This is a genomic window from [Haemophilus] ducreyi, from assembly GCF_900109315.1.
GTDB lineage: Bacteria > Pseudomonadota > Gammaproteobacteria > Enterobacterales > Pasteurellaceae > Haemophilus_B > Haemophilus_B ducreyi.
The window spans coordinates 115,343-163,103 of the sequence record NZ_FOJC01000004.1; the positions used below are offsets into that span (position 1 = coordinate 115,343).

Below are 47,761 nucleotides of genomic sequence, written 5' to 3' on the forward strand. Positions count from 1 at the left end.
GAATTACTTCAACAATATGGCTCAATCCTTATTATTCTGACCGCTATTTTAGGCTTTTTAATGACATTCGGTATTGGTGCTAATGACGTATCTAATGCAATGGGAACTTCAGTTGGATCAGGTACCATTACCGTCAAACAAGCGATCATTATTGCAATGATCTTTGAATTAGCCGGTGCTTATCTTGCCGGTGGTGAAGTGGCAGACACCATTAAAAGTGGCATTATTCAACCTGAAGCATTCAACGATGCACCAGAAACGTTAGTACTAGGTATGATGGCATCGCTTTGCTCATCAGGCGTATGGTTAATTATTGCGACTAAAATGGGCTGGCCCGTTTCTGGAACGCATACCATTATCGGTGCTGTTATCGGATTTGCACTAATTACTGTAGGCGCAGGTGCTATTCAATGGAGCACGTTAATGAGTATTGTTGGCAGTTGGTTTATAACACCTATAATAGCGGGTATCATTGCCTTCCTTATTTTTATTAATTCACAAAAACTCATTTTCAACCGCTCCAACCCACTCGCACAAGCAAAAAAATTTGGCCCAATGTATATGGGTATGACTATTTTTATTTTAGCTATCATCACCATTGCCAAAGGCCTTAAACACGTCGGCTTAAACTTATCCGGTATTGAAACATTTACTGCGTCAATCACATTAGCACTGGTTGCAGCAATCATTGGTTATTTTTATTTACACAGCAAAACGTTCTCGGAAAAAACACAAGGTAAAGGCTTTGCCGGAGTAGAAAAAATTTTTGGTATCTTAATGTTTCTAACTGCTTGTGCAATGGCTTTCGCACACGGATCCAATGACGTTGCCAACGCAATTGGTCCACTGGCAGCCGTTGAATCAATTGTTGCAAGTGGCGGTATGATTGGGAGCAAAGCAACATTAGCACCGTGGATTTTGCCTTTAGGCGGTATCGGTATTGCAGTTGGCCTTGCAGTAATGGGACGATCAGTAATGGCAACGGTTGGTACAGGTATTACTGAATTAACGCCAAGTCGAGGCTTCGCTGCACAATTTGCTTGCGCGGTTACTGTGGTTATCGCTTCCGGCACAGGCTTACCAATTTCGACTACGCAAACATTAGTAGGTGCGATTTTAGGTGTAGGTTTTGCACGTGGTATTGCCGCATTAAACTTGGGCATTATTCGCAATATTGTTATCTCTTGGGTTGTTACCTTACCGGCTGGTGCAGTATTCTCAATTATTTTCTATTTCATATTGAAAGCATTCTTTCATTAATGATTAAGTTTAACCAAGGAAAATGCGGCAACGTAATTTTCCTTTTTACTATTTAAAAGGAGCATTAATATGCTAAAACGAACGTTACTCGCTTGTTTAGCACTTAGTTGTAGCTTTCCAAGTTATTCTGCAGATTACATTACAGAAAATCTAAGTACTTACATGCGAAAAGGTGCCGGTGATCAATATAAAATTGCCGGTACAATTCAAGCGGGCGAAAAAATTACCGTGCTTGATCGTAAAGACCGTTTTGTACTTATTCGAGACCGCAGAAATCGTGAAGGTTGGGTACTCAATAATGAAATTTCACAAACAGCAAGCCCAAAAGAATTAATCCCTAAATTACAACAACAAATACAAGACTTAAGCAGTAAATTAAACAAAATTGATAATGACTGGCAACAACGTACAGCTGAAATGCAACGCCGTAGCCAACAAGCAGAACAACAAAGTAGTGAATTACTTGATGAAAATACTCAATTAAAACGTAAATTAGAAGTATTAAAAAATAAAAATCGTGATTTAGAAACTATGCAAGATGCAGAAAAAAGAGAAATTGTGATTCAATGGTTCATCTATGGCGGTTCGGTACTGACTGTAGGCTTATTATTAGGTTTACTGATCCCTTTTATTTTACCACGCAGCCGCCGTAATAATGGTTGGTCCTAATCAATAATTAAGCGAGCTATATCTACTAAAATGTTGCTAAATATGCCCGCTTTTCTTAAGCGCTACCTGTTTTTAAACCACGTATTATTCAGACTTGAGGTGTAATGGCGGCACCTCCTTACCTATTTTTGCATAAAATTCAACGACAAACTCATCGAAACAATCTTGTTCAATTGCTTGGCGAATTTGTACCATTAAACGTTGATAATAGCGTAAATTATGAATTGTATTTAAACTAGCGCCTAAAATTTCACCGCATTTATCTAAATGATAAAGGTATGCTTTCGTGTAATTTTTACAAGTATAACAATCACATTCAGCATCTAATGGCGTAGTATCATTTTTATATTTGGCATTTCGGATTTTCACTACACCATCACTTACAAATAAATGACCATTACGCGCATTACGGGTTGGCATCACGCAATCAAACATATCTATACCACGGCGAACGCCTTCTACTAAATCTTCTGGTTTACCCACGCCCATTAAATAACGAGGTTTATCTTGCGGTAATAATGGTGTAGTAAACTCTAGAATTCGATGCATTTCTTCTTTTGGCTCACCCACAGCTAAACCACCCACCGCATAACCATCAAAACCAATATTGATTAACCCTTTTACCGATTCTCTACGTAATTCTTCGTATGTACTGCCTTGAATAATACCAAATAATGCTCGAGGATTAGCAAGCTCATCAAAACGAATTCGACTACGTTTTGCCCAACGTAACGACATTTCCATTGATTTTTTAGCGTACTCAAAGGTTGCAGGATATGGCGTACATTCATCAAAAATCATCACGATATCTGAGCCTAAATCATATTGGATTTCCATTGATTTTTCTGGCGACAGAAAAATTTTCTCACCACTAATTGGATTTTGAAAGGTAACGCCCTCTTCTTTAATTTTACGTAATTTACCTAAACTAAAGACCTGAAAACCACCTGAATCGGTTAAAATTGGCCCGTGCCATTGCATAAAATCATGTAAATCACCATGCATTTTCATAATTTCTTGACCTGGGCGAAGCCACAGATGGAACGTGTTACCTAATAAAATCTGAGCTCCTGTTGCTTTCACTTCTTCCGGCGTCATGCCTTTTACTGTGCCATAAGTCCCAACCGGCATAAATGCGGGCGTTTCAACATAACATTCACCTTGTGGACGCGAAAACGTTAAACGCCCTCTGCGAGCCATTCCACTCGTACTTTTTAATTCATATTTCATCATTTATCCTTATAGAGAAACAGTCTATAAATCATTCCAAAAGTAAATAAATTAACATTAATCTATCACTATCTTATTTCATTTATGCCAAAGAATTGCTATATTCCAATTAATATCAAAGTGAACCATTCTACCTTTTTTCAAATTGCAAAACTAGAATGGTTAGCTATTTAATCAAATCTCATGACTAGGAAACAAATGAAAACTTTAGTTAATCGATTATTTATAATCAGTACATTCTTTTTAACTAGCGTACAAAGTTATGCAAATTTCATTGATATTAGTGAACAACAGATCAACCAATATTTGGCAACAAAATTAACCGAAAAATTCCGAATGCAAGATCAAATCGGTATACCGGGATTATTCCAACTAAATTACCATTTACATAATCTGACTACTCAAATTGGACGAACAGACGCTAACAAAGTGAGTCTATCCGGCATTATTGATGGCGTTTTGCTACTGAAAGGTAAAAGCTACGATGCTCAACTTAATCTGAACATTGACACTACGCCCTATTATGACACTAAAATTGGTAAACTTTATCTAAAAGATATCCGCTTACTCAACTATAGTGCTAGCCCTGAAAAATACCAAGATAAATTACAAGCTTTTTTACCTTTATTAGTTGACGGCTTGAGTAAAATGTTAAATAACACGCCTATCTATACCCTTGATGAAAACAAAACTCAAGAAGCATTATTAAAAAAATTTGGTAAAGCAATTGTAATAGAACAAGGTAAATTAAGCCTACAAACGATTCTTCTTTAAAAAATTTTGTGATCTAGTGCTAATTTTTAACAATCGAGCATTGAGCTTCTCAAATTTTTAACTAAAATTCATCAAATCAATTGAACTGCTATAGGAGATTATATTGTATGCATATTGGCATTGTGAAATGGTTTAACAACGTAAAAGGATTTGGCTTCATTACTTGTGATACCATTGAAGGTGATATTTTTGCCCACTTTTCTGAAATTAAACAAGATGGCTATCGCTCATTGAAAGTAGGACAAAAAGTAAAATTTGAACTAGTTACTAATGAACGTGGTGCATCTGCTACGCATATTTCTACTATAGAATAAATCACAGTCTAGATTAATAAGCGGTTGAATTTTCAGCAACTTTGCTGAATTCGACTGCTTTTTTATTCTATGTTAGAATCGACCACTTATCCTATCCCTATTTTGTCGAAAAGGAACTAAATGAAACAAATCGAACAATTGTTTATAAATAATCACGCTTGGGCAACACGAATGAAAGATGAACAATCTGATTATTTTAAACAACTGGCAGAACATCAAAAACCCACTTACTTATGGATCGGTTGTTCAGATAGTCGTGTACCCGCTGAAAAACTGACCGGTTTAGGCCCTGGGGAATTATTTGTACACCGTAACGTTGCTAATTTAGTGATTCATACAGACCTAAACTGTCTATCCGTAGTGCAATATGCGGTCGATGTATTAAATATTGAACACATTATTATATGTGGCCATACAAATTGTGGCGGTATTAAAGCAGCAATTGGTACCGTTGAAGATTATGGACTCATTAGCAACTGGTTGCTTCATATTCGCGATTTATGGCTTAAACATAGCCATCTGCTTGGCAAACTCTCCCCCGAACAACGCGCCAATATGATTACGCGGTTAAATGTCGCAGAACAAGTTTATAATCTTGGACGTTGTTCAATTGTTAAATCAGCGTGGGAATGTGGTAAAAAACTATCAATTCACGGCTGGGTTTATGATGTTAATGACGGAGTACTAAATGATCAAGGTGTAATTGCTACAAGTCGTGAGAATCTAGAAATTACTTATCGTAATGCTATAGCCAAATTAACCACAGAGGCTGACGAGTTAGTAGCAAAAAAATTAGCCGAATACCCCAAGTAAGCAATCGATAAAAAAATAGCTAGCCTTTTTACAGACTAGCCATTTTGAACCTAACGAATTTATTTTACCCTAATCACTAACAACTTCAATTCAAAGTTGTTTAGCAATGTTACATTACCCTAAAATGTAACGAGTGCTATTTTAAGCAAAAAAAAACCAATGTCAATAAGAATTATTCTCAAATAATCATTATTCACCAGAAATTTTCATTTTATTGACTAAAATTGAGCCCGTTTGAATATTTGAACGATATTCTACATCATCTGCCACCGCAATAATGCCCTGATACATTTCCTGTAACTGCCCTGCAATCGTGATTTCCGCCACAGGATACTGAATTTCACCATGTTCTATCCAAAACCCTGAAGCGCCACGTGAATATTCACCGGTAACCGGGTTAATTGCTGAGCCTAAAAACTCTGTGACTAATAAACCACAGTCTATTTGTTTTAAGAGACCGCTTAGCCCCCCCGTACAATTTGGTTTAACTAACCAATTGTGAATTCCACCTGCATGCCCAGTCGTTGTCAATCCCATTTTACATGCCGAATAGCTAGTCATTAGATAAGTTTGTAATACCCCAGCAGTAATGATTTCACGATCTTGCGTCCTGACGCCCTCACTATCAAATGAAGAAGAGGCTAACTGACGCAACAAATGAGGTCTTTCCGAAATTGCAAACCACTCGGGTAAAATTTGCTTACCTAAATGATCTAATAGAAAACTAGATTTACGATACAAAGCACCACCACTGATTGCACCCGCTAAATGACCAATCAAGCCTGTAGCTACATCATTATAAAAAATGACCGGTACTTCACACGTTTTTATTTTACGCGGATTTAACCGCTTTACTGCTTTAAATGCGGCTTGCTGTCCGACCCAAATAGGCGACTGTAATTTATCGAACTCACGTGAAATAGTATATTCATAATCACGTTCTAACTGTTCTGAATGCTCAGCAATAACACTACAAGAAAGTGAATAACGGCTAGAAAGGTAACTAGTCAACATACCGTGTGTATTACCATAAACTCGAATACCACTATGTGAATTAAATGTTGCACCTTCACTATTCACAATTCTGTTGTCTGTATGTAAAGCATAATGTTCCGTTTCTAATGCTAATTCAACCACTTGTTCAACAGAAATATTGGCTTGATGATATAACTCTAAATCAATTGGATCAAAAGCCATTAACGCCTTATCAGCTAAGCCCGCGCATTTATCTTCTGAAGTATATTTAGCAATCGCTAGTGCCGATTCTACTGCACGCTGAATAGATTGTGGTTGTAAATCTGAAGTGGAAGCATTGCCTTTTCGTTGGTTAAGGTAAACAGAAATTCCCAATGAACCATCATTATTAAATTCAATATTTTCCGTTTTCTCTAAACGCGTTGAAATAGAAAGCCCCGCCACTTTGGTTACACTTACCTCAGCACTAGCTCCCGCTTTTTGTGCAACATTTAAGGCAAAATCAACGGCTTGGCGTAATGATTGTTCTTGATCTTGAAGTTGTTGTTTAGTTGTTAAAGACATAATTTTTAATCGCCACTGTAATAAACTTGTTCCGTATATTCTACCTTAAAATTCTGCTAGAATATGGCTTTTTTTATCATTGAAGGAATAACTATGGCTAAAAAACGCGGCAAACCAGAAATTGACTGGACAGATGATGATAAAGAAATCATTTGGGTAAGTAAAAGCGAAATCAAACGTGATTCTGAACACCTAAAAAAGTTAGGCGCCGAACTGATTGAATTAACACCACAAAATCTAGAAAAAATCCCCTTAGATGAAGATCTTAAATATGCTATTCGCCAAGCTCAAAGCTTCAAACTAGAAGCTCGTCGTCGCCAAATTCAATTTATTGGCAAACTATTGCGTAACCGAGATTCTGCACCTATTCAAGATGCATTAGATAAAGTAAAAAATAGACACAATCAACAACAAGCATTATTACACAAGCTAGAATTAATTCGTGATCAATTAATAAATATGGGGGATGCATCACTTAATCAGCTACTTAGTGAATATCCTCAACTTGATCGCCAACATTTACGTAACCTCATTCGTATGGCGCAAAAAGAAAAACAGATAAATAAACCGGCTAAAAATTATCATGAGATTTTTCAATATTTGAAAAGCGAACTTATTGTATAGTTTTTATTTTTCATCATTAACTATTTGGAGTCATAATGGAATTTTTTTCTCAACTTTTATTAACTCACTTAGGCTTTGCCTACCTTAGCCTCACGTTATTATTAAGCCGTGGTGTGCTAGCGGCAAAAAAAGTGAATTGGCGTCAATATAAAATATTAAAAATTGCACCTCATATAATCGATAGTTTATTACTAAGCACAGGCATAATCATTTTATATGTATTGTTATCTAACGAAATTTATGCCTTTAATCAATTACAATGGTTACTGCCTAAAATGACCTTTATGGTGCTATACATCATATTTTCTGCTAAAACATTTAAAAAATCTCATCCATTCTCATTTAAATATTTTGTGTTAGCCGTAATTAGTTTTATGCTAATGATGATTGTAGCAACAATGCATTAACCCAATAAGCGGCAAATTTCAGCAACTATTTTGCCCAAAATAGCCGCTTCTCTCATAATCAAGGATTTTATGCAAAAACAACGACTTATTATTGGCATAAGTGGCGCAAGTGGTTTTCAATATGGTTATAAAGCACTACGTTTAATTAAAACAGTAGATATTGAAACACACCTAATTATGACCAAAAGTGCAGAATTAACCCGCTCATTAGAAACAGAACTTAAACGAGAAGAGGTGATTTCACTCGCTGATCATGTTCATACAATCAATAACATTAGTGCTAGCATTGCGAGTGGCTCATTTAAAACATTAGGTATGTTAGTAGCGCCTTGTTCAATAAAAACCCTTTCAGCGATTGCGCTAGGTTTGAGTGACAATCTGCTTACTCGGGCTGCCGATGTTATTTTAAAAGAACGGCGTAAACTTGTTTTAATGGTTCGAGAAACACCGCTTAATCTTAGCCATATCGACAACATGCAACGCATTACACAAATGGGCGGTATCATTTTCCCACCGGTACCGGCTTTTTATCAAAACCCCACATCCATTGATGATATTGTGACTGATAGCGTAAGTCGCGCATTAGATTTATTTAATATTGATATCGCAATGCCTCGTTGGGGAGAGAAATAACGCTACACAAATATGCAAAAAATACCATCATTCATCAGTCGTTTTATTCAAAATAACCACGTCGTCAATTTTGCAGCATACACTATTGATGATTTCTGGACAGCCAGTTGTTTTTATGCATTTGATCACAACATGGCGCGTTTGATTTTACTGACCAGTAAAAACACACGCCATTCACAAATTATGTTACATAACCCCAAAATAGTTGGCACCATCTCAGCACAAATAACAGATATTCAAGCGATTAAAGGTATTCAATTTTCAGCCACATCTCAACTGCTGACCAAGCAAGATACTGAATACCATTCATCATTAACACACTACTATCAATGCCATCCATTTGCCCGCTTAACATCCAGTGATGTTTGGCTATTACATTTAGATATGATTAAATACACCTAAAATGAATACCTATTTGCACAAAAGTCAATTTGGCAACGCCACACTGAATAATCACAATAAAATAGTTTTAGCCAACTCTAGTCAATAACGCCAGTTAACCGCCCGCTAGTTTTACTTTAAAACCTTTTTCCAGCAAGATTTGTTTTAGTAACTCACGGTTATCACCTTGAATTTCAATATTACCGCCTTTCACTGAGCCACCAACACCACTTCTTTTTTTAAGTTCTGCCGCTAATAGTTTTAATGCTACGCTATCTAAGTCTGAGCCTGAGATTATGCTCACGCCTTTACCTTTTCTACCGCTAGTTTGTTTTTGAATCCGAACAATACCATCGCCTTTAGACGGCTCTACTTTTAATTTTTCCGGTAAAATCCGCCCTGTTTCTGTCGAATAAACTAATGTCATATAAAAATCTCAAAAATTGACCGCTTACAATAAAAAAGGCGAGCAAAGCTCACCCTCATTATGATACATAATTATGCAATTGAAGCATTAATAGCTTTTAAAATGGATAAAGGTTCTTGTGCTTGAGTAATAGGACGACCAATAACTAAAAAATCAGCCCCCGTTTGAATAGCCTGTTTGGGTGTCATTACACGACGTTGATCACCAAAATCTGAACCAGCTGGACGAATACCCGGTGTCACAAGTTTAAAATCATCACCACAATGCGTTCTTAACACTTCTACCTCTTGTGGAGAACAGACTACACCATCTAGTCCCGCACGTTTTGCAAGGTGAGATAACCGAATCACCTGTTCCATCGGAGAAGCATTAATACCAATTTGTAACAAATCTAAATCTTCCATACTTGTTAATACCGTCACCGCAATTAATAAAGGCGCATCCTTACCATAAGGCTCAAGAATTTTTTTTGCCTCTTCCATCATTGTTAATCCACCTGACGCATGTAAATCAACCATCCATACCCCCAAATCAGCGGCTGAACGCACAGCCCTTGCCACAGTATTTGGAATATCGTGATATTTTAAATCAAGAAAAACATCAAATTTTCTGTCGTGAAGCTGTTTAACAAAGTGAGTACCTAACGTTGTAAACATTTCTTTACCCACTTTCAAGCGACAAAGTGACGGATCAACCTGATCTATAAAATTCAATGCTTCATTTTCAGTTTCATAATCTAAGGCAACAATAATTTTATTGTCCATAAGGACTCCTCTCCTTTAACTTATCGAGATAATCATTAATATGAATCGATACCATTTATTGGCTTAATTTGCTCCCATTGCCGACAAGATGGGCAATACCAACTCAAACGATAACTTTGATAACCACAATTTAAACAACGATATTGAAAACTTTTTTTAATCCTAGCACCTACCATATTATGCAATAATACTAAACTCTCTTTTGCGCTACCTTTCTCTGCTTCATTTATTTGATAATAAATAAAACGATGAAAAATCAACATACTAGGATACTTGCTTAATTGTTGATATAACTTAGAATGCGCTGCAATCAAACCATCTTTTTGTTCAATTAACTCCGCTAATGCTATGTCCACACTGCTATTATGTTTAACTTGATTTGATCTAATTAGAAATAATTCGTAATTTATAAAATCATGTAATGCCGCATAACACGTTTTAATGTTATGCAACACTTCACTAATATAATCAGGATCTTGAACTAAAATATGCTCAAAATGTGTTAATGCTTGCGAAAATTGTCCTTGCGCCAAATAATAATCACCCAATAACATAGAGGCTCGCGTACACAATGGTGAATATTCTAATGCTTTACCTAAAAGCCTCAAATATAAATCCGCATCTTCAGATTTTATAGCTTGTGCATATTCACAATAATAATGCGATAAAGGAACACCATCAGTTTTAGGATCAATTTTTAAAAGCTTTTCCGCAACATTAATCGCTTTCTTCCATTCATTTGTTTTCTGATAAAGAACCATTAATTGTGTAAGTGAATTTACCGCAAATTCTGGCTCATCTAACAACAAAATATAATAATTTTCTGCGCGATCATAAAAACCTGCCGCCATAAAATCCTTGGCAAGTTGCTGTTTAGCTAATAGTTTTTGTTCAATAGAATAATTTAGACTTGAATCTAGTGCTTGATGAATACGTAATGCGCGATCAACTTCACCGCGAGAACGAAAAAGATTACCTAAAGTAAGTTCCGCTTCAAATTGTGATTCCGTGGTAATCTGATTTTCAGATTCCTGTTTTTGAAGCATTGATAGAAAAAGATCAACCGCTTTTTCTTGCTGATTAGACAAAAGAAAATTTAAACCCGTAACATAATCACGAGAAAATTTATTATTGATAGATTCTTGATCCTTTTTAACACTAAGACGTCCCATATACCAGCCATAAAGCGCTGCAATAGGTAATAAAAGGAACAATAATTCGAACATTAGTTAGTCTTCGGCGTATTCGTTAATTCTGTAATTTGTTGAGCTTGACGCTTTACACGACGATTCAATGCGATAGTTTTTACTTTCAATTTCAAATAAAAAATACCGGTAAGTAACCAACCTAAAATTAAACCCAAACCGAATAGAATAGCAACAAGGCTAGATAAGCGTAATTCACTTTGTGCTACAACATAATTAAATGTAATCAGTTGATCATTATTTGCTCCAATAGTAACCGCAACAATAACAACTGCCAGGGTAATTAAAACGCCTAAAATATATTTCATTGTTTATCCTCTTAGTATACTAATAGAAAAGACAAAATTGCCCTTAGAAAACCCTATACTAAATCAACGCGTTCTTTTAAATCCTTACCCGCTTTAAAAATGTGGCACATATTTTGCATCTAACTTAACACTTGCCCCCGTTTTAGGATTGCGACCAATACGTGGCTGACGATAATGTAAAGAAAAACTGCCAAAACCTCTTATTTCCACTCTCTTAGCCTGCTCCAAAGTGAGCATAATATTTTCCAAAATATCTTTAACGCCGTCTTCAACTGCCTTTTCTGGTAAACTCGGATTTAACGCTATTAATTTTTCAATAAGCTCTGATTTAGTCATAAAATTTCCTCTAACTGATTAAATCAAAGCGGATATGCTTTCACATACCCGCTCCTCTAATTAGACAGAATTCTAATTATTCACCTTTTGCTGCTTGGAAAGCCGCTGTCATTGCATTTGGCATTTCAACATCTTGTTTATTTACTTGAGCAAGTGCAGCAGATTCTTCAGCTTCGTCTTTTGCACGCACAGATAAATTAACTAAACGAGATTTACGATCAATACCGGTATATTTTGCTTCAATTGAATCGCCAACAGAAATTACTGTTGTGATATCTTCTACACGCTCACGTGTTGCTTCATTAGCACGGATAAACGCTTCTACACCGCCTTCTAATTCAACTTTAACGCCTTTTGTGTCAACATCGACAACTTTACCCGTTAAAATAGCGCCTTTTTTAGTGCTATCTACGAAATTAGTGAATGGATCAGATTCTAATTGTTTAATACCTAAAGAGATACGCTCTTTAGCAGCATCTACTTGTAATACAACCGCTTCTACTTCATCACCTTTTTTGTAGTTACGCACAGCTTCTTCACCGGTAACATTCCAAGAAATGTCAGATAAGTGAACTAAACCATCAATTCCACCTTCAAGGCCGATAAAGATACCGAAATCAGTGATAGATTTAATTTTACCTGTCACTTTATCGTTTTTATTATGCGTTGCAGCGAAGTGTTCCCAAGGATTTGCTTTACATTGTTTTAAACCTAATGAAATACGACGACGTTCTTCATCAACCTCTAAAACCATTACTTCAACAACATCACCAACGCTAACGACTTTAGAAGGATGAATATTTTTATTTGTCCAATCCATTTCTGAAACGTGAACTAAACCTTCAACACCATCTAAAATTTCAACGAAACAACCATAATCGGTTAAATTAGTTACTTTACCTGTTAATTTGCTGTTTACAGGGTGATTTTGAGCGATTGCAGCCCATGGATCTTGGCCTAATTGTTTTAAGCCTAATGATACGCGTGTTTTTTCTTTGTCAAATTTAAGTACTTTAACCGTTACTTCTTGACCTACAGCAACAACTTCGCTAGGGTGTTTAACACGTTTCCATGCCATATCTGTGATATGTAATAAACCATCAACACCACCTAAATCAACGAATGCACCATAGTCAGTTAAGTTTTTAACTGTACCAGTAATAACAGAACCTTCTACTAAGTTCGCTAATACTTCATCACGATCTTGGCTATTTTCTGATTCAATTACTGCACGACGAGAAACAACTACATTGTTACGTTTTTGGTCAAGTTTAATGACTTTAAACTCTAATTCTTTACCTTCTAAGTTTAAAGAATCACGTACTGGACGAGTATCCACTAATGAACCTGGTAAGAATGCACGTACACCATTTAATTCAACAGTGAAACCACCTTTTACTTTACCATTTACGAAACCAATAACGGTCGCTTGTTCTTCGAATGCTTTTTCTAATGCAATCCAAGCTTCGTTACGTTTTGCATCACCACGAGAAACTACTGTTTCACCAAAGCCATCTTCAACTGCTTTTAGTACTACATCTACTTGATCGCCAATTTGAACTTCAAGCTCACCTTGTGCATTAGTAAATTCTTCCGCAGGAATTGATGATTCAGATTTAAAACCTGTATCAACAATAACATAGCCTTTTTGAATAGCAACAACAGTACCTTTAACTACATCGCCTAAACGCGGAGTTGCAGCAAAAGATTCTTCTAATAATTGAGCAAACGATAATTCTGACATAATTTTCTTCTTTAATTAAAAAATGAACATCCATTTAACTTCCTGTTAAACGGGGTTAACAATAATTACTAAACAAATCCTATGTTTAGCAAACATTAAAATTTCTTGAATTTAGCAATATGCGCCAATGCTTGGCAAATTACCTCTTCAATGGATAAATGCGTAGAATCTAATAATAACGCATCTTTAGCTGGAACTAATGGCGCCACTGCACGTGTTCTATCTCGCAAGTCTCGCGTTTTAATCTCGGCTAAAATCTCGCCAAAGTTAGCATTAAATCCTTTTTCTTGCAACTGTTTTACACGTCTTTTAGTGCGTTCTTCTGCGCTTGCCTCTAAAAAAAATTTGACTTGAGCATCGGGAAAAACGATGGTTCCCATATCTCTCCCATCAGCAATCAAGCCCATAGGTGAACTAAAATCACGCTGTCTTTGCAATAAAGCGGAACGAACTTTAGGGAAAATGGCAATTTTTGAGGCATTTTGACCCGCTTCAGCACTCCGGATCTGTGTTGTTACGTTCTCACCATTTAGAATAGCGGTAACTTCATCATTATTTGAGATAAATTCAATCGCTAAAGTAGGAATTAATTTAGCTAATTCATCTTCATCGTCAAAAGCGATACCTTGTCTTAAAGCAGCTAATGCGCTAATACGATAAATCGCGCCGGAATCAAGTAGCGCAAAACCTAATTTATTTGCTAACGCAGCAGATAATGTGCCTTTACCTACACCACTTAGACCATCTACCGTAATGACAAAATTATTCATTTCATTATTCCTAATTATATTAATTTAGATTTATAGTGCTGGAAATTCACCAATTATCACATCTACATCAAAAATATGATTATCACGTAATACTTGCACGTTGACTTGCGTGCCGGGTTTCATATTTGCCAATACATCCATCATCTGAGTGGGCGATACGGCTCGAATATTGCCTATTTTTAGAATGCGGTCATTTTTTTTAATCCCCGCTTCATCTGCCGGGCCATTTACGGCTACTCCGGTAATCAAAACGCCATTATCTGAATTCTCTGCGTTAGAATATAAAGTACTATTAACACCAAAATAGCCTCGTATTACTCGACCATCTTTAATGATTTTCGCCATAATTTGTTTAGCTAAATTAATTGGAATAGCAAAATTTAATCCTTCTGCTAATTCATCATTTGTTTTGCCTAAACTGAGCGTATTAATGCCGATTAACTCACCGACTGAATTGATTAATGCGCCACCAGAATTGCCACGGTTAATGGACGCATCGGTTTGAATAAAATTTTGACGACCGCCATCGGTTAGTGCATTACGACCTGTAGCACTAATAATGCCTTGTGAGATACTTTGCCCTAAATTAAATGGGTTGCCAATAGCTAAAACGATATCACCAATGCGGATAGGCCGTTCATCATTTTGAGGAATAGTCTGTAAATATTGCGCATGAACTTTTAACACTGCAAGATCTGTTAACGTATCAGCACCGACTAATTTTGCATCGGAAATTTCACCTGTCTGAAACGCAACAATAATTTGTTCTGCGTCCTCAATCACATGTTTGTTGGTTAAAATATAACCATTCTCCGTCATTACCACGCCTGAACCTAAATTTTTAACTTCAAAATCTCCGGTCTTTTCATCTAATGAGCGATTATATACATTGACTACCGCAGGCGAAGCACGGTTTACTGCATCATGAAAACTGGCTATTTTTTTACTTGATTGTGGTAGTACATCAACTTTATTATTAATAATTGGTGATACATATAGAATAAGAAATGCACAAAAAAGCCCAAAAATAGCCGCTCGAATGATCTTCTTTAACATGTTTTCCTATCCATTTTTTCTAACATTACATAGCCAATATTATATAGGAATTTTACAGGTTAACACAATCAATCATCAGCTAAAAAACGACTAGCCAATCACAACCGCTGTACCTGTGGCTACTATAATAAACATATCTTTTTTGCCCATTGATTGATATTGTATAGAAACACCTATTACAGCATTAGCGCCTATATTTCTTGCTTGTTTTTGCAATTCGACCAATGCTTTTTGGCGCGCTACATTTAATTTATCTTCATAGACACCTGAACGACCACCAATCATATCCGTAATACTTGCAAAAAAATCTCGAATAATATTTGCGCCTGCAACAACCTCTCCAAATACTAAGCCTTTATATTCAATAATTTGCCGATTCTCAATAGTGGGAGTTGTCGTAATAATCATTTGTCCTTCCTAAATTTTTGCATGCTATTTACTTTTAGCGTTAATACCGTTTAAAGTTGCTTTTGCAAAGCGACTAAAGCTAATGCACGATGTGAAATTTGTTTTTTCTCCGTTGAATCTAATTCCGCAAAGGTGCACTGTTTAGCTGGATAAAAGAATAATGCGTCATAGCCAAAACCATTTTGACCACGTTCTTCACGTAGAATTTCACCAAAACATTCGCCAAATGCAATCTTAGGCGTTGGATCCGTTTCATGCTTGAGCAGAACAATACAACTGACAAATTTTGCCGCACGTTGTCCATCTGGTATGTTTTGCATTTCAGCTAATAACTTTCGTCGATTGGCTGTATCATCGTCCTCAATTCCGGCATAACGTGCTGAATAAAGGCCAGGAGCCCCTGCTAATGCATCAACTGCCAATCCAGAATCATCTGCAATGGCGGGTAAGCCGGTCATTTTTGAGGCATAACGTGCTTTTAATAAGGCATTTTCAACAAAAGTTAAGCCTGTTTCTGGCGGTGAAATTAAGCCAAATTCACTTTGTGCAATCACTTCAAATCCGAAAGCGGACAATACATCCGCCATTTCTTTTACTTTGCCTTTATTACTGGTCGCTAATACAACTTTGGTACGATTCATCGTCACTCCTTTGCACCTCTGTGCTTAATCAACTCGCTTACGCTATTGGTAAGCTAACATTATTTGTTTGTACTATTTTATGTTAGATCGGTGATTGCTAGCTTGGAAGGGGTTGATTATAAATAACCAACATAATTTCAAATACGTTGCTAATTGCTTTACTGAATAATAAAAAGTGAATGATGATTAAAGCAAGGTATTGGGTAATGTTACCATTACTTGTACACCGCCTTCAGCACGATTGATAATAGTAAATTCGCCTTTTAATTGTGCAGCTCTTTCTTTCATAATCGTCAGCCCATAATGCTCATCTGGTTCAATGCCATTCACGATTCCATTACCGTTATCTCGTACAATTAAACATTGTTCGCCATCTTGATTAGTTTCAGCAATCACTTCAATTTGGATTGCATTTGAATGTTTTATAGCGTTAATAACCGCTTCTCGCACAATCTGTAATGCATGGACTTGTTGCTGAGCACTAAACGTTTGCGAAGGTAATTTACAATTTAAACTTATTTTTGCTGAAGTTCGTGAGCGTAACGAATCCAAAACACGTTCTAATGCACAGGTTAAATTAGCTTCTTCAATAGTTAAGCGAAAAGTCGATAATAACTCTCTTAACTGACTATATGCCTCATTTAACGCTTTTTCAAAATCCGCTAAAATCGTCTTCTGTTTGTGCCAATTTTTCACCGTTTCACTATTATATTTCAATAAACTAATTTGAATTTTAAAAAAAGTAAGCGACTGAGCCAATGAATCATGCAATTCCCGTGCAATAATCGACCGCTCTTCCATCAACACTAATTGCTGTTGTTGTTTTTGTACTTGTAAAATGTATAGACTACGGCCGATCATTTCAGAAACATTTTTAATTAGTCGTTCATCTGGGCATAATAATGACGGCTTCCAACGTAATAATGCTACTTTTTCATTTTCAACCGCTATTTCAGTAAAATGCCATTCTTGTGCGGGTGCATTATCAATCGTGACATTCCAATAATCCGCACCATAAACCTGAACTTCAATTGCACGTAAATGCTCATTATCCAAAATGATTTGTAATACTTGGTACAACACACTTTGATTAACCGGTTTAGCACTCAAAAGCTGTGAGCATTGAAATAGGACTAATAATGAGCGATTAACAGAAATTAAGCAACGGGTTTTGTCCTCTACTTTTTCTTCTAATGAAGCATAAAGTTTAGCTAATTCACTGGTCATCTGTGTAAAAGCAGAAGATAAAAAGCCTAATTCATTAGGTTCTGCTACCACTAATTTAACATGATCAAAATCTTCATTTTTAATCTGTCGACTTGCAACCACTAATTGATTTAAAGGCGCAATAATTTTTTTACGGGTATACCAAACGCCAATATAAGCTAAACCGATAATGAGTAACATTGAAACAATAATTACACCAATCGCAATCTTCAGCTTCAATTCAGCAAATGATTGTAATGACCATACAAAATTATTAACTTGCCGTGCATAGCCTTCAAGATTTGCAACATACGCATCACGGTCGCCATTAATAATAAAGCCTTCCATTGCCTGCCAACTTTGCTTTAAATTATCATAGCGTTCCATCACTTCGGTCGGTAAAAAACATTTATATTCTAATGATTCTTTAATCTCTGGTGAGTTTAAACTTTGACGATATTCAGCTAGGCGTGATGGAATAGAATTAGGGTGGTGTTCCATTTCATATAAAAAGCGGTAACTTTGCATGCGTAATGAACCAGAAACATTAATCAGCCCTGCATCAGATTTATTGCTCCACATAATGCCTAATGAAATGCCACTAATCAGTGAAGCAAAACCAATCATTATCAGAAAATAAAAGCCAATTCGGCGTGCAATAGAATATTTAGGATTAATGATAAACTTATTCATTAAGATTCAATAATTGGGTTAATTCTGTCGCAATACTATCTTCAGCATTCGAACCAATCGTTTTGTTGGCGATCTGCTGTACTTGTGGTGAGGATCCTACCATTGCAATACCCATACCAACTAAAGCTAACATTGAAATATCATTAAAATTATCACCAAAAGCAACCACATTTAGCGGTGAAATGCCTTCCATTGCCAATAATTGGGCTAACATTGCCCCTTTACTATTTCCTACACTGGTAATATCAACACGATCGTGCCACGACCATTCTGGACTAACTTGACTAAGCGGTAGTTTTTCTACAAACGCGTGCAATTTAGCTAAATCCGGATCGCTGATCAGGACTTTCCAAATCAAAGTGCCTTTATCAATTTCCGTATTAAAATCATCAATTTGATACACATTAGGCCGTACATTTTCCTGACAAGATTGCACCCATTTCTGAAATCTTACAAAGTGAGGATTAAGTTGTTCATAAGTCATTGCATCGCGAAAATAAACCGCTGTATGAATGCCAACCGCTTTAGCCTGATCAATTAACGCTTTTGCCAATGTAGCCGTTAAAGGCTGACCCGCCAACACCTTATCTTGTTGGAAATCATATAAATAAGTGCCATTACAGCAAACTACGGGAGTATCTAAAGCAAGTTCTGCATAATAAGGCCGTACTGCGGTATGATGCCTGCCCGTAACAAAGAACACTTTCAATCCCTTTTCTCTCGCTTTTTGAATCACTTGCTTACTTGATTCAAGAATAGTGCCATTTGGACTGAGAAGCGTTCCATCGAGATCGAAGGCTATAGCTTGATAGCGCATAAAAATGCTCCTGTATTTTATAAAAAGAAAGGACAATCCAACTGAATTGTCCGCTATTTTACTCTAGTTCCTAAATCACTGTAAATTATTTAGCCAAACATATACCTCTGTTTTACGTAATGCGTCCACGTAATTTGCTCCCGACGTTATTGCCATTAAACTAACACGGAATAGCAATACTGATTTTAAAGCGGTATTAGGCTTTCAACTCTTAACTGTATATTTTTATTGCCTCTAAATTCATTAATATCCAATTTATACACTATTTGCGCGAGCTTAATTGATAAATCAGGGAAATTACGAAGATCCACATTAAACCAAATCGCATCATATAACTCAAAACGATCATTGAATTGAATCATTAATTTTAAGTGCTTACCCGCCAAAATACGTTGTTGTAAAATCAGACACTGCCCTTCAAAAAGGGGCTCAGGAAAATGTTGTCCCCAAGGGCCAGCAGACTGTAATAATTCTGCTATTTCAAGTGTCATTTCATCTGCTTGTAATTCACCATCTGTATAAATAACGCCCTGTAATTGTTCTGGTGAAATAAATTGATCCACGATTTCATCAAAAACAGTTTGAAACGTTGAGAAGTCATCTTGATGAATAATTAAACCCGCTGCCATCGCATGGCCGCCAAATTTAACAATCAGATTTGGATAGGTTGAATCAATTCTTTCTAATACATCACGCATATGCAATCCGGCAATAGAACGTGCTGAGCCTTTCAAATAAACACTGTCTTCACTTTCTTGTGCAAAGGCAATCACAGGGCGATGAAATTGATCTTTAATTCGGGAAGCCAAAATACCGATCACGCCCTGATGCCAATCTGCTTGATATAACACGATACCGTGCGCTTGTTCTTTTTGCATCAAACTAGGTAATTTCGCACAAATAGCTAATGCTTCCGCTTTCATTTCTTGCTCAAACGTTTTACGCTTTTGGTTAAGGTTATCAAGCTCAAAAGCTAATTGACGAGCTAACGCAATATCATCGGTGATTAATAACTCAACGCCCAACGACATATTCTCTAATCGACCCGCTGCATTTAAACGAGGAGCAATTACAAAACCAAGATCGGCCGCTTGTAAGCTACTTAAATCGCGTTTAGCAATATCGGCTAAAGCACGAATGCCAGGCCGGCAACAACCTGAACGAATACGATTCAAACCTTGATGGACTAAAATTCGGTTATTGTGATCAAATGGTACTATATCTGCAACAGTGCCTAACGCCACCAAATCAAGCAATTCAGCTAAATTAGGTTCTGCTATTTTAAATAATGCTAATTCCCGCATCCGACTTCTTAGTGCCAACATCACATAAAATGCAACACCTACCCCCGCAAGTGCCTTAGAAGGGAAATCACAATTTACCAAATTTGGATTAATTAATGCATCCGCATCCGGTAATTTTTCCGCAGGTAAGTGGTGATCGGTCACTAATACCTTTATTCCTTGAGATTTGAGTAACTCAACACCTTCAAACGATGAAATACCATTATCTACCGTAATAACTAAATCTGCACCTTTGGCCAACACGGCTTCAGCAACCGCTACACTCAACCCGTAACCTTGCGAAAAACGATCGGGGATTAAATAATCCACTTTAGCAAAGCCTAATTGACGTAAAGCCAAGATAGTCAAAGCGGTACTCGTTGCACCATCCGCATCAAAATCTCCCACAATAACAATCCGCATATCTGTTTGAAATGCTTCAATCAATAACGCCACCGCTTGATCAATATTCGCTAATAATTGTGGTCGATGAAGATATTTCAACCCCCGCTCTAAATCATGTAAAGTAGCAATATTACGGCTTTGATAAAGGCGATTTAATAAAGGATTGGTGGATAACGTCAGCGTAGTGAGTTGAGGTCGTTGTTTAATTAATTTTTGCACAGTTTTTCTTCTATCATCTAAAATTAAATAAGCGATCTAATTTTGCAAAAATTTTACAAAATCAAACCGCTTATATTCAAGGCATTTATAACTTTTATTGGTCTAATTCACTCAACAATTTAGCTAAGTCTTTTGGCTCAACATAACCCGCAATTAATTCACCTTGACTACTCACTATATTTGGCGTGCCAACCACACCGAATTTTGATCCCAGTTCAAAATGTTTTTTCACTAAATTAGGTGATGCTAAAGATGTTGGCAACACCCCGTTTTCCGCATCATTTAACGCTTTAACACGATCGTTTGAGGTCCAAATAGCTTCCATTTGTTTAGCCGTTTGCGTATTCATACCGCCACGAGGAAACGCCAAGAAGCGGATAGTAATGCCTAAATCATTATATTCTTTTAACTGCTTATGTAATAAATGGCAATAATGACAACTAATATCCATAAACACGGTTACAACATGTTTCTCTTGTTTAGCAGGATAAATAATCATTTCTTTTTCTAACGCATTAAGTTCAGTTAATAATGCTTTATTAGTAATATCACGCGCCTTATTATTTTGTAATTCAAATATTTTACCTTGAATAACATAACGACCCGTTTCACTAATTTGCACCACGCCCTGATTAGATACTGCCGTTCGAAATCCCGGTAAAACCGAATCTTGAATACTAACATTAGTAGCACCCATATTCTCTAAAATACGCTGTAAATTTGCATCATCTGCCATCGCTGAAAGATTAACGAATGATAAACCAAATAATGCAATTGCCGTTTTCCTCATCTTGAAATCCTTAATAATATAATTAGAAATTTATAACTTTAACTTAGCTTCCACTTGTTTTGCGCGTTTTAAGAAAGCTTGTCGCTCCTTATTGGCCATAACAGAACTTGCACCCGGTAATTTTACCGTCATAGGATTGACCGGCCGACCATTAATATGGAACTCATAATGTAAATGTGGTCCAGTTGAGCCACCGGTATTACCTGATAATGCAATACGTTCACCTTTTTTGACGCGCTGCCCCACTTTAACTAACGCTTTACTTAAATGCATATAAACTGTAGTGATATGCCCATGCCGAATTTTAATATAACGACCTGCACCATGTGCTTGATAAGCAATGTGTTCCACAACACCATCTCCCGGCGCAATCACTGGCGTACCGGTAGGCACACTAAAATCAACGCCATTATGCGGTCGAATTCGCCGAGTAATCGGATGTAAACGGCGAGGATTATAATTTGATGAAATTCTTGCCGCATATAATAATGGGATTCGTGCAAAACCACGACTTAATGTTTCACCATGATTACTGTAATAACGCCCATTATCTGCTTGAATAGCATAATGGCGTTTCTTATTACTGACGACCAAAATACCTTCTACATTGCCAACATCTGTCACCTTGCCATCAACATATTCACGCCTAACCAAAATAGCAAAGCGGTCGCCTTTTCGTAGCCGATTGGTAGCAATTTGCGATTGTAACCCAACGGATAATTGCTTAATTTGACGATCTGAAAGGCCCACATTTTTAAGGCTAGCATAAAAGCTACCAATAATGACACCTCTTACTACATCTTGTCGCCATTCGCCTTTTTTCTTAATCTTCTGAAAAGCCCATTCACCATCTTCAGTACGTTGATAAATAAGCTCTTCTTTTTCAGACACTAGCCAGTTCATATATTCCAACTCGCTATGATTGTCTAATATCCAATAAAATTGTTGACCGCCTTTTAAGTTAGCTAATTCCGGAAAACGCTCAATCATCGCCTCTGCGACCACTCGACTAAGACCAGATTGCTCTAATACATCTTTTAACTTATCGCCTTGCGCAACCGTATAACTAAATTGATCTTGAATCCGTAACGCTTCATCAGCAACTTCAATAATATCATCTACAATTTTTTCTGCTTCAGGCGAAAGGACTTCTTCAATAACTTTATCTTTTTTTTCTATTTGTCCATACAGACCTTCAACTTCATCATCTTGATCTTTTAATTCATCATCATAAGACGTAGCATTATGATCTTCAATCATATCTGATTCCGCTTTACTCCATTGCGACTGCTCATCAACCGCTTGTCCGAGTTCCACAGCATACGATTGCCCGTTAGTTTCATTTTTAGGATCGTGGATATCTGCTTGTTCGGCAACTTCTTCAGCTAAATCACCCTGCTGATTGATAAGATAGTGATCTACATCAGATAACGAATCCTTATTTAAAAAATCATTTTTTGAAACAAGGAAAATACTCATTAAAATTGATAATAACGCGATGAGAAATAACATTATTTTATAGCGTAATTTCTTACGGCGGCGTTCCCTCGCTAGTACTACATGTCGCAAAATATATCCTATTAACAAACTCTATTTTTCTTGTGAAGTACTTTGACAAGCATTCTCTAAAAAAATTCATAAAAATTCATTCTTGTCAGCTTAATCAAAATCAGCTAATTTTAACTTACTTTATTATAGCCTTATTTTCTAAATAAAATGCAAATTAAACCGCTTACTCCCATAGACCGATCGTCAAAAACATCCGAAATTTTAGTACAACTAAAAAATATTGAGGTCACTTTTGCCGAAAAGCAAGCATTACAAAATATTAATCTCACTATTTATAAAAATTCGATTACCACTATCGTTGGCCCTAATGGTGGCGGAAAATCAACCTTACTTAAAGTATTGCTCAAATTACTTAAGCCTAGCCAAGGGCAAGTAATTCATCAACCCGGTCTAAAAATTGGTTATGTTCCACAAAAATTACATTTAGATCATTCAATGCCCATTACCGTCAAAAAATTCCTTTCGCTAAAACCTAATTGCTCAACGCCGTCAATTGCAGCAGCGTTAACACTGTTTTCAATTGAACATTTAGCACAAAATAGTATACAAAAACTATCCGGCGGTGAATTACAACGTGTTTTACTTGCTAGAGCCATTTTAGATCGACCACAATTATTAGTGTTAGACGAACCCATGCAAGGCGTAGATATCAGTGGTCAAACTGAATTATATCAGTTACTCACTCAAACACGAACTTGGCTAAACTATGCCATTCTAATGGTCTCGCATGATTTAAACATTGTGATGGCGAATACAGACGAAGTATTATGCGTCAACAAGCATATCTGTTGTGCCGGTAGCCCTGAATTAGTTTCAAATGATCCTAATTTCATTCATTTCTTTGGTGATCAATTCGCTAAAAATGTAGCATTCTATTCCCATCGTCATAATCATCACCACAATTTGCACGGCGATATTTGTAAAGGTAAATGTGAATGTTAAATCGTTTTGCTTACCCGCATAACGCACTAAATCTGACTAAATTTTTACAAAGTTCCGCAGAAAACTGACCTCTTATTTGTTATTATTCTGTTAAAAATAGGAATAAATCTGCTTGCTGAATAACATTTTTAAGCATACAGTTATCTTATCGATTGAACCATTGCAAACTAATTTGATCGAATTCATCCACTTTAGCGTATATAATAGCGCTAAATTTTATCGGCAAAATACAAGGTCAGGCATTTATGCAACATAATAATTTTGAAGATTGGTTAGCATCCTCCGTTTTTGGCGGCTCAAATCAAGCTTATGTTGAACAAATATATGAACAATATCTTGAGAACCCCGCAAACGTGGATCAAAGCTGGCGTTTAATTTTCGATCAATTCCCATCTAACTCATCTAAAGAACATTGTCACTCCCAAATTCGCTATCATTTCCGTCAACTTGCCCGCAAACACCACACCAACACCATGAAGGTTTCTGATCCCACCGCTAACACGAAACAAGTACGGTTACGCCAATGGATCAATGCACACCGCTTCCGTGGGTATTTAGAAGCCAAACTAGACCCGCTAGGTTATTACGGTTGGAAAACGTCACAAGTACCTGAATTAGATTACCGCTATCACGGCTTTACTGACGCTGATCTAAACGAAACCGTTACCCTTGGACAGTACGTGTACGGCAAAGAAAGCATGAAGCTTGCTGATCTTGCCGAAGCATTAAAAATGACTTACCTCGGTAGTATTGGTCTAGAATTTATGCATGTGCAAGATGTTGAACAACGTAATTGGTTACAAAGTAAAATTGAAAGTCTATGCCAACAACCACTCTTTACTGCACAAGAAAAAACCAATTTACTCAGTGAACTGACCGCTACTGATGGGCTAGAACGCTATTTAGGTGCAAAATTCCCCGGCGCTAAACGCTTTTCATTAGAAGGCTCTGATGCCTTTATTCCAATGATGAAAGAAATTATCCGCCACGCCTCTCGCCAAGGCGTAGAACATATCGTAATGGGTATGGCGCATCGTGGCAGACTTAATATGCTAGTCAATGTACTTGGCAAAAAACCGGCTGATTTATTTGCTGAATTTGCCGGTAAACCGGCTGATGCACAACGAACTGGCGATGTTAAATATCATCAAGGTTATGCTTCACTTTTTGAAGTTGAAGATAAAAACGTTCACCTAACCTTGGCGTTTAATCCATCACATCTAGAAATTGTCAACCCAGTAGTTATTGGCGCTGTTCGAGCCCGCCAACAACGTTTACAAGACACTGAATACAATAAAGTGTTAGCGGTCTCAGTGCACGGTGATTCTGCCGTCGCTGGACAAGGTGTTGTGCAAGAAACATTAAATATGGCCAATGCACGCGGTTATAAAGTAGGCGGTAGCATTCGAATTGTAATTAACAATCAAATTGGATTCACTACCTCAAATCCAACAGATACTCGTTCGACGGAATTCTGTACGGATATAGCTAAAATGATCCAAGCACCGATTATCCATGTCAATGGTGATGATCCTGAAGCGGTCGCTTTTGCTGCCAGAATGGCGGTTGAATACCGAACATTATTCAAACGAGATATCTTTATTGATCTCATATCCTATCGCCGTCATGGTCATAATGAAGCGGATGAACCCGCTGCCACACAGCCTATGATGTATCAGCTAATCAAAAAACATCCTACCCCACGTAAAATTTATGCCGATCGTTTAATCAGTGAAAGCCTACTAACTGAAAATCAGGTAACCGCTATGGCTAATCACTATCGCGATGCTCTCGATCAAGGCGACTGCGTAATGGCAGAATCCCGCGCGCTCGACAAGACGAAAAGCGAGTGGTTACAATATTTCAACGATGATTTGAGCGCTCCGTATCAGAGCAAATTTGCTAGTGAACGCTTTAACACTTTAGCCGAACGACTTTGTCAGCTTCCTGAGCATTTACAGCTACATTCAAGGATTGAAAAAATTTACCACGACCGCAAACAAATGTATCAAGGCCAAAAATTATTTGATTGGGGAATGGCAGAAACGATGGCGTATGCCACCTTATTAGATGAAGGTATCCCGATTCGATTGTCTGGCGAAGATGCCGGCCGCGGTACATTTTTCCATCGGCATGCCGTTATTCATAATCAACAAGATGGAAGCAATTATATACCTTTAATACATTTACATGCTCAACAAGCTCGCTTTGAAGTCTGGGATTCCGTCCTCTCTGAAGAAGCTGTATTAGCATTTGAGTATGGCTATGCTATAACAGATCCTAAAACCTTAACCATCTGGGAAGCGCAATTTGGTGACTTTGCGAATGGTGCTCAAATTGTGATTGACCAATTTATTAGTTCAGGTGAACAAAAATGGGGAAGAATGTGTGGCTTAGTGATGTTATTACCTCACGGTTATGAAGGTCAAGGTCCGGAGCACTCCTCTGCACGCTTAGAACGTTACTTACAACTTTGTGCCCAACAGAATATGCAAGTTTGTGTCCCCACAACGCCAGCACAAGTCTACCATATGTTACGCCGCCAAGCGCTCAGAAAAATACGCCGACCGTTGATTGCACTTTCACCCAAATCGCTATTACGCCATCCATTGGCGGTGTCTAGCTTAACAGAATTAACAGAAGGTCAATTCCAAACGGTTATCGCTGAAATCGACCAACATATCGAAGCAAGCAAAGTAACGCGCATTATTATGTGCTCAGGCAAAGTTTATTACGATCTACTCGAACAACGTCGCCAAAATAACCAGACAGATATTGCGATCATTCGGATTGAACAGCTTTATCCATTCCCATTAGCAGAGTTAACCGCAATAATCGCAAACTATCCACAAGTTACTGATTTTATCTGGTGCCAAGAAGAACCATTAAATCAAGGTGCTTGGTATTGCAGTAAACATAATTTTGAAGCGGCCATACCTGCCAAAGCTAAACTGAGCTATATCGGCCGTCCGGCCTCTGCCTCACCGGCGGTAGGGTATACTGCGTTACACCTAGAACAACAACAACAACTGATTGAACAAGCATTAACGCGTTAAATCACTATTAATTATTCAACATAAATAGGGTCGGCAACATTCATACCGACCAAAACATTAGCTAAATTGAAAAGGATTATTTCTTATGAGTATCGAAATTCTCACCCCCATCCTGCCTGAGTCAGTCGCTGATGCAACGGTTGCAACTTGGCATAAAAACATCGGCGAAACCGTCAAACGTGATGAAGTATTAGTGGAAATTGAAACCGATAAGGTGGTGTTGGAAGTGCCCGCACCTAATGACGGCCTATTAACTGAAATTATCCAACCAACCGGCTCAAGTGTTGTGTCCAAACAACTTTTAGGCAAACTTTCAACGATCCAAGCGGGTGATATGGCTCAAATTACTGCAAAACAACCGCCACAACGCCAAACGACTGAGCCACGTACAGATACACATAATGATATCGACTCACAAAGCCCATCTATACGCCGACTATTAGCTGAGCATAATATTGAAGCACAAGCCATTCAAGGTTCAGGCATAGATGGCAGAATTACACGTGAAGATATCCAACAATTCCTAGCAACACAATCTAGCCAGCAAGCGTCCACGGATTTAACGGATAGTCTAAACACGATTGCTTACGCAGATCGTAGCGAAAAACGCGTGCCAATGACACGCTTACGGAAACGAATTGCAGAACGTTTACTCGAGGCTAAAAACAGCACAGCTATGCTGACAACCTTCAACGAAGTCAATATGCAACCGATTATGCAATTACGTAAACAGTATGGCGAAAAATTTGAAAAACAACACGGCGTCCGCTTAGGTTTTATGTCTTTCTATATTAAAGCGGTAGTTGAAGCCTTAAAACGTTATCCTGAAATCAACGCATCAATTGACGGCGAAGACGTGATTTACCACAACTATTTTGATATTAGCATTGCGGTTTCTACACCACGAGGTTTAGTAACCCCCGTTATTCGTGACTGTGACAAGCTATCTATGGCAGAAATTGAAAAAGCCATCAAACTATTTGCCGATAAAGGGCGCGATGGTAAATTAACCGTAGAAGAGCTAACTGGTGGCAACTTCACCATTACCAACGGCGGTGTATTTGGTTCACTCATGTCAACACCGATTATCAATTCACCACAAAGTGCGATTTTAGGTATGCATGCTATTAAAGATCGCCCTATTGCGATGAACGGCGAAGTCGTTATCCGTCCAATGATGTATTTAGCATTATCTTACGATCATCTCTTAATTGATGGCAAAGAGTCTGTCGGCTTTTTAGTGAGCATCCGTGATTTATTAGAAGATCCAACAAGATTACTGCTTAAGATCTGATATTTGTCAACTTCACCAAGTTCATTCATAATACGACTGCTTGTTGTAAAACAACTGGTCTTATTTTTTTGGAGTCTTTAATGAATTATCACTACCCTAGCGCCTATGATATTTACCCCGATCGTAACCAAAAATCTTACCGCTGGAAACGCCTACGTTTTAATATTCGTTCGTTATGGCATGCAAAATACATCAAAAAATTTACCGCTTTTGCTAATCAACAGCCAGAGTTGGCAACTTTTTTAAATAGCAGAGCAAATTACAGTTACCCATTAGTACATCGTTTTTTAGATAAACGTTGGAATGCTGAACAACGCCTCACAGCAATTTGTGACAATTTAACATTTCTCACGCAAAAATTTGCAACACAACAAACCCCATTATTGCAACAAAAAATCTGTTTTGGTGAAGTTGCCGAAGATTTTGCTATCTACCTAAATATTAATGAACAACAACCAATGGAAGGCTTTTGGGCATTAGAATTACGCCAACAAAGCACACAAAGCCTAATTTATCTGCTTACCTTTGGCAAGGTTGCCGATGACTTATTAATTGCCGCTATTCAAGGCACCAATACAGAAAATGGCAAAGATATTATCAAACAACTCACTAAACAATACCACGGGCTACGTCCGGCCTATTTAATGGTGGAGGTAATGCGTTTACTCACTCAAGCACTAGGCTATAAGCAATTATTAGGTATTCCACACAAATACCAAAACAAATCCCGCCTCATTCAAAGTAAACGTTATTTTGTCGATTACGACACTATTTTCAGAGAAAGCGGTGGATATTTAACAAAATATTGGCAACTTCCGTTAACTATCGATAAAGATCTAACCCACATCGCAAGTAAAAAACGCTCAATGTACCGAAAACGTTTCGCGATGCTAGAACAATTAGCGCAACAAATTAACACCCTTTTCGCTAACTAAAAATGATAAAAAGCTCAGCTTAATGCTGAGCTTTTACCGTTCTAAACCTGTGTTATCCTACTATTTTGAAAGCTGAGGCCCCGCAGCGACTAACGCTTTACCCTCTTCATTCGTAGTATATTTTTCAAAGTTTTTCACAAAACGTGCCGCTAGATCTTCAGCTTTAGCATGCCATTCTGCTGCTTCTGCATAAGTATCACGCGGATCTAAAATTGCAGTATCAACACCTGGTAAAGCATCAGGCACCCTCAAGTCAAACACTGGCAACGCATGCGTTGTGGCTTTCTCAATTGAACCATCTAAAATCGCATCAATGATACCACGCGTATCTTTAATCGAAATACGTTTACCTGTTCCATTCCAGCCGGTATTTACCAAGTACGCTTGTGAACCAGCAGCTTCCATCCGTTGCACTAATACCTCTGCATATTTGGTCGGATGTAAGGATAAGAATGCTGCACCAAAACACGCAGAGAAAGTCGGCGTTGGTTCAGTGATACCACGTTCAGTGCCGGCTAATTTAGCCGTAAATCCAGATAAGAAATAATATTTAGTCTGTTCTGGCGTCAACTTAGCCACCGGTGGCAATACACCAAACGCATCAGCGGTTAAGAAAATAACTTTTTGTGCATGACCAGCTTTTGAAACAGGTTCAACAATATTATCAATATGATAGATTGGATAAGAAACACGCGTATTTTCAGTCTTAGATTTATCAGCAAAATCAATAGATCCGTCTTCCGCCACCACAACATTTTCTAATAATGCATCACGGCGAATCGCGCGATAAATATCTGGTTCATTTTCCTCAGACAGATTAATCGTTTTCGCATAACAACCACCTTCATAGTTGAACACACCATGTTCATCCCAGCCATGTTCATCATCACCGATTAGCTTACGTTTTGGATCAGTAGAAAGAGTAGTTTTACCGGTGCCCGACAAACCAAAGAAAACCGCTACATCCCCCTCTTTACCCACGTTAGCAGAACAATGCATTGAAGCAACATTTTTAAGTGGCAACAAGTAGTTCATCATTGAGAACATTCCTTTTTTCATCTCACCACCATACCAAGTGCCACCAATTAGCTGAATACACTCAGCCAAGTTAAAGGCAACAAAGTTTTCTGAGTTTAAACCTTGTGCTTGCCAATTTGGATTGGTTACTTTTGAGCCGTTCATCACGACAAAATTTGGTTCAAATACCTTTAACTCGTCCGCTGTTGGACGAATAAACATATTCTTAACAAAATGTGCCTGCCAAGCTACCTCAGTAATAATACGAACCGCTAAACGATACGTTTTACTTGCGCCACAAAAAGCATCAATCACAAATAAACGTTTGTTAGATAGTTGATGCATTACTACATCTTTTAAATTTTCCCAAGTGCTTTGGCTCATCGGTTTATTATCATTTTTTACCGCTTCAGATGTCCACCAAACATTATCTTTCGTTGTTTCATCATAAACAATATACTTATCTTTGGGTGAGCGCCCTGTAAAAATACCCGTATCAACTGCTACCGCACCAGAATTTGTCAGCACACCTTTTTCAAACCCATCAAGGCCGGGTTTCATTTCTTCTTCAAATAGCTGTTCGTAACTAGGATTATGTACGATCTCTTTCACGTTAGTAATGCCTAGTTGTGCTAGTTCTTGTTCAATACGGCTTAACATAAAATTACCTCGTTATGTTTTGTAAAAGTTAAAAATTATAAATTGCACTAATTATAATTTATAATCAATTTCAAAAAAATAAAATATTAAGTACTTCAAATTTTTAGTAAAACTCAAATTACTCAATAATTACTTTAAATGATATTCATCATATTTACTAACTCTATCACACAAGCATATAAAGCTTAAAGACGATTTAATTTTTTATTTTTGCACAAAATAAAGGTAAACTACTAGCCAAACATTTATAACCTTGATGTAGAGAAACAAAATGCGATTAATGATTGTCTTTTTCGGCTTACTATTGTTCTTTTTTCAATACAGTTTTTGGCTAGGCAAAAACGGCTGGCAAGATTATAAAAATGCCAAACTTGAAGTACAAAGACTGACTGCAGAAAATATCAAACTTAATGCACGTAATGAATTGATCGCCGCAGAAATTGATGATCTCAAAAACGGGGTGGATGCACTAGAAGAACGTGCACGCCTAGATCGTGAAATGGTAAAAAGTGATGAATATTTTTACCGCATTGTGCCTCGTAATTAATAGAGAATCATTAATGAACAGAAAAATTATTGCAATAATTCCCGCTTCAGGCATAGGTAGCAGAATGAATACCGCCTTACCCAAGCAATACCTCACTCTGCAAGGCAAAACGATTTTAGAACATACCGTTGCCATCTTCTTAAATCATCCTCAAATTGACAAAATAGTTATTGCACTTTCGGCAAATGATCAACATCATCAACACATTAGCTTATTAACTTCCGACAAAATTCAATTAGTCAACGGCGGAGCGAGCCGAGCTGAATCCGTATTTAATGCATTACAAAGTATTGATGAACATAGCTGGGCATTAGTACACGACACAGCCAGACCTTGCCTCAAGCGCTCAGATTTAGATAAATTATTACAAATTACCGATCAAAACGGTGCCATTCTTGCCAGCCCTGTGGTTGACACTCTCAAACGAGCAGAAGGGAACAAAATCAGCCACACTGAAGATCGCACAACATTATGGCACGCCCTCACGCCACAATTTTTCCCGACGGCTTTACTCAAACAAGCGCTACAACAAGCCTTTGACCGTCAGCAAAATGTCACAGACGAAGCTTCGGCAATGGAATTAGCCGGTTATCAACCGACCTTAATCACAGGTAGCAATAGCAATTTAAAAATTACCCGCCCCGAAGATCTTGCTTTAGCAGAATTCTATTTAATGCATTCATTGGAGAAATAAAATGATAAGAATTGGACACGGTTTTGACGTACATGCTTTTGGCGAAAAACGACCGCTCATTATTGGCGGAGTTACAATACCCTATCATACAGGCTTTATTGCGCATAGTGATGGCGACGTCGCTTTACACGCCCTAACAGATGCATTACTTGGTGCCGCCTCACTAGGCGATATTGGCAAATTATTTCCCGACACCGATCAACAATATAAAAATATCGACAGCCGTAAATTATTAATTGAAGCCTACCGCCAAGTACAAACCAAAGGCTACCAAATATCGAATATTGATATTACCATCATTGCACAAGCGCCTAAAATGCGACCGCATATTGACAACATGAGACAACTTATTGCTAACGACTTAAATTGCGATATCGATCAAATTAATATTAAAGCCACGACCACAGAAAAACTCGGCTTTACTGGTCGTGGTGAAGGAATTGCGTGTGAAGCGGTTACTTTATTATCCAAAAAACCGTTTAGCCACGATGTATAACGATAGATAGCCCAATTCAGCCATTCATCACTCAATGTTAAACGACACGCCAACAACTCATTATCTAATCAATTAGACTGATAGCTGAGAATAAGCGCTTGCCTTATCAAAAAATTGGCCTATAATAACCGCTCTTACACAAGTTAAATTGTGTAATCCTATGGGGTATTATTGGTTTCTCGCAGCAGAATTTAGCTTACTTAGTCAGGTCCGGAAGGAAGCAGCTTGGGTTGAATTTCTGGGTGCCGAGAGTCGCTGGTAATACCCCACCATTTTGGTAAAATATAATACCGCTTCCATAAAAAACGCGGGTTTAATCCCCGCGTTTGTGATCTACTACTTACATAGCCATCTTAGCTTCGACAGATAATTTAGCCGATTCACTATCAAAATTTGCTTTAAAATTACCGTTAATCGCATGGGATGAACTATGTGCTTGTTCAGTAGTAACAGTGCCTGACAATGATTTATTATGTTGAGCATGAATAGTAGTACCTTGTAAATAAGCATTTTTAGTTTCAATAGACACATTGTCGCCCGCTAAATGACCTGTAACAGCCTGATTTACCTCACTACCATGGCCATCTATACCTAATCCCGCAGTTAACGATTTAGGCGTAATTGCCGATGGTGGAATAACGCTAACTTCTCCCCCTATTTCTGCATTAACGCTTATACCATTTGCATGTTGGGTATCCGTTGCCTGAGTAAATCTAGCAATTTCAGCCCTAACATTTAAATCTTTTGCTGCAGTAATATCTGTTGCTTGGCTTTCTAATTTAGTCGTATTAATATTCACATTAGATCCATTAATCTCAGATTTCTGTACTGTCGTCGAGGATGTACTTTCCTGCCCATATGAACCGTTAATATTAGCACCTACGTCATATTTAGCAAAATCGGCAGTGCTGACAGAAACCCCTACATTAATACCCGCGTTCACTCCACTCGTAGTTACTTTATCTTCTACAGCAGATAATTTATGTTCTTTACTATTTAAAGTTATATCGCCATTAGCACGATATTGAGTACCCTGATCAATAAGTTTTTCACTTTGAGAATTAATATTGTTTCTCGCAGTAATCTGTGTAACTTTATGAGTTGTGACCTGTCTTTCTGAATCACCACCGCCGGCCTGTATACCTAATTTTGTGGAAACACCATTTTCTGCATGCAAACCAACATCTAATGCCAAGGAAACCCCACCATGCGTTTTCTTCTCAATACTTTCATTTTTAGCCGCAAGGTGCTCAATAGATTTTGCGGTTTCATTAACATTATGGCCCGCATTAATATTACTCCCTACATGGGTACTATGTTGCGTATTTAAATTTACATCGTGCCCGGCTTGGATACTACTCGTTTGCGCTATAGATTGCGTTTTATTTATATCACTGTATTGAATACCCCATGCTACCTGATTCGTAACACCGGTTAGTTTTGCAGTTACCGTATCAGATAGAGATACGCTTAACTTACTTTCTGTTGATTTCATTACATCGTATTCTGCTGTCGTCGTTAATGTGTTAGCTTTAATATCAGCATCATTTGATGCTATAACCTCACTATTAGCCAGCTCTACATTTCCTGCTTCTAATCTAACATTATTACCTTCTAATCTGCTGGCAGAATGCGTTATGGCTTCCTCATTTTTATTTTCTTCAGAGTAACTGATCAAATCAGTATGCGCACTTACTGATTCATCTGATACCGCTTTTTTTACTCCAGCAAGTACTTTTTCTTGCAAATTATCTATTTTACCTTGCATTAAATCTGGTAAAACTTCACCCGTAACCGAAACAGCAATATTTTTTACTGTATCAAGGCCTAACGAGGTATCAAGGCTTCCTTGAGTTGTAAGACCACTCCTTTCACTCTTTCTTTCCGCTATATTTTGACCGCCTTTTACATAAAGGTTAGATTTATCATCTGTTTTAACAATCAGATCACCTAAAGATTTCACTAAGCTACCTGCGACTTCAATATAGCCAGCATCCGAAACTAATTTTAAATTAGACTCAGACTTCACAGTACTACCACGAGAGACCGAATTCTGTTTAAAATCCTTAGCCGACGCCTTAGTGATATCAAATACTGTTCCTTTACGTATTACATTTAACGACGTAATTTCATTCTTTACATCATCTATAACCAGTCCGCCCTTATGCGCTCTTACAAGCGCTTCTTTACCAGAAACTAAACGACTACCCGAAATTTTAACGCCTTTTTCAGAATCAATATACGTCTTGCCATTAATAACTAGATCCGCACCTTGCTGTAATGTAATTGATTCTTTCTTTTTCACTGTATTTGAACCACCAATTCCACCCCAATAATTTTCATAATTATCAATATTATTAGAATTCAATATGTTTTCGGCATTAACAGTGGTTGAGCCTGTGTTCTTAACAAGAAAATCTCCACCGGTCCTAACTTTCACACCAGATAACTTAATATCGCCGCCGCCAATTTTTAAATTACCTTTAATGTCAAGCTCTGATGCAATATATTGAGATTGTTGGTTTTGATTAAATTTTTTTCCGGTAGTTAAATTACTCGTTTCATTTTTAAATTTTTCCACTTTCTTATTTCGGTTAATATTTTGCGTGCCCCTTAAGGTTACACCTTGCTTACCATAAAGCGTTGTATTTTGAGCCGTTATTTTTAATGATTGCCCATCAATAGCGCCTTGGTCAGCAACAATTTCTACATTATCCCCTTTAATAGAAGTAACATAATTTATTTCTTCCTCTTTAAATGTTTGATTATTATGATACCAGCTACCTGACGAACGATTCTTTTTTTCATCACTTGTATTTAACGTTTTCTCTGTACCAAATCGAGATTTAGCGGCTTTTAATACTATATTTTTACCGGTTAGATTAGCACCATTGATAGTCAGTTGATTAGTAATATTTAAATTAATATCATCGCCTGTAATCATAGAAGCTTGATATTCTTGTGAAGTTGATTTTAATACATACTTATTCTTATCATTCTTATTATTATTCTTTGTATCAATATGCCCGTGAACTTTCAGATTTCCCGCGCCTATATAAACGGAATTAGTGCCTTTTAATTGTCCCGTTTCTATATCTAACGTCGCACGATCATCTGTAGAATGAATTCGTATTCGATTAGCTTGAATACTTCCAGCAATTTTACCATCTAATACCTTTCCTTTATTTGGTAAAACACTAATAGATAATTGATCATTATTAACATTAATTTCATTATATCCGGTAATAATATTTACATAATCCTTTCCCTTAATGTTACCCTTGATATTAACAACCGGTGCAATTAAATTTAAATTTGTATTTTCTGCAGATATATCTTTCGTAGTAGAAATATTATGACTTCCATCAATACGATAGCCTTTAAGTACGCCATCTGTAATATTAGTATTACCTACAACTAAAGAAGCATTAGAGATATTAATAAAACCACAGCCATCACAACTCATTCCATTTGGATTCACTAATATATAATCAGCAATTTTCCCTGCAATTTCTTGTTTTCCAAGTAACTTAGAAGGATCTTTGCTGACAACTTCATTCAAAATAATATTCGCTGAAGCTTGTGTTAAATGAGGATTCGCTAAAATATTACCGGCTAATTGTGTATGAATATCTGTTTGCGCATTATTCAACACCACGCCACTAACATCAACATTGTATTTACTATATTGATTATAAGATAGGCCAGAAGCACTTGGTGCGGCAATATTGATAATTTCAATATTATTTTTATCTTTTTTATATACATTTGTATTGCTAGAATCGCTAGAAACAATATCAGCAAAAGAGAATTGGGTATTATAATATATTGATAATACAATAAAAATTTTTGATGGCTTCCATTTTTTCATATATGTATCTCCAATTTATTTAAGTCTATATAATATGTCGTAAAAAAATAATTATAAAATAGCCGCTTAAAGGTTTAATTAGAAAAAGTATTTAATATCTATATAAATTGAATTCTCTTGTTTAGTTGCTTCTTTAGTAGAAAAGAATTTTCCTCTTGCATACTCTACATTAAGCAATGCTTTTTTATTTTCAAGATTAATCCCAACCCCATAGCCTAATGCACTTTGAGGCGCTATATTGCCTATACTATTTTTCTGTCTACCTATATCAACAAAGCCATAAGGCCCCACCTTCCAATTTTTACATTGAAAAGAAATACCTAAACTATTACGTAATATTACTGCGTTTTCTGATAAAGAACCCGCATCATTAAATCCTCGAACATTTTCTTTATTAAGCAAATCAAATTGCTTCCCACTCACCAAATAATTTTTACTATATTGTGTTTTTAATCCATGATACTGATGTAATGTTTTTCCAAAAAATTGATAATAATAATTAAAAGATAAATCAAATCTCCACTTAGAAAACTGTCCTTCAGGTTGATGCCTCCCCTGATTTCTCATCGCATTAAACCAAGGCAAACCTCGCTCATACAATAAATTAGCTAAAAATGAGCCCTGTTTAAATAAACGTAAATAACTCAACTCCGCTTGCATTGAAGTTACACGCGGGCTTTGTATTTTTACTAAAACATCTTCAAAATAATGCTTATTATTACTATGCTCGAGTTGAATTGATATATTAGAAATATAACGACTATCACGAGCCAACGTATAATTTAGCTTGGCGCCAAGCTGCCAATTTTTACCCGCTTGTTTAAGAACATTAAATTTTAAGGGTAATTGCTGCTTAAACTTAGAAATAGAGCCATAAACACTCAATGCCTTATAACCATAGGGAATTCTATAGAGCAACGATGCCGACTGAGTATAATCATGTTGAAATGATTTTAACGAATGCGTTAATCCCAAATGGAGCATATCAGAAAAACCAAATGGATTATCAACATAAGCGCCTGTTTTAGCTTGCCAGCGTCGATAAATTTTAGAGGCATTATTATCTAGCCCAATAAACCCATTAACCCGTCTCTGTTCCTCATTTACAAAATCTAAATGAATACCGCCATCTTGTTGTGTTAATACATCAACAGTTACACGACTACCAAACATTTGATTAGCTTGATCTAATGCTTGGTCAAGATCTTGAACCTTGAGTGGATTACCCAAAATATGGTATGCAATCGTATTTAAATTTACACGGTCACTCTTACTCGTTAATTTTATTACTTTACCCTCTAGCACCCGCATAATTAAAAAACCAGATAGTTTATCTTCAAACTGAAAAGGATTATGGATATAACCCTTATTTAAATAGGCTTGAGTAATATCTTGGCTCAATTGATTTAAGCGAGACTGATTCAAACATTCATTTTTTTTAGGTAAATAAGGTAATGGATCAATAAGCGTAATGCCTTGAAATTTAATTCCCTTATAAGGTAAACATACTTTAGAAGGGCTAAAATCGGTCGTATTTTTTTGAGCTTGATGCTTAATTTGATCATACTGCTGAACAGGCTCAAATTTAGTTATCGCTATATTTTCTGGCTCTGCGCGTACATAAACTGAGCATAATGTAAGAAGTGCTAACACTGTTATAATTTCACATCTTCTCATATTATCTGCCCAAACTAACCAAAAACACTCTTTTCTGAATTACACAATATTGACAATAATTCCAGCTAATTTATATCAATTTTAAATAATATGCTACAATTTACTCGAAAAATAATCGTATTTTTCATGTTAGATCTAATTAACTTTACAGTCTAATCTAGTTACGGCGCACTAACACGGCGAAAAACGCACATAAAAAAAGCGAAAAAATAATTTAATTTTTCCGCTTATTAGTCATCATTACCGTTTAAATATAATGGCTACTGTTTTACCTCTTTGGGCAACTTATATAATTGATTTTTATATAAATAACTTCCCAATAATGCATACGCCAACGCCTCTTTTTTCAGACTTTCAGGCAAAGCCTTCGGCACTAAGGCTTGTGTTTTAGCATCATAACTAAAACTTTCGATCGCTGTATTTGGGCGCATAACGACCACATCACCATTACCTTTCATCATTGCTTGTGTTGAATCATACTGCATAATCGCACGATCTGGATTAACCGGTTGCGTTAAATCATAACCAATCATTGGATATTCACCACTTACCCCGGCTAATGACAACAACGTAGTTGGCATGTCTAACTGACTAACCAACCGCTCATCACGTCTTGGCGCAATACCATCACCAATAAATAATGCCGGAATATGGAAATGGCGAATCGGCACCAAATGTTCACCAAACGCGCGCGAATCATGATCAGCAATCACCAAAAATAACGTATCTTGCCAATAATCTGCCTGTTTTGCTAACGTAAAGAAATGGCCAATCGCATAATCGGCATATTTCGCCGCATTATTACGCGTCTGCTTTGGTTGCTCATATAACTCAATTTTACCATCAGGAAACTCAAAGGGATCATGATTACTTGAACTAAACACTAAACTAAAGAACGGCTTACCCTCTTTATGTAACTGCGTAAAAGTTTCATGCGCCTTATCAAATAAATCTTCATCACTCACGCCCCAAGTCGCGTGAAATTTCGGATTGGCATAATCATTTTCATCGATAATGCGCGTAAAACCATTACCATAGAAAAAGCTTGCCATATTATCAAAATGTTTCTCACCGCCATAAATAAAGGACGTATCATATCCTTGACGGCGCAAAAACTCAGCGATATTAAAGAAATTATGTTGACTCTTAGTCAGCTTAACCACCGAACGTGCTGGCGTCGGCGTAAACCCAGAGGTTGTCGCTTCAATACCTCGTACAGACCGCGTACCCGTCGCATATAAATTTGACAACAACCACCCTTCTTCAGCTAAGCGGTCAAAATTTGGCGTTAACGGCTTACCTCCTAAAGTACCAACAAATTGAGCCCCCAAACTTTCTTGTAATAAAATCACAATATTTTTTGGCTTACCCCGATAAGTGGCTTGATTATACGTCAAGGTTGGAATCTCTGCCGAAATATAATCCTCTGCCGGACGACCACGTGCCTGCTTCACAACTAACAACATCTCTTCAGGCGACATCTTGCCATACTGCTCCGAGAATTTATCTTCATCTTTTAACTGCTGTACCGCATAAAGCACTGAATAGCCTGAGCTCAACACTAAAGAATTAACTAACGGATCGCTCGAAAACGCCACCATTGCAGGATTAATACCACGATGCGCAAATGAAGAACGGGCCCCAATAAACACCACCGCCGCAACCAACAACGCCAACAATGGATGCACTTTATAACTCACAAAACGAAATTGCCGTGTTGACCAACCAGATAACTTCCAATACACCACCACCGAAATTAACGCCAGCAACGAACTTATCACCACTGTCTCCAAATGCCCATTCAACAACATAGAAAACACTTCTTTCGGATGGACTAAATACTCAATAAATAAACGATTTGGACGTAAATCAAAAGTTTCAATAAAATTAGGCGTTGCCGCTTCCATAAACAGAATAAAAACACTGCCCACCGTCAACCACACGCGCAAAATCACCCGCCAAATACGACCGACTAAGTGATGATTAAACAACAGAACACTAAATAGTGCCGGCAAACCGAATAACCAACAAAGCGCAGAAATATCAATTCTAACACCTTGCACAAATAACTGTCCCCAACCATCAACTGCAGTCACTCGCTCCGCTTGCCACATCGCCAAACCAAATCGAGATAATGACAGCACAAGCAAATTGATCCCAACAAAAAACAGCACGGGAAACAATACCGAACGACGTTGCTCCATAATTTCTCCTTTTAACATAAAACAAAAGTGCTGCCTAAAATAAAATAGATAACACTCCACTAGCATAACGACTAAGATTGCACCAACAATAGTGAAAAGCGCACAAAAAGTAAAAGGAATTTGCAAATAGATAAGCACAAAGCTAAACTTATTAACGTTCCTTATTTCCCCTAACAACAGGCTAAAGAATGGCAAAAAAACCCACACAAAATTTTGAAACCACCTTGCAAGAGCTAGAAAGTATCGTCAACCACTTAGAAGCGGGCGATTTACCTTTAGAACAAGCCCTTACCGAATTTGAAACAGCAATTAAACTGGTACAACAAGGTCAACAACGCCTCCAACAAGCAGAACAACGCATTCAAATTCTACTCAATAAAGATGAACAAGCCGAACTTGCAGATTACGAATAATATGACTTACTCACTCACAACCGATCTTAATGCTATCCAACAACGGATCAACCATTTCCTAAGCAACCGACTACCACAATCACCAACCGAACAACCACCGCTTAATCAAGCGATGGCTTATGCCGTATTACTAGGTGGCAAACGCATACGCCCTTTTTTAATGTACACCACCGGCAAAATGCTAGGCGTCCCATTAACCACGCTCGACCACTCTGCGGCTGCAATTGAAGCCATTCACGCCTACTCACTAGTGCATGACGATCTGCCCGCAATGGACAATGACCAACTACGCCGCGGTAACCCGACTTGCCACATAGCCTTTGACGAAGCCACTGCCATCTTAGCCGGCGATGCCTTACAAGCGCTAGCATTTGAGCTAATTGCTAACGACCCACACCTAACCGACTGGCAAAAAGTCCAACAAATCAGAACGCTAAGCACCGCAGCAGGTGCTAAAGGCATGTGTCTCGGCCAAAATTTAGATCTACTCGCCGAAAATAAATCACTAAACTTAACCGAATTAGAACAAATTCACCGCCACAAAACTGGTGCATTAATAGTAGCCTCCGTATTAATGGCAGTTAACTTATCTGATCACGCACAAAATAATGCAATAAAACAACCGCTTGAACGCTACGCACAAGCAATTGGGCTCGCCTTTCAAGTGCAAGACGATATCCTAGACGTTATCGGCCAAACCGACAAAATCGGCAAAACAGTCGGCGCAGATCAACAATTACACAAAAGCACCTACCCCAAATTGCTTGGGCTAACACAAGCAAAACAAAAAGCACAAGACTTACACCAAACAGCACTCAACGCACTCGCAGAACTGCCGTTTAACAGCACCGCATTAAAAGAGTTAGCCGACTTTATTATTCATCGCGAAAATTAATATTAAGGAGAATTACCCCCAATGACGCATTACAGTACCAAAACGATAAAAAGTGTATTCTTTTTATCTGGAATGGCTGCATTAATTTATCAAATCGCTTGGCAAAGGTTATTATTTACCGCATTTGGCGTTGATTTAGAATCCATTACCATCATTATCTCTGTTTTTATGGCAGGGCTTGGCATAGGCGCTTACTATGGCGGGCGCATTGCCGACCGCTTTCCCACGCGGATTATTCAATTTTTTGCCTTAACTGAAATAGGCATTGGCACTTTTGGTTTAGCAAGCCCATTCTTAATTGAATTTGTTAAACACACATTCTTACATTCAACAGTACCCGCTATTGCTTTCGCTAATTTCCTATTACTGCTATTCCCCACTTTTCTAATGGGCTGCACCTTGCCACTATTAACTCAACACCTAAATCAATATATAGATAACATTGGCGACAATATCGGCTGGCTATATTTTACCAACACCTTAGGTGCCGCGACCGCTTGCCTACTCACAGGCTTCGCATTATTTAATTACCTAACATTAACCCAAGTAATTTACCTTGCTGCGGCCATCAATTACATCGTCGCCATAGCAATTTTTATTAAATATCGCAATAAGGGCAATAAAAATGACTAAAAAAGCAATATTATTATCATTTTTAGGCGGTTTTCTAAGTTTAAGCCTAGAAGTTATTTGGATTCGCCTATTAGGTTTTCAAGCAAGAGGTTTACCGCAAGCCTTTTCGCTAACTTTAGCCCTATTTTTGCTCGGTATCGCCTTTGGCTCATTAATCGGCAAAAAAGTATGCCAACAAGGCAACGCTAGCATTAATTATATCGGACATATTTTCTTCATCGCCGCGTTATTTGACTGCCTCGCTATTGGCTTAATCAGCGCAACAGATAGCATACATTCTCACTTTCTATATTCCATTTTCAGTATTTTTTGCTGTGCGCTACTACGCGGTATTGTTTTCCCAATTGTCCACCATTTAGGTTCTGGGCATAAAAAAACAGGCGCGGCAATTTCAAACGTCTATTTTGCCAACGTATTGGGATGCACTATTGCCCCCATTTTCATCGGCTTCTATTTACTCGACCAATTTACCACTCAACAAACCTATTTAATCGTAATCAGTATCACACTGATTATCGCTTGTTTTTGCCTGACCAAGCGCATATTCAAAGCAATCACCGCCCTATTTGCCATAAGTGTCGTATTTGCCACCGCATTATTGCCTGAAAAAATGATCAGCACGCTAGCAAATAAAGAAGATATGCAACTAGAAACATTGATTGAAAATAAACACGGCATTATTCAAGTCTATCTTGATAAAAATCAGGACCATATTGTTTATGGCAGCAATGTTTACGATGGACAACTAAATGTTAATTTAAACCACAACAGCAACGGCATTCATCGTGCTTATTTACTACCGGTTATCGCACCGAAAGCAAAAAATATCTTAGTGGTTGGCTTAAGCACCGGCTCTTGGGTAAAAGTATTAACCAGTATGCCTAATCTAGAATCAATCACCGTGGTTGAACTAAACCCAGCTTATGTACAACTTGCCTCATCTTATCCGGCAATGGCAGATCTACTAAAAGATAACCGAGTAAACATTATTACTGACGATGGCCGCCGTTGGTTAAACAAAAATCCAGATCAAAAATTTGATCTCATTTTAATGAACACCACTTTCCATTGGCGCAATTACGCAACCAATTTACTCAGCCAACAATTTTTAACGGTAACTAAACAGCATTTAACCGACAATGGCTTCATCTACTTTAATACGACTGAAGCCTTAGATGCTTATCGAACATCACAAGCCGTATTCCCACACGTTTATGCGTATGAAAATATGTCCTTAGCGTCATTAAAACCGATCGCGGTGCCGACAACGCCAGAAGTTCATCGCGCATTAGCTAATCTAAAATGGCACGACGGGCATCATATTTTCAACTCCCCAGCAGAAATAGCCGAAGGAACCGCTAGAATTGTCAATACTCCATTAATCCCCTATAAAGATATTGATTTTTCACCCTTAAAACGCCCTGCTGAAATAATTACGGATACGAATATGATCACCGAATATAAATATGGCAGGCTAAACACAAATAATTAAATAAACCCCAAAAAACAAAGCCCTCATAAGAGGGCTTTTTACAATAACATTAACACGCTATTATTTATGCCGCATTGCAGGGAACAAAATCACATCACGAATAGAAGGTGCATTGGCAAAAATCATAACTAAACGATCAATACCTAAGCCCTCGCCCGCAGTGGGTGGCAAGCCATGCTCTAACGCCACAACAAAATCATCATCTTTAAACATCGCCTCATCATCGCCAGCATCTTTAGCCGCCACTTGAGCATCAAAACGTGCCGCTTGATCTTCAGCATCATTCAATTCAGAAAAACCATTACCGATCTCACGCCCGCCAATAAACAGCTCAAACCGATCGGTTACTTCTGAATTCTCATCATTACGGCGAGCAAGCGGTGAAATTTCCGCAGGATGCGCCATTAAGAAAGTCGGCTGAATCAATTGATGCTCTGCCACTTCCTCAAAAATCGCATTAACCACAGCGCCCAAGCCCCACGATTTCTGCACCTCAATGCCTAATTTTTTAGCAATTTCGACCGCTTTCTCAATATCATCTAAATCTTCTCGTGCAATACCATTGCCATATTTAACAATCGCATCGTGCATCGTAATCCGCTCAAACGGCTGACCAAAATCAAATTCATATTCACCATAAGGCACCACCGTTGTGCCAAGAATATCCAGCGCCAACTTACGCAACAACTGCTCCGTATTATCCATTAAATCGTGATAATCCGCATAGGCTTGATAATATTCAATCATCGTAAATTCTGGATTATGGCGCACCGAAACGCCCTCATTACGGAAATTACGGTTCAACTCAAACACCCGCTCAAAACCGCCCACCACTAACCGCTTTAAATAAAGCTCGGGTGCAATACGCAAATACATATCCACGTCCAACGCATTATGATGCGTTACAAACGGCTTAGCCGCCGCACCGCCCGGAATCACCTGCAACATCGGCGTTTCCACTTCCATAAAGCCTCGTTCTAAAAAGAATTGACGAATGCCCGACACCACTTGCGAACGGATCACAAAAGTACGGCGCGACTGCTCATTTGCAATTAAATCCAAATAACGCTGACGATAACGCATTTCTTGATCAACCAATCCTTGGTGTTTATTTGGCAACGGCCGCAATGACTTCGTCAACAACTCAACGTCCGCACAACGAACCGTCAACTCACCGGTTTTAGTTTTAAATAAAGTACCACACACGCCAACAATATCGCCTAAATCCCACAAACCGACATTATCTGCATAAACCCCCTCGGCTAAATTATCTCGTGCAACATAAAGCTGAATCTGACCGCTAACATCTTGAATAATAAAGAAAGATGCCTTACCCATCACCCTTTTTAGCATAATACGGCCAACAACCTTCACCTGCGCATCCGCATCTTTTAATGCATCTCCTGCCATTTCCGCATACTCAGCCTGCAACGCATAAGCATAAGCATCACGACGAAAACGGTTCGGAAACGGATTCCCCATCGCACGAATTTTGGCTAACTTCTCACGGCGCGCTAACATCTCGCCGTTAAGATCTAATTCTTGTTCTTCAGACATTTTATTCCCTTTTGGATTAACAATTTTCTTTGCAAAGAAAAGTACAATTATACGAGCTTTTAAGCTTTTTGACTATATCGCCAAACATCTCGCCTTCATTAGCTAGCCTCTTGCCTTAAATAATTACTGCGTTAACGTCAACGGCAACACCAACGTATCCAACACAAAACTCAGCGGCACATCAACCACCGCCGCCATCGACCAAAGCGTACCTTCTTGAATTGTCTCAAAATCACGTTTTACCCCGCCATAAACACGATAATCGCGTTCAGCAAGGCTAACGACTGTGCCGCAAGCGGTCAAATAAACACTACATAACGCCAACACGATTTTTTTTAAAAAGCTCTTCATTTGTTTACTCACATAGAATATTAAATAAAACACAATTGCTTACATCGTTAATTTTACTCAATGTTATAGATAGATTAACCCTAGCGTTTATTCCCACTTTTGATCTCCTTCGCATCCACCTTAACCAAACTATCAGGTTGCGTATGCATCAACAAATCCCATAACATTCCTAACCGCGCAAAAAACTCCCGCACCCGCACCTGAATATGCCCCGCAGGATATTTAGCCGCAAAACAGACCGCATCAATATCATAATATTTAGCAATAAATAACGCCCGCTCACAATGAAAACGTTGCGAAACAATCACAAACGGCGCCAATTGATAAACCTGCTTAGCACGAATAATCGAATCTAACGTGCGAAAGCCCGCAAAATCTTGCTCAACCTGGCTAGCCGGCACACCCATATTCACTAAATCATTGCGCATCACTTTAGGCTCATTATAATAAACCGTTTGATTATCGCCACTCACCAACAACTTATCCACCTTCGCCTGCTGATATAACGCCGCTGCCGCAGCCAACCGATAATGATAATAAAGATTTAACTCACCGCTTGCATAAAATTTTGCTGTGCCCAACACCACCGCATAAGACCGTGCCGGCAATTGATCAATCTCCGTAAACAACCGATCCTTTACATACCAACTGGTTAAACCATCCACCATTAACAACATCGACGCCGCCAACAACAACCCCGCCGCCACACACTTCAAGCAACGCATCAACCGCCCCGCCAACCTTCGCACGCTATTATTGCTTATCCACATCATCAATCGCCACACTATCCACCTATCCGCTCCAATCACGTAATCAATTAAAATACCTGACTAAAGTCAGCTATAAAAACAACTGATAAACCTAACCTAGCCAACCACCTAGCATAACCAAGTAACCAAAAATTGCAAGTCACCCTCCCCCAAGCCTCTCGCCCCATATCACTTTACGCACAAACAGCACTTTCTTTACACAAAATTGACAAAAGTGCGCAATCATTTATCCTCGCACCCGCCATTAACCTTAACATCAATCTCAGCAATCAAATAAGATAAACTAATTAATCATGGCTATCAATAAGCCATATATTGCTTATTTTTAGCCTAAAAGCCCGCAAAAAACCGCCAAATTTACTCAAAACACATCCACTAGCGCCAAAAAAATCAACCAAGCCGCATTTTTTCGAATAAACTAATCTGGTCTAACCAGCAACAAAAACCGACTTAATCCACCGCTTTCTTACTTATAAATACCATAAAATTATTATGGCAAATAAAGATAACTCATTAATTTAAAATATTTTTTTAATCAAAAAAGCCAAACCATTTCGTAGCATCTCCCACGCCCACCAAACCTAATAGCTCCGCAAGCCAACATTACACAACATTACAGAATTAAAAAATGATTGACACTTATTGCCACCGCTTTATAATTCCCTCCCGTAGTCATAACCGCGTGGCGCCGATGAGCAAACAGTAAACACCAACTCATTTATATGATTAACCTAAAAAAACAACATAATTTATTTTATATCTGGAGAAAAAGATGTTATCCACATTAACAACGCAAGCTTATATTTCAGCTACTGAATCTGTACGTGCCGGTATCCGCCGTTTTAAAGAAAACCAACAAGGAGTAACTGCGATTGAATATGGCTTAATCGCCGTCGCAGTGGCAGTCTTAATTATTGCTGCATTTTATAGTGAAAATAGTTTTATAAAAAAACTACAAAGTAAATTTTCTAG

Annotated in this window: 44 protein-coding genes, 1 other RNA gene and 1 pseudogene (1 of these 46 only partly in view); 22 read left to right on the top strand and 24 right to left on the bottom strand. The window is 37.8% G+C overall.

Annotation, left to right across the window (positions count from 1 at the left end; genetic code table 11):
- Together BMX01_RS03830 and BMX01_RS03835 are read left to right on the top strand one after the other, a co-directional pair.
- A protein-coding gene (locus BMX01_RS03830; protein ID WP_074647791.1) for an inorganic phosphate transporter crosses the window boundary here: on the top strand, positions 1-1,260 show its 3' portion. Its footprint begins 3 nt before the window's first position; 1,260 of the gene's 1,263 nt are visible here — the last part of the coding sequence; the start codon falls outside the window, past its left edge; the stop codon is at positions 1,258-1,260.
- A gap of 69 nt (positions 1,261-1,329) precedes the next feature.
- Complete coding sequence (locus BMX01_RS03835) at positions 1,330-1,929, top strand: TIGR04211 family SH3 domain-containing protein (RefSeq protein WP_074647794.1); 600 nt, start codon at positions 1,330-1,332, stop codon at positions 1,927-1,929.
- Positions 1,930-2,013: 84 nt separating this feature from the next.
- Here BMX01_RS03835 and tgt read toward each other — a convergent pair whose 3' ends face one another.
- On the bottom strand, positions 2,014-3,159 hold the full coding sequence (tgt, locus tag BMX01_RS03840) for a tRNA guanosine(34) transglycosylase Tgt (RefSeq protein WP_064081840.1): 1,146 nt from the start codon (positions 3,157-3,159) through the stop codon (positions 2,014-2,016).
- Between the two features lie 198 nt (positions 3,160-3,357).
- Here tgt and BMX01_RS03845 point away from each other — a divergent pair, with 198 nt between their 5' ends.
- The 3 genes from BMX01_RS03845 (at position 3,358) to can (ending at position 5,060) form a co-directional block, all read left to right on the top strand.
- The gene (locus BMX01_RS03845) at positions 3,358-3,933 is read left to right on the top strand and encodes a YceB family lipoprotein (protein WP_064081839.1); all 576 of its coding nucleotides are present in this window, start codon (positions 3,358-3,360) and stop codon (positions 3,931-3,933) included.
- A gap of 107 nt (positions 3,934-4,040) precedes the next feature.
- Complete coding sequence (gene cspD, locus BMX01_RS03850; RefSeq protein ID WP_064081838.1) at positions 4,041-4,247, top strand: cold shock domain-containing protein CspD; 207 nt, start codon at positions 4,041-4,043, stop codon at positions 4,245-4,247.
- A gap of 120 nt (positions 4,248-4,367) precedes the next feature.
- Entirely contained in the window at positions 4,368-5,060 is a 693-nt protein-coding gene (gene can, locus BMX01_RS03855) for a carbonate dehydratase (protein WP_064081837.1), read from the top strand.
- Between the two features lie 189 nt (positions 5,061-5,249).
- Here can and pmbA read toward each other — a convergent pair whose 3' ends face one another.
- Positions 5,250-6,599, bottom strand: a complete 1,350-nt coding sequence (gene pmbA, locus BMX01_RS03860; protein WP_064081836.1) for a metalloprotease PmbA — start codon at positions 6,597-6,599, stop codon at positions 5,250-5,252.
- Between the two features lie 93 nt (positions 6,600-6,692).
- On the opposite strand from pmbA, the gene yjgA reads away from it, so the two are divergent.
- From yjgA to BMX01_RS03880, 4 genes are all read left to right on the top strand, one after another.
- Positions 6,693-7,223 (top strand): ribosome biogenesis factor YjgA, encoded by a 531-nt coding sequence (yjgA, locus tag BMX01_RS03865; protein ID WP_064081835.1) that lies wholly within the window; start codon positions 6,693-6,695, stop codon positions 7,221-7,223.
- 35 nt (positions 7,224-7,258) lie between these two features.
- A complete protein-coding gene (locus tag BMX01_RS03870; protein ID WP_074647797.1) occupies positions 7,259-7,630 on the top strand; it encodes a SirB2 family protein in 372 nt (123 codons plus the stop codon).
- 69 nt (positions 7,631-7,699) lie between these two features.
- Entirely contained in the window at positions 7,700-8,263 is a 564-nt protein-coding gene (locus tag BMX01_RS03875; protein WP_074647800.1) for a UbiX family flavin prenyltransferase, read from the top strand.
- Between the two features lie 12 nt (positions 8,264-8,275).
- On the top strand, positions 8,276-8,665 hold the full coding sequence (locus tag BMX01_RS03880) for a PNPOx family protein (protein WP_064081832.1): 390 nt from the start codon (positions 8,276-8,278) through the stop codon (positions 8,663-8,665).
- 94 nt (positions 8,666-8,759) lie between these two features.
- Here the strand turns inward: BMX01_RS03880 and yciH are convergent, their stop codons facing one another.
- From yciH to mepM, 15 genes and pseudogenes are all read right to left on the bottom strand, one after another.
- On the bottom strand, positions 8,760-9,071 hold the full coding sequence (gene yciH, locus BMX01_RS03885) for a stress response translation initiation inhibitor YciH (protein WP_064083298.1): 312 nt from the start codon (positions 9,069-9,071) through the stop codon (positions 8,760-8,762).
- Between the two features lie 71 nt (positions 9,072-9,142).
- Positions 9,143-9,835 carry an orotidine-5'-phosphate decarboxylase gene (pyrF, locus tag BMX01_RS03890; protein ID WP_064083166.1) on the bottom strand — a complete coding sequence of 231 codons (693 nt, stop codon included), beginning with the start codon at positions 9,833-9,835 and terminating at the stop codon, positions 9,143-9,145.
- A gap of 35 nt (positions 9,836-9,870) precedes the next feature.
- Positions 9,871-11,061 carry a lipopolysaccharide assembly protein LapB gene (gene lapB / locus BMX01_RS03895; RefSeq protein WP_064081829.1) on the bottom strand — a complete coding sequence of 397 codons (1,191 nt, stop codon included), beginning with the start codon at positions 11,059-11,061 and terminating at the stop codon, positions 9,871-9,873.
- Positions 11,061-11,348, bottom strand: a complete 288-nt coding sequence (locus BMX01_RS03900) for a LapA family protein (RefSeq protein ID WP_064081828.1) — start codon at positions 11,346-11,348, stop codon at positions 11,061-11,063. The genes lapB and BMX01_RS03900 overlap by 1 nt, the downstream gene beginning before the upstream one ends.
- A 53-nt stretch (positions 11,349-11,401) precedes the next feature.
- Positions 11,402-11,684, bottom strand: a pseudogene (locus BMX01_RS03905) (integration host factor subunit beta).
- A gap of 76 nt (positions 11,685-11,760) precedes the next feature.
- Positions 11,761-13,428, bottom strand: coding sequence for a 30S ribosomal protein S1 (gene rpsA, locus BMX01_RS03910; RefSeq protein ID WP_064081827.1), 1,668 nt, complete (start codon positions 13,426-13,428; stop codon positions 11,761-11,763).
- A 95-nt stretch (positions 13,429-13,523) separates the two neighbouring features.
- A complete protein-coding gene (cmk, locus tag BMX01_RS03915; RefSeq protein WP_064081826.1) occupies positions 13,524-14,198 on the bottom strand; it encodes a (d)CMP kinase in 675 nt (224 codons plus the stop codon).
- 30 nt (positions 14,199-14,228) lie between these two features.
- Positions 14,229-15,254 (bottom strand): outer membrane-stress sensor serine endopeptidase DegS, encoded by a 1,026-nt coding sequence (gene degS / locus BMX01_RS03920; RefSeq protein ID WP_064081825.1) that lies wholly within the window; start codon positions 15,252-15,254, stop codon positions 14,229-14,231.
- Positions 15,255-15,344: 90 nt separating this feature from the next.
- Entirely contained in the window at positions 15,345-15,662 is a 318-nt protein-coding gene (locus BMX01_RS03925) for a YbjQ family protein (protein ID WP_064081824.1), read from the bottom strand.
- Positions 15,663-15,712: 50 nt separating this feature from the next.
- Positions 15,713-16,303: an RdgB/HAM1 family non-canonical purine NTP pyrophosphatase gene (gene rdgB / locus BMX01_RS03930; protein ID WP_064083299.1), complete on the bottom strand. Its 591-nt coding sequence runs from the start codon at positions 16,301-16,303 to the stop codon at positions 15,713-15,715.
- A 186-nt stretch (positions 16,304-16,489) separates the two neighbouring features.
- On the bottom strand, positions 16,490-18,202 hold the full coding sequence (gene narQ / locus BMX01_RS03935; protein WP_064081822.1) for a nitrate/nitrite two-component system sensor histidine kinase NarQ: 1,713 nt from the start codon (positions 18,200-18,202) through the stop codon (positions 16,490-16,492).
- The gene (locus BMX01_RS03940) at positions 18,195-19,019 is read right to left on the bottom strand and encodes a pyridoxal phosphatase (RefSeq protein ID WP_064081821.1); all 825 of its coding nucleotides are present in this window, start codon (positions 19,017-19,019) and stop codon (positions 18,195-18,197) included. Before BMX01_RS03940 ends, narQ begins: the two co-directional genes overlap by 8 nt.
- Positions 19,020-19,204: 185 nt before the next feature.
- Positions 19,205-20,926 (bottom strand): single-stranded-DNA-specific exonuclease RecJ, encoded by a 1,722-nt coding sequence (gene recJ, locus BMX01_RS03945; protein WP_074647803.1) that lies wholly within the window; start codon positions 20,924-20,926, stop codon positions 19,205-19,207.
- Positions 20,927-21,020: 94 nt separating this feature from the next.
- Positions 21,021-21,716, bottom strand: coding sequence for a bifunctional protein-disulfide isomerase/oxidoreductase DsbC (gene dsbC, locus BMX01_RS03950; protein WP_064081819.1), 696 nt, complete (start codon positions 21,714-21,716; stop codon positions 21,021-21,023).
- 30 nt (positions 21,717-21,746) lie between these two features.
- The gene (mepM, locus tag BMX01_RS03955; protein WP_064082992.1) at positions 21,747-23,216 is read right to left on the bottom strand and encodes a murein DD-endopeptidase MepM; all 1,470 of its coding nucleotides are present in this window, start codon (positions 23,214-23,216) and stop codon (positions 21,747-21,749) included.
- Positions 23,217-23,432: 216 nt separating this feature from the next.
- On the opposite strand from mepM, the gene znuC reads away from it, so the two are divergent.
- From znuC to BMX01_RS03975, 4 genes are all read left to right on the top strand, one after another.
- The gene (gene znuC / locus BMX01_RS03960) at positions 23,433-24,227 is read left to right on the top strand and encodes a zinc ABC transporter ATP-binding protein ZnuC (protein ID WP_064081818.1); all 795 of its coding nucleotides are present in this window, start codon (positions 23,433-23,435) and stop codon (positions 24,225-24,227) included.
- Positions 24,228-24,472: 245 nt separating this feature from the next.
- Positions 24,473-27,283: a 2-oxoglutarate dehydrogenase E1 component gene (gene sucA / locus BMX01_RS03965; protein WP_064081817.1), complete on the top strand. Its 2,811-nt coding sequence runs from the start codon at positions 24,473-24,475 to the stop codon at positions 27,281-27,283.
- 85 nt (positions 27,284-27,368) lie between these two features.
- Positions 27,369-28,577: a 2-oxoglutarate dehydrogenase complex dihydrolipoyllysine-residue succinyltransferase gene (gene odhB / locus BMX01_RS03970; protein WP_064083301.1), complete on the top strand. Its 1,209-nt coding sequence runs from the start codon at positions 27,369-27,371 to the stop codon at positions 28,575-28,577.
- Between the two features lie 80 nt (positions 28,578-28,657).
- Positions 28,658-29,512 (top strand): VirK/YbjX family protein, encoded by an 855-nt coding sequence (locus BMX01_RS03975; protein ID WP_064081815.1) that lies wholly within the window; start codon positions 28,658-28,660, stop codon positions 29,510-29,512.
- A 60-nt stretch (positions 29,513-29,572) separates the two neighbouring features.
- On the opposite strand, the gene pckA is transcribed toward BMX01_RS03975, so the two are convergent.
- Positions 29,573-31,189: a phosphoenolpyruvate carboxykinase (ATP) gene (pckA, locus tag BMX01_RS03980; RefSeq protein ID WP_064081814.1), complete on the bottom strand. Its 1,617-nt coding sequence runs from the start codon at positions 31,187-31,189 to the stop codon at positions 29,573-29,575.
- 271 nt (positions 31,190-31,460) lie between these two features.
- Between pckA and ftsB the strand changes: the two genes are divergently transcribed.
- The 4 genes from ftsB to ffs all read left to right on the top strand — a co-directional run bounded on the left by ftsB (position 31,461) and on the right by ffs (position 33,191).
- Positions 31,461-31,736 carry a cell division protein FtsB gene (gene ftsB, locus BMX01_RS03985; RefSeq protein ID WP_010945200.1) on the top strand — a complete coding sequence of 92 codons (276 nt, stop codon included), beginning with the start codon at positions 31,461-31,463 and terminating at the stop codon, positions 31,734-31,736.
- A 13-nt stretch (positions 31,737-31,749) separates the two neighbouring features.
- Positions 31,750-32,430, top strand: a complete 681-nt coding sequence (gene ispD / locus BMX01_RS03990; RefSeq protein WP_064081813.1) for a 2-C-methyl-D-erythritol 4-phosphate cytidylyltransferase — start codon at positions 31,750-31,752, stop codon at positions 32,428-32,430.
- 1 nt (position 32,431) lies between these two features.
- Positions 32,432-32,926, top strand: coding sequence for a 2-C-methyl-D-erythritol 2,4-cyclodiphosphate synthase (ispF, locus tag BMX01_RS03995; RefSeq protein ID WP_064081812.1), 495 nt, complete (start codon positions 32,432-32,434; stop codon positions 32,924-32,926).
- A gap of 168 nt (positions 32,927-33,094) precedes the next feature.
- An RNA gene (ffs, locus tag BMX01_RS04000) (signal recognition particle sRNA small type) lies at positions 33,095-33,191 on the top strand.
- 75 nt (positions 33,192-33,266) lie between these two features.
- On the opposite strand, the gene BMX01_RS04005 is transcribed toward ffs, so the two are convergent.
- The 3 genes from BMX01_RS04005 to BMX01_RS04015 form a co-directional block, all read right to left on the bottom strand.
- Positions 33,267-36,797, bottom strand: a complete 3,531-nt coding sequence (locus BMX01_RS04005) for a two-partner secretion domain-containing protein (RefSeq protein ID WP_064081811.1) — start codon at positions 36,795-36,797, stop codon at positions 33,267-33,269.
- Between the two features lie 78 nt (positions 36,798-36,875).
- Entirely contained in the window at positions 36,876-38,474 is a 1,599-nt protein-coding gene (locus BMX01_RS04010) for a ShlB/FhaC/HecB family hemolysin secretion/activation protein (protein ID WP_064081810.1), read from the bottom strand.
- Positions 38,475-38,734: 260 nt separating this feature from the next.
- Positions 38,735-40,678, bottom strand: coding sequence for an LTA synthase family protein (locus tag BMX01_RS04015; protein ID WP_074647806.1), 1,944 nt, complete (start codon positions 40,676-40,678; stop codon positions 38,735-38,737).
- A 188-nt stretch (positions 40,679-40,866) separates the two neighbouring features.
- Here BMX01_RS04015 and xseB point away from each other — a divergent pair, with 188 nt between their 5' ends.
- The 4 genes from xseB to BMX01_RS04035 are packed head-to-tail and all read left to right on the top strand — an operon-like array spanning position 40,867 to position 44,111.
- Positions 40,867-41,091 (top strand): exodeoxyribonuclease VII small subunit, encoded by a 225-nt coding sequence (gene xseB, locus BMX01_RS04020; RefSeq protein WP_010945193.1) that lies wholly within the window; start codon positions 40,867-40,869, stop codon positions 41,089-41,091.
- 1 nt (position 41,092) lies between these two features.
- Positions 41,093-41,986: a (2E,6E)-farnesyl diphosphate synthase gene (gene ispA, locus BMX01_RS04025; RefSeq protein WP_074647810.1), complete on the top strand. Its 894-nt coding sequence runs from the start codon at positions 41,093-41,095 to the stop codon at positions 41,984-41,986.
- A 21-nt stretch (positions 41,987-42,007) separates the two neighbouring features.
- Positions 42,008-42,619: a fused MFS/spermidine synthase gene (locus tag BMX01_RS04030; RefSeq protein WP_064081807.1), complete on the top strand. Its 612-nt coding sequence runs from the start codon at positions 42,008-42,010 to the stop codon at positions 42,617-42,619.
- Entirely contained in the window at positions 42,612-44,111 is a 1,500-nt protein-coding gene (locus tag BMX01_RS04035; RefSeq protein WP_064082991.1) for a fused MFS/spermidine synthase, read from the top strand. Before BMX01_RS04030 ends, BMX01_RS04035 begins: the two co-directional genes overlap by 8 nt.
- A gap of 60 nt (positions 44,112-44,171) precedes the next feature.
- Here the strand turns inward: BMX01_RS04035 and lysS are convergent, their stop codons facing one another.
- From lysS to BMX01_RS04050, 3 genes are all read right to left on the bottom strand, one after another.
- Complete coding sequence (lysS, locus tag BMX01_RS04040; RefSeq protein ID WP_064083304.1) at positions 44,172-45,668, bottom strand: lysine--tRNA ligase; 1,497 nt, start codon at positions 45,666-45,668, stop codon at positions 44,172-44,174.
- A gap of 123 nt (positions 45,669-45,791) precedes the next feature.
- A complete protein-coding gene (locus tag BMX01_RS04045) occupies positions 45,792-46,019 on the bottom strand; it encodes a YceK/YidQ family lipoprotein (protein ID WP_010945187.1) in 228 nt (75 codons plus the stop codon).
- Positions 46,020-46,099: 80 nt separating this feature from the next.
- Positions 46,100-46,744: a SanA/YdcF family protein gene (locus BMX01_RS04050; protein WP_412556280.1), complete on the bottom strand. Its 645-nt coding sequence runs from the start codon at positions 46,742-46,744 to the stop codon at positions 46,100-46,102.
- 817 nt (positions 46,745-47,561) lie between these two features.
- On the opposite strand from BMX01_RS04050, the gene BMX01_RS04055 reads away from it, so the two are divergent.
- A partial coding sequence (locus tag BMX01_RS04055) for a Flp family type IVb pilin (RefSeq protein ID WP_074647816.1) occupies positions 47,562-47,761 on the top strand: 200 nt, incomplete at its 3' end.

Excerpts from the sequence above, each read along its gene's own strand:
- BMX01_RS03835 (WP_074647794.1), top strand. The coding sequence starts at position 1,330 with ATGCTAAAACGAACGTTACTCGCTTGTTTAGCACTTAGTTGTAGCTTT.
- tgt (WP_064081840.1), bottom strand. The coding sequence starts at position 3,159 with ATGAAATATGAATTAAAAAGTACGAGTGGAATGGCTCGCAGAGGGCGT.
- BMX01_RS03845 (WP_064081839.1), top strand. The coding sequence starts at position 3,358 with ATGAAAACTTTAGTTAATCGATTATTTATAATCAGTACATTCTTTTTA.
- cspD (WP_064081838.1), top strand. The coding sequence starts at position 4,041 with ATGCATATTGGCATTGTGAAATGGTTTAACAACGTAAAAGGATTTGGC.
- can (WP_064081837.1), top strand. The coding sequence starts at position 4,368 with ATGAAACAAATCGAACAATTGTTTATAAATAATCACGCTTGGGCAACA.
- pmbA (WP_064081836.1), bottom strand. The coding sequence starts at position 6,599 with ATGTCTTTAACAACTAAACAACAACTTCAAGATCAAGAACAATCATTA.
- yjgA (WP_064081835.1), top strand. The coding sequence starts at position 6,693 with ATGGCTAAAAAACGCGGCAAACCAGAAATTGACTGGACAGATGATGAT.
- BMX01_RS03870 (WP_074647797.1), top strand. The coding sequence starts at position 7,259 with ATGGAATTTTTTTCTCAACTTTTATTAACTCACTTAGGCTTTGCCTAC.
- BMX01_RS03875 (WP_074647800.1), top strand. The coding sequence starts at position 7,700 with ATGCAAAAACAACGACTTATTATTGGCATAAGTGGCGCAAGTGGTTTT.
- BMX01_RS03880 (WP_064081832.1), top strand. The coding sequence starts at position 8,276 with ATGCAAAAAATACCATCATTCATCAGTCGTTTTATTCAAAATAACCAC.
- yciH (WP_064083298.1), bottom strand. The coding sequence starts at position 9,071 with ATGACATTAGTTTATTCGACAGAAACAGGGCGGATTTTACCGGAAAAA.
- pyrF (WP_064083166.1), bottom strand. The coding sequence starts at position 9,835 with ATGGACAATAAAATTATTGTTGCCTTAGATTATGAAACTGAAAATGAA.
- lapB (WP_064081829.1), bottom strand. The coding sequence starts at position 11,061 with ATGTTCGAATTATTGTTCCTTTTATTACCTATTGCAGCGCTTTATGGC.
- BMX01_RS03900 (WP_064081828.1), bottom strand. The coding sequence starts at position 11,348 with ATGAAATATATTTTAGGCGTTTTAATTACCCTGGCAGTTGTTATTGTT.
- rpsA (WP_064081827.1), bottom strand. The coding sequence starts at position 13,428 with ATGTCAGAATTATCGTTTGCTCAATTATTAGAAGAATCTTTTGCTGCA.
- cmk (WP_064081826.1), bottom strand. The coding sequence starts at position 14,198 with ATGAATAATTTTGTCATTACGGTAGATGGTCTAAGTGGTGTAGGTAAA.
- degS (WP_064081825.1), bottom strand. The coding sequence starts at position 15,254 with ATGTTAAAGAAGATCATTCGAGCGGCTATTTTTGGGCTTTTTTGTGCA.
- BMX01_RS03925 (WP_064081824.1), bottom strand. The coding sequence starts at position 15,662 with ATGATTATTACGACAACTCCCACTATTGAGAATCGGCAAATTATTGAA.
- rdgB (WP_064083299.1), bottom strand. The coding sequence starts at position 16,303 with ATGAATCGTACCAAAGTTGTATTAGCGACCAGTAATAAAGGCAAAGTA.
- narQ (WP_064081822.1), bottom strand. The coding sequence starts at position 18,202 with ATGAATAAGTTTATCATTAATCCTAAATATTCTATTGCACGCCGAATT.
- BMX01_RS03940 (WP_064081821.1), bottom strand. The coding sequence starts at position 19,019 with ATGCGCTATCAAGCTATAGCCTTCGATCTCGATGGAACGCTTCTCAGT.
- dsbC (WP_064081819.1), bottom strand. The coding sequence starts at position 21,716 with ATGAGGAAAACGGCAATTGCATTATTTGGTTTATCATTCGTTAATCTT.
- znuC (WP_064081818.1), top strand. The coding sequence starts at position 23,433 with ATGCAAATTAAACCGCTTACTCCCATAGACCGATCGTCAAAAACATCC.
- sucA (WP_064081817.1), top strand. The coding sequence starts at position 24,473 with ATGCAACATAATAATTTTGAAGATTGGTTAGCATCCTCCGTTTTTGGC.
- odhB (WP_064083301.1), top strand. The coding sequence starts at position 27,369 with ATGAGTATCGAAATTCTCACCCCCATCCTGCCTGAGTCAGTCGCTGAT.
- BMX01_RS03975 (WP_064081815.1), top strand. The coding sequence starts at position 28,658 with ATGAATTATCACTACCCTAGCGCCTATGATATTTACCCCGATCGTAAC.
- pckA (WP_064081814.1), bottom strand. The coding sequence starts at position 31,189 with ATGTTAAGCCGTATTGAACAAGAACTAGCACAACTAGGCATTACTAAC.
- ftsB (WP_010945200.1), top strand. The coding sequence starts at position 31,461 with ATGCGATTAATGATTGTCTTTTTCGGCTTACTATTGTTCTTTTTTCAA.
- ispD (WP_064081813.1), top strand. The coding sequence starts at position 31,750 with ATGAACAGAAAAATTATTGCAATAATTCCCGCTTCAGGCATAGGTAGC.
- ispF (WP_064081812.1), top strand. The coding sequence starts at position 32,432 with ATGATAAGAATTGGACACGGTTTTGACGTACATGCTTTTGGCGAAAAA.
- BMX01_RS04005 (WP_064081811.1), bottom strand. The coding sequence starts at position 36,797 with ATGAAAAAATGGAAGCCATCAAAAATTTTTATTGTATTATCAATATAT.
- BMX01_RS04010 (WP_064081810.1), bottom strand. The coding sequence starts at position 38,474 with ATGAGAAGATGTGAAATTATAACAGTGTTAGCACTTCTTACATTATGC.
- BMX01_RS04015 (WP_074647806.1), bottom strand. The coding sequence starts at position 40,678 with ATGGAGCAACGTCGTTCGGTATTGTTTCCCGTGCTGTTTTTTGTTGGG.
- xseB (WP_010945193.1), top strand. The coding sequence starts at position 40,867 with ATGGCAAAAAAACCCACACAAAATTTTGAAACCACCTTGCAAGAGCTA.
- ispA (WP_074647810.1), top strand. The coding sequence starts at position 41,093 with ATGACTTACTCACTCACAACCGATCTTAATGCTATCCAACAACGGATC.
- BMX01_RS04030 (WP_064081807.1), top strand. The coding sequence starts at position 42,008 with ATGACGCATTACAGTACCAAAACGATAAAAAGTGTATTCTTTTTATCT.
- BMX01_RS04035 (WP_064082991.1), top strand. The coding sequence starts at position 42,612 with ATGACTAAAAAAGCAATATTATTATCATTTTTAGGCGGTTTTCTAAGT.
- lysS (WP_064083304.1), bottom strand. The coding sequence starts at position 45,668 with ATGTCTGAAGAACAAGAATTAGATCTTAACGGCGAGATGTTAGCGCGC.
- BMX01_RS04045 (WP_010945187.1), bottom strand. The coding sequence starts at position 46,019 with ATGAAGAGCTTTTTAAAAAAAATCGTGTTGGCGTTATGTAGTGTTTAT.
- BMX01_RS04050 (WP_412556280.1), bottom strand. The coding sequence starts at position 46,744 with ATGCGTTGCTTGAAGTGTGTGGCGGCGGGGTTGTTGTTGGCGGCGTCG.